This window comes from Pseudomonas sp. GW822-FHT07A10, from assembly GCF_058798795.1.
The window spans coordinates 54,699-112,369 of the sequence record NZ_JBXAKV010000013.1 but is presented as its reverse complement, the minus strand read 5'-3'; the positions used below and the strand labels follow the sequence as shown (position 1 = coordinate 112,369).

The 57,671-nt window shown below is 55.6% G+C and carries 47 protein-coding genes (2 of these 47 cut by a window edge); 35 read left to right on the top strand and 12 right to left on the bottom strand.

All coding sequences use genetic code 11. The annotated features are described in order from the left end of the window. Both pap and AC1RL4_RS21365 read left to right on the top strand, forming a co-directional pair. Positions 1 to 744: the 3' end of a polyphosphate:AMP phosphotransferase gene (gene pap / locus AC1RL4_RS21370; RefSeq protein ID WP_028938966.1), read on the top strand. 780 nt of this gene lie to the left of the window's left edge; 744 of the gene's 1,524 nt are visible here — the last part of the coding sequence; its start codon lies beyond the left edge, outside the window; the stop codon is at positions 742 to 744. A gap of 105 nt (positions 745 to 849) precedes the next feature. After that, positions 850 to 2,034, top strand: coding sequence for a thiolase family protein (locus tag AC1RL4_RS21365; protein ID WP_019582597.1), 1,185 nt, complete (start codon positions 850 to 852; stop codon positions 2,032 to 2,034). Positions 2,035 to 2,102: 68 nt separating this feature from the next. Here the strand turns inward: AC1RL4_RS21365 and AC1RL4_RS21360 are convergent, their stop codons facing one another. Then, entirely contained in the window at positions 2,103 to 2,306 is a 204-nt protein-coding gene (locus AC1RL4_RS21360) for a DUF6316 family protein (protein ID WP_018929870.1), read from the bottom strand. A 201-nt stretch (positions 2,307 to 2,507) separates the two neighbouring features. Here AC1RL4_RS21360 and AC1RL4_RS21355 point away from each other — a divergent pair, with 201 nt between their 5' ends. Beyond that, a complete protein-coding gene (locus AC1RL4_RS21355) occupies positions 2,508 to 3,467 on the top strand; it encodes a DMT family transporter (protein ID WP_019582596.1) in 960 nt (319 codons plus the stop codon). Between the two features lie 131 nt (positions 3,468 to 3,598). Here the strand turns inward: AC1RL4_RS21355 and AC1RL4_RS21350 are convergent, their stop codons facing one another. Next, on the bottom strand, positions 3,599 to 4,993 hold the full coding sequence (locus tag AC1RL4_RS21350) for a class II fumarate hydratase (protein WP_028938968.1): 1,395 nt from the start codon (positions 4,991 to 4,993) through the stop codon (positions 3,599 to 3,601). Positions 4,994 to 5,185: 192 nt separating this feature from the next. On the opposite strand from AC1RL4_RS21350, the gene AC1RL4_RS21345 reads away from it, so the two are divergent. The 7 genes from AC1RL4_RS21345 (at position 5,186) to AC1RL4_RS21315 (ending at position 13,026) form a co-directional block, all read left to right on the top strand. Beyond that, entirely contained in the window at positions 5,186 to 5,716 is a 531-nt protein-coding gene (locus AC1RL4_RS21345; protein WP_433785641.1) for a DUF2059 domain-containing protein, read from the top strand. A gap of 12 nt (positions 5,717 to 5,728) precedes the next feature. Beyond that, positions 5,729 to 6,028 carry a BolA family protein gene (locus AC1RL4_RS21340; protein ID WP_007939900.1) on the top strand — a complete coding sequence of 100 codons (300 nt, stop codon included), beginning with the start codon at positions 5,729 to 5,731 and terminating at the stop codon, positions 6,026 to 6,028. A 103-nt stretch (positions 6,029 to 6,131) separates the two neighbouring features. Then, the gene (trhO, locus tag AC1RL4_RS21335; RefSeq protein WP_018929865.1) at positions 6,132 to 7,073 is read left to right on the top strand and encodes an oxygen-dependent tRNA uridine(34) hydroxylase TrhO; all 942 of its coding nucleotides are present in this window, start codon (positions 6,132 to 6,134) and stop codon (positions 7,071 to 7,073) included. A gap of 36 nt (positions 7,074 to 7,109) precedes the next feature. After that, positions 7,110 to 7,712 (top strand): DsbA family protein, encoded by a 603-nt coding sequence (locus AC1RL4_RS21330; RefSeq protein WP_196808877.1) that lies wholly within the window; start codon positions 7,110 to 7,112, stop codon positions 7,710 to 7,712. Beyond that, positions 7,705 to 9,531, top strand: coding sequence for an ABC transporter ATP-binding protein (locus AC1RL4_RS21325; RefSeq protein ID WP_018929863.1), 1,827 nt, complete (start codon positions 7,705 to 7,707; stop codon positions 9,529 to 9,531). Before AC1RL4_RS21330 ends, AC1RL4_RS21325 begins: the two co-directional genes overlap by 8 nt. 196 nt (positions 9,532 to 9,727) lie before the next feature. Then, positions 9,728 to 12,187 carry an EAL domain-containing protein gene (locus AC1RL4_RS21320; RefSeq protein WP_028938970.1) on the top strand — a complete coding sequence of 820 codons (2,460 nt, stop codon included), beginning with the start codon at positions 9,728 to 9,730 and terminating at the stop codon, positions 12,185 to 12,187. A gap of 77 nt (positions 12,188 to 12,264) precedes the next feature. Further along, entirely contained in the window at positions 12,265 to 13,026 is a 762-nt protein-coding gene (locus AC1RL4_RS21315) for an iron-containing redox enzyme family protein (protein WP_218584820.1), read from the top strand. A gap of 84 nt (positions 13,027 to 13,110) precedes the next feature. Here the strand turns inward: AC1RL4_RS21315 and AC1RL4_RS21310 are convergent, their stop codons facing one another. The 5 genes from AC1RL4_RS21310 to AC1RL4_RS21290 all read right to left on the bottom strand — a co-directional run bounded on the left by AC1RL4_RS21310 (position 13,111) and on the right by AC1RL4_RS21290 (position 18,140). Then, on the bottom strand, positions 13,111 to 14,037 hold the full coding sequence (locus tag AC1RL4_RS21310) for a GGDEF domain-containing protein (RefSeq protein ID WP_019582591.1): 927 nt from the start codon (positions 14,035 to 14,037) through the stop codon (positions 13,111 to 13,113). 374 nt (positions 14,038 to 14,411) lie between these two features. Next, positions 14,412 to 15,152: a YciK family oxidoreductase gene (locus AC1RL4_RS21305; RefSeq protein WP_007939907.1), complete on the bottom strand. Its 741-nt coding sequence runs from the start codon at positions 15,150 to 15,152 to the stop codon at positions 14,412 to 14,414. 207 nt (positions 15,153 to 15,359) lie between these two features. After that, positions 15,360 to 16,031: an N-acetylmuramic acid 6-phosphate phosphatase MupP gene (gene mupP, locus AC1RL4_RS21300; protein WP_018929859.1), complete on the bottom strand. Its 672-nt coding sequence runs from the start codon at positions 16,029 to 16,031 to the stop codon at positions 15,360 to 15,362. A gap of 4 nt (positions 16,032 to 16,035) precedes the next feature. Next, positions 16,036 to 16,734: a bifunctional 2-polyprenyl-6-hydroxyphenol methylase/3-demethylubiquinol 3-O-methyltransferase UbiG gene (gene ubiG, locus AC1RL4_RS21295; RefSeq protein ID WP_018929858.1), complete on the bottom strand. Its 699-nt coding sequence runs from the start codon at positions 16,732 to 16,734 to the stop codon at positions 16,036 to 16,038. Positions 16,735 to 16,805: 71 nt separating this feature from the next. Continuing rightward, complete coding sequence (locus tag AC1RL4_RS21290; RefSeq protein ID WP_019582590.1) at positions 16,806 to 18,140, bottom strand: TRZ/ATZ family hydrolase; 1,335 nt, start codon at positions 18,138 to 18,140, stop codon at positions 16,806 to 16,808. Positions 18,141 to 18,248: 108 nt separating this feature from the next. Here AC1RL4_RS21290 and mtnA point away from each other — a divergent pair, with 108 nt between their 5' ends. The 24 genes from mtnA to AC1RL4_RS21170 all read left to right on the top strand — a co-directional run bounded on the left by mtnA (position 18,249) and on the right by AC1RL4_RS21170 (position 48,989). Further along, positions 18,249 to 19,325 carry an S-methyl-5-thioribose-1-phosphate isomerase gene (gene mtnA, locus AC1RL4_RS21285; RefSeq protein WP_204124571.1) on the top strand — a complete coding sequence of 359 codons (1,077 nt, stop codon included), beginning with the start codon at positions 18,249 to 18,251 and terminating at the stop codon, positions 19,323 to 19,325. Positions 19,326 to 19,753: 428 nt separating this feature from the next. Further along, positions 19,754 to 22,423: a DNA gyrase subunit A gene (gyrA, locus tag AC1RL4_RS21280; RefSeq protein WP_204124572.1), complete on the top strand. Its 2,670-nt coding sequence runs from the start codon at positions 19,754 to 19,756 to the stop codon at positions 22,421 to 22,423. 219 nt (positions 22,424 to 22,642) lie between these two features. Beyond that, positions 22,643 to 23,728 (top strand): 3-phosphoserine/phosphohydroxythreonine transaminase, encoded by a 1,086-nt coding sequence (serC, locus tag AC1RL4_RS21275; protein ID WP_028938973.1) that lies wholly within the window; start codon positions 22,643 to 22,645, stop codon positions 23,726 to 23,728. Beyond that, positions 23,728 to 24,822, top strand: a complete 1,095-nt coding sequence (pheA, locus tag AC1RL4_RS21270) for a prephenate dehydratase (RefSeq protein WP_007939916.1) — start codon at positions 23,728 to 23,730, stop codon at positions 24,820 to 24,822. The genes serC and pheA overlap by 1 nt, the downstream gene beginning before the upstream one ends. Positions 24,823 to 24,834: 12 nt before the next feature. Then, positions 24,835 to 25,947, top strand: a complete 1,113-nt coding sequence (hisC, locus tag AC1RL4_RS21265; RefSeq protein ID WP_007939918.1) for a histidinol-phosphate transaminase — start codon at positions 24,835 to 24,837, stop codon at positions 25,945 to 25,947. A 28-nt stretch (positions 25,948 to 25,975) separates the two neighbouring features. Then, positions 25,976 to 28,183 carry a bifunctional prephenate dehydrogenase/3-phosphoshikimate 1-carboxyvinyltransferase gene (locus AC1RL4_RS21260; protein ID WP_433786743.1) on the top strand — a complete coding sequence of 736 codons (2,208 nt, stop codon included), beginning with the start codon at positions 25,976 to 25,978 and terminating at the stop codon, positions 28,181 to 28,183. Continuing rightward, positions 28,180 to 28,869, top strand: a complete 690-nt coding sequence (gene cmk / locus AC1RL4_RS21255; protein ID WP_007939921.1) for a (d)CMP kinase — start codon at positions 28,180 to 28,182, stop codon at positions 28,867 to 28,869. Before AC1RL4_RS21260 ends, cmk begins: the two co-directional genes overlap by 4 nt. 119 nt (positions 28,870 to 28,988) lie before the next feature. Next, positions 28,989 to 30,680 carry a 30S ribosomal protein S1 gene (gene rpsA, locus AC1RL4_RS21250; RefSeq protein WP_018929851.1) on the top strand — a complete coding sequence of 564 codons (1,692 nt, stop codon included), beginning with the start codon at positions 28,989 to 28,991 and terminating at the stop codon, positions 30,678 to 30,680. A 217-nt stretch (positions 30,681 to 30,897) separates the two neighbouring features. Continuing rightward, positions 30,898 to 31,176, top strand: a complete 279-nt coding sequence (locus AC1RL4_RS21245) for a hypothetical protein (RefSeq protein ID WP_096480876.1) — start codon at positions 30,898 to 30,900, stop codon at positions 31,174 to 31,176. Between the two features lie 149 nt (positions 31,177 to 31,325). Further along, complete coding sequence (ihfB, locus tag AC1RL4_RS21240; protein WP_003369729.1) at positions 31,326 to 31,622, top strand: integration host factor subunit beta; 297 nt, start codon at positions 31,326 to 31,328, stop codon at positions 31,620 to 31,622. A 27-nt stretch (positions 31,623 to 31,649) separates the two neighbouring features. Continuing rightward, complete coding sequence (locus tag AC1RL4_RS21235; RefSeq protein WP_028938977.1) at positions 31,650 to 31,889, top strand: LapA family protein; 240 nt, start codon at positions 31,650 to 31,652, stop codon at positions 31,887 to 31,889. Between the two features lie 226 nt (positions 31,890 to 32,115). Further along, positions 32,116 to 33,192, top strand: a complete 1,077-nt coding sequence (gene rfbB / locus AC1RL4_RS21230; RefSeq protein ID WP_493120088.1) for a dTDP-glucose 4,6-dehydratase — start codon at positions 32,116 to 32,118, stop codon at positions 33,190 to 33,192. Then, positions 33,189 to 34,082 carry a dTDP-4-dehydrorhamnose reductase gene (rfbD, locus tag AC1RL4_RS21225; RefSeq protein WP_493120086.1) on the top strand — a complete coding sequence of 298 codons (894 nt, stop codon included), beginning with the start codon at positions 33,189 to 33,191 and terminating at the stop codon, positions 34,080 to 34,082. Before rfbB ends, rfbD begins: the two co-directional genes overlap by 4 nt. Further along, positions 34,079 to 34,987: a glucose-1-phosphate thymidylyltransferase RfbA gene (rfbA, locus tag AC1RL4_RS21220; protein ID WP_230174508.1), complete on the top strand. Its 909-nt coding sequence runs from the start codon at positions 34,079 to 34,081 to the stop codon at positions 34,985 to 34,987. Before rfbD ends, rfbA begins: the two co-directional genes overlap by 4 nt. A 441-nt stretch (positions 34,988 to 35,428) precedes the next feature. Then, positions 35,429 to 36,871 (top strand): mannose-1-phosphate guanylyltransferase/mannose-6-phosphate isomerase, encoded by a 1,443-nt coding sequence (locus AC1RL4_RS21215; RefSeq protein WP_230174506.1) that lies wholly within the window; start codon positions 35,429 to 35,431, stop codon positions 36,869 to 36,871. A gap of 126 nt (positions 36,872 to 36,997) precedes the next feature. Next, on the top strand, positions 36,998 to 38,365 hold the full coding sequence (locus AC1RL4_RS21210; protein WP_493120083.1) for a phosphohexomutase domain-containing protein: 1,368 nt from the start codon (positions 36,998 to 37,000) through the stop codon (positions 38,363 to 38,365). Next, positions 38,362 to 39,159, top strand: a complete 798-nt coding sequence (locus tag AC1RL4_RS21205) for an ABC transporter permease (RefSeq protein WP_230174504.1) — start codon at positions 38,362 to 38,364, stop codon at positions 39,157 to 39,159. The genes AC1RL4_RS21210 and AC1RL4_RS21205 overlap by 4 nt, the downstream gene beginning before the upstream one ends. After that, positions 39,159 to 40,382, top strand: a complete 1,224-nt coding sequence (locus AC1RL4_RS21200) for an ABC transporter ATP-binding protein (protein ID WP_230174502.1) — start codon at positions 39,159 to 39,161, stop codon at positions 40,380 to 40,382. Before AC1RL4_RS21205 ends, AC1RL4_RS21200 begins: the two co-directional genes overlap by 1 nt. Continuing rightward, entirely contained in the window at positions 40,382 to 41,581 is a 1,200-nt protein-coding gene (locus AC1RL4_RS21195) for an FkbM family methyltransferase (protein WP_230174500.1), read from the top strand. Before AC1RL4_RS21200 ends, AC1RL4_RS21195 begins: the two co-directional genes overlap by 1 nt. Next, positions 41,581 to 44,571, top strand: coding sequence for a glycosyltransferase (locus tag AC1RL4_RS21190; protein ID WP_230174498.1), 2,991 nt, complete (start codon positions 41,581 to 41,583; stop codon positions 44,569 to 44,571). The genes AC1RL4_RS21195 and AC1RL4_RS21190 overlap by 1 nt, the downstream gene beginning before the upstream one ends. A gap of 238 nt (positions 44,572 to 44,809) precedes the next feature. Beyond that, the gene (gene gmd, locus AC1RL4_RS21185) at positions 44,810 to 45,841 is read left to right on the top strand and encodes a GDP-mannose 4,6-dehydratase (RefSeq protein ID WP_230174496.1); all 1,032 of its coding nucleotides are present in this window, start codon (positions 44,810 to 44,812) and stop codon (positions 45,839 to 45,841) included. Next, on the top strand, positions 45,841 to 46,737 hold the full coding sequence (locus AC1RL4_RS21180; protein WP_230174482.1) for a GDP-mannose 4,6-dehydratase: 897 nt from the start codon (positions 45,841 to 45,843) through the stop codon (positions 46,735 to 46,737). Before gmd ends, AC1RL4_RS21180 begins: the two co-directional genes overlap by 1 nt. After that, positions 46,738 to 47,880: a glycosyltransferase family 4 protein gene (locus tag AC1RL4_RS21175; protein ID WP_230174480.1), complete on the top strand. Its 1,143-nt coding sequence runs from the start codon at positions 46,738 to 46,740 to the stop codon at positions 47,878 to 47,880. Then, entirely contained in the window at positions 47,880 to 48,989 is a 1,110-nt protein-coding gene (locus AC1RL4_RS21170; protein WP_290371291.1) for a glycosyltransferase family 4 protein, read from the top strand. The genes AC1RL4_RS21175 and AC1RL4_RS21170 overlap by 1 nt, the downstream gene beginning before the upstream one ends. A 229-nt stretch (positions 48,990 to 49,218) precedes the next feature. On the opposite strand, the gene AC1RL4_RS21165 is transcribed toward AC1RL4_RS21170, so the two are convergent. After that, the gene (locus AC1RL4_RS21165) at positions 49,219 to 51,300 is read right to left on the bottom strand and encodes a hypothetical protein (RefSeq protein ID WP_430954359.1); all 2,082 of its coding nucleotides are present in this window, start codon (positions 51,298 to 51,300) and stop codon (positions 49,219 to 49,221) included. 1,224 nt (positions 51,301 to 52,524) lie between these two features. Between AC1RL4_RS21165 and AC1RL4_RS21160 the strand changes: the two genes are divergently transcribed. After that, positions 52,525 to 53,637, top strand: coding sequence for an acyltransferase family protein (locus AC1RL4_RS21160; protein ID WP_230174476.1), 1,113 nt, complete (start codon positions 52,525 to 52,527; stop codon positions 53,635 to 53,637). 152 nt (positions 53,638 to 53,789) lie between these two features. Here AC1RL4_RS21160 and AC1RL4_RS21155 read toward each other — a convergent pair whose 3' ends face one another. The 4 genes in view from AC1RL4_RS21155 to AC1RL4_RS21140 are tightly spaced (each overlapping or abutting the next) and all read right to left on the bottom strand, a layout consistent with a single transcriptional unit that may run on beyond the window. Then, positions 53,790 to 55,490, bottom strand: a complete 1,701-nt coding sequence (locus AC1RL4_RS21155) for a hypothetical protein (RefSeq protein WP_230174474.1) — start codon at positions 55,488 to 55,490, stop codon at positions 53,790 to 53,792. Then, positions 55,477 to 56,493 carry a class II aldolase/adducin family protein gene (locus tag AC1RL4_RS21150; protein ID WP_230174472.1) on the bottom strand — a complete coding sequence of 339 codons (1,017 nt, stop codon included), beginning with the start codon at positions 56,491 to 56,493 and terminating at the stop codon, positions 55,477 to 55,479. Before AC1RL4_RS21150 ends, AC1RL4_RS21155 begins: the two co-directional genes overlap by 14 nt. After that, the gene (locus AC1RL4_RS21145; protein ID WP_230174463.1) at positions 56,480 to 57,238 is read right to left on the bottom strand and encodes an HAD family hydrolase; all 759 of its coding nucleotides are present in this window, start codon (positions 57,236 to 57,238) and stop codon (positions 56,480 to 56,482) included. The genes AC1RL4_RS21150 and AC1RL4_RS21145 overlap by 14 nt, the downstream gene beginning before the upstream one ends. Further along, on the bottom strand, positions 57,238 to 57,671 hold the 3' portion of the coding sequence (locus AC1RL4_RS21140; RefSeq protein ID WP_230174461.1) for a hypothetical protein. It continues 1,618 nt past the right edge of the window; 434 of the gene's 2,052 nt are visible here — the last part of the coding sequence; its start codon lies beyond the right edge, outside the window — the gene reads right to left on this strand; it ends in the stop codon at positions 57,238 to 57,240. Before AC1RL4_RS21140 ends, AC1RL4_RS21145 begins: the two co-directional genes overlap by 1 nt.

The window sequence follows — 57,671 nt, the reverse complement described above, 5'->3', positions numbered from 1 at the left end:
GACAGCCTGGACCTGACCCTGAACCTGGACAAGGACGATTACGAAGAGCAACTGATTACTGAGCAGGCACGGTTTTCCGGGCTGATGCGCGACAAACGCATGCGTCGTCACGCGTTGATCGCGGTGTTCGAGGGCAACGACGCGGCAGGCAAGGGCGGGGCGATCCGTCGGGTGGCCGCGGCACTCGACCCACGTCAGTACAACATCGTGCCGATCGCCGCGCCTACCGAAGAAGAACGGGCGCAGCCGTATCTCTGGCGGTTCTGGCGGCATATTCCGGCGCGGGGAAAATTCACTGTGTTCGATCGTTCCTGGTATGGCCGGGTGCTGGTGGAGCGCATCGAGGGTTTTTGCAGCGAGGCGGACTGGTTGCGTGCCTACAGCGAGATCAACGACTTCGAAGAGCAGCTCGACGATGCCGGGGTGATCGTGGTCAAGTTCTGGCTGACCATCGACAAACAGACTCAGATGGAGCGCTTCCAGGAGCGCGAAGAGATCCCCTTCAAGCGTTTCAAGATCACTGAAGACGACTGGCGTAACCGCGACAAGTGGGACGATTACCGCGCCGCAGTCGGCGATATGGTCGACCGCACCAGCACCGAGGTATCGCCCTGGACCCTGGTGGAAGCCAACGACAAGCGCTGGGCGCGGGTCAAGGTATTGCGCACCCTCAATGAGGCGCTGGAAGCAGCATTCGAAAAGTCCGACAAACGGGAGAAGAAACTGCAAAAGCGCAAGCGCTGAGCCGATGGTTACGCATACGCGGGGTGAATGATTGTCGCGGTCAGTCATGAGTCGGACTTATGCTCGGTCCAACTCCCGACTGACAACAACAATGAGGTGTATGCCATGCGTGAAGTGGTGATCGTCGACAGCGTGCGGACCGGCCTGGCCAAATCCTTTCGCGGCAAGTTCAACATGACCCGTCCCGACGACATGGCGGCCCACTGTGTCAACGCGCTGCTCACGCGCAATGACGTCGACCCGGCCAGCGTCGAGGATTGCATCGTCGGCGCCGGTTCCAACGAAGGTGCCCAGGGTTACAACATCGGTCGCAACGTCGCGGTGCTGTCGCACCTGGGCATCGGCACGGGTGGCATGACCCTTAACCGCTTCTGTTCGTCGGGCTTGCAGGCCATCGCGATTGCCGCCAATCAGATCGCTTCCGGTTGCAGCGACATCATCGTCGCCGGCGGTGTCGAGTCGATCAGCCTGACCATGAAAAGCGTCAACACCGACCACCTGATCAACCCGCTGCTGAAAGAGCAGGTGCCAGGTATCTATTTCCCCATGGGCCAGACGGCCGAGATCGTCGCGCGTCGTTACAGCGTCAGCCGTGAAGAGCAGGATCTGTACGCCCTGCAAAGCCAGCAACGTACCGCTCTGGCGCAGGCCGCCGGGTTGTTCAACGATGAGATCGTGCCGATGGCGGTGAAGTATCGCGTTGAAGACAAGACCACCGGCCAAGTGCAGATCCTCGACGGCATTGTCGATCACGACGACTGCAACCGCCCCGACACCACCCTGCAAAGCCTGGCGGGGTTGAAACCGGTATTTGCCGAAGACGGCTCGGTGACCGCCGGCAACTCGTCGCAGCTGTCTGACGGTGCTTCGATGACACTGGTGATGAGCCTGGAAAAAGCCCTGGCGCTGGGGCTCAAGCCCAAAGCCTTCTTTCGCGGTTTCACCGTGGCCGGGTGCCAGCCGGACGAGATGGGCATCGGCCCGGTGTTCTCGGTGCCGAAGTTGCTCAAGGCCAAGGGGTTGCAGATTGCCGACATTGATTTGTGGGAGCTCAACGAAGCGTTCGCCTCGCAATGCCTGTACAGCCGCGACCGACTGGAGATCGACAACGACAAATACAACGTCAATGGCGGCTCGATTTCCATCGGCCACCCGTTCGGCATGACCGGTTCGCGTCAGGTCGGGCACATCGTGCGCGAGTTGCAGCGGCGTAACCTGCGTTACGGCATCGTCACCATGTGCGTGGGGGGCGGGATGGGGGCTACGGGGTTGTTTGAGGCGGTGCGTTAATTCCGTGAGGTCGCCTTCGCGGGCAAGCCCATGCTATCCCGTGGGAGCGAGGCTTGCCCGCGAAGCAGTCACCTCGATGACATGTTCATGCTCAAAACCTGCATCCGCTCGATATAAGCCTGGATCTCCTTCTCGGCCGTCGCCGCATTATCGAACGGCCCCTCCAGGGTCTGTTCCCGGGTGGTGAAATACAACTCCCCATTGACACGACACAACCGGTCACAGCGAAAGTGCGTGGTGGGGGCGGTGTCCTGGGCGCGCATGCCGTACATGGGCGATCTCCTGCAGAGGGCGGTTTCAATGAGCTTATGCATGAACCCTTTGCAACGCCCGGCGAGCTGATCGACGGCATCCCGTCAATGTCATGGTGCGACCTGCACAGTTTCATTCGCGGCCCGAGGGCAACTGTCCCTGTGTCGCGCTCCGGTCTGAGCCTAGAATGAGCATTCTTGCCAATGGGCTTCGGGGTCAGCATGCATATTTCATCGGGTCGCTGGGTGTACGGTTTATTCCTGGCCTTGCTGACCGCGTTGTTGTGGGGAATTCTGCCGATCAAACTCAAGCAAGTGCTGCTGGTGATGGACCCGATAACGGTGACCTGGTTTCGCCTGATGGTGTCCGGCGGGTGCCTGTTCATATATCTGGCGGCGACCAGACGCTTGCCGAGTCGCAAAGTCCTCGGCCCGCGCGGTGGCTGGTTGGTGTTGATGGCGGTACTCGGACTGGTCGGCAACTACGTGCTGTACCTGATGGGCCTGAACCTGCTCAGCCCCGGCACCGCGCAGCTGGTGGTGCAAATGGGTCCGATCATGTTGCTGATCGCCAGTCTGTTCGTGTTCAAGGAGCGTTTCAGCGTGGGGCAGGGGATTGGCCTGCTGGTGCTGCTGATCGGCTTTGCACTGTTCTTCAATCAGCGCTTGGGCGAGTTGCTCACCTCCCTGACCGATTACACCGCGGGTGTGCTGATGGTGCTGTTGGCGTCGACGGTCTGGACCTTCTATGCCTTGGGTCAGAAGCAGTTGCTCACGGTGTGGAATTCGTTGCAGGTGATGATGGTGATTTACCTGTTCTGCGCGCTGTTGCTGACGCCGTGGGTGCATCCGCTGGAAGCACTGCAACTGAGCCCGCTGCAAGGCTGGCTGCTGCTGGCGTGCTGCTTGAATACCCTGATCGCGTATGGTGCCTTCGCCGAAGCCCTGGCCCATTGGGAAGCTTCGCGGGTCAGCGCGACGCTGGCGATCACGCCGCTGGTGACTTTTGCCGCGGTGGCCGTGGCGGCCTGGTTGTGGCCTGACTTTGTGCATGCCGAAACGATCAACGGTCTGGGTTATGGCGGGGCGGTGCTGGTGGTGCTCGGGTCGGCGCTGGTGGCGTTGGGGCCATCGTTGATCGCCGGGCTCAGGGCACGGCGGGTGCGGATGGCAGCCAGTTAGACCGCGTTATCGTTCATCGCGGGCAAGCCACGCTCCCACAGGTTTTGGGTCGCTCACGGGTGTTGTGATTGACACAAATCCTGTGGGAGCGTGGCTTGCCCGCGATGACTGACTGTCGGGCGCTAGAGAACTCAGCCCTTGGCACCTGCCTCCAGCATATTCTCCGGCCTCACCCACGTATCGAACTCTTCATTGGTCAGATACCCCAACTTCAACGCCGCCTCACGCAGTGTCAGCCCCTCGCTGTAGGCCTTCTTGGCAATCTCGGCTGATTTGTCGTAGCCGATGTGCGGGTTCAGCGCCGTCACCAGCATCAAGCCTCGTTCCAGATGCTCGGCCATTTTCTCGGCATCCGGTTCCAGGCCGGCGATGCAATGCTGCTGGAAGTTGCTGCAGCCGTCGCCCAGCAAGCGGATCGATTGCAGCAGGTTGTGGATGATCACCGGTTTGAACACGTTCAATTGCAGGTGCCCCTGACTGGCGGCAAAACCGATGGCGACGTCGTTGCCCAACACCTGACAGGCCAGCATCGACAACGCTTCGCACTGGGTCGGGTTGACCTTGCCAGGCATGATCGAGCTGCCCGGCTCGTTGGCCGGCAGTTTCACCTCGGCAAACCCGGCTCGTGGTCCGGAGCCCAGCACGCGCAGGTCGTTGGCGATTTTCATCAGGGTCACGGCGAGGGTTTTCAGGGCGCCGGACAGCGTGGTCAGTGGCTCATGACCGGCCAGTGCGGCGAATTTGTTCGGCGCGGTGACGAACGGCAGGCCGGAGAGGGCGGCCAGTTCGGCGGCGATCGCTTCGCCAAAACCGTGGGGTGAGTTCAATCCGGTGCCGACCGCGGTGCCGCCCTGGGCCAGTTCACAGACCGCCGGCAACGCGCTGCGGATCGCCCGCTCGGCGTAATCCAGTTGTGCGATGAACGCCGAGAGTTCCTGACCGAATGTAATCGGCGTGGCGTCCATCATGTGGGTACGACCGGTCTTGACCAGTTTCATGTGCCGCGCGGACAGCTCCGCCAAACCGCCGGACAACTCAGCGATCGCCGGCAGCAAATGCTGTTGCACCGCCTGAACCGTCGCGATGTGCATGGCCGTGGGGAAGCAGTCGTTGGAACTCTGGGAACGGTTGACGTGATCGTTGGGGTGCACCGGGCTCTTGCCACCGCGCGGGTTGCCGGCCAGTTCGTTGGCGCGACCGGCGATCACTTCGTTGACGTTCATGTTGCTCTGGGTGCCGCTACCGGTCTGCCAGACCACCAGCGGGAACTGGTCGTCATGTTGGCCGTCGAGCACTTCGTCGGCCGCTTGTTCGATCAGGCGGGCGATGTCGGCGGGCAGGTCGCCATTACGATCGTTGACGCGTGCCGCGGCTTTCTTGATCAGGGCCAGGGCATGCAACACAGCCAGCGGCATGCGTTCGTTGCCAATGGCGAAATTAATCAGCGAGCGTTGCGTCTGAGCGCCCCAGTAAGCGTCATCCGGGACTTCCACCTGGCCCAGGCTGTCGGTTTCGATACGGCTCATCATGCACACTCCTGTAGGTCTGATAGCGCAGTTTAGGCTGTGATCGCCGGTCGTGGTTCCATCAGTCTGGAATTTGACCGTTCAACCCCTCTAAATCAGTCGCGACAAGGCTTGGGGTTGAGCGACACACTTTTTTAGGCGCAGAATGGTCGCCCTTGGGGTTATACCTCGCCTGCTAGAAAAGGAAACTCGATGACTCGTCTTCGTGCCATCTGTACCGCGGTTGCACTGGTTTGCGCCAGCGGCCAGGTTTTTGCCGATACCGCCAGCCACAACGCCAGTGCCGAAGCTTTCCTGACCCTGGCGCACGCTGACAAACTGGGCACTCCGGTGTACATGCAAGTGCAGCAAATGTTCGCTCAGCGCTTTGAACAGACCAAAGCCCCTGAGTCGAAGAAAGCCGTTCTGGAAACTTATCAGGCCAAGGCCAACGCAGCGCTGGACGCAGCCATTGGCTGGAACAAGCTGAAGCCGGACATGGTCAAGCTCTACACCACCAACTTCAGCGAATCCGAGCTCAAGGATCTGGTGGCGTTCTACCAGTCGCCACTGGGCAAGAAAGTCCTGGAAAAAATGCCGCAGCTGACTCAGCAATCGGCCCAGATGACTCAAGCCAAGCTGGAAAGCGCGGTGCCTGTGGTCAACAAACTGCTGGCAGACATGACTAACGAGCTGGATCCTAAAGCCGGCGCCGTTGCTCCTGCAGCCAAGAAAAAGCCTTAAGCGGAGCCGGGTATGACCATGCAACAACGCATCGAATCGACGCTGGGGCTGCTGCAGCCCGAGCACCTGCAAGTACTGGATGAAAGCCACATGCACAGCCGTGGGTTGCAGACCCACTTCAAGGCGGTGGTGGTCAGCCGGCAGTTCGAAGGGCTCAATCGCGTCAAGCGTCACCAGAAGGTGTACGGCACTTTGGGCGAACTGATGGGCGAGTTCCATGCGTTGGCGCTGCATACCTACACGCCGGAGGAATGGGCGCAGATCGACGCGGCTCCGGCCTCGCCGACCTGTGCTGGCGGCAGCAAGCATTAACCCTTGGTTTTTTGCTAGAATCCGCAACGCGCCGCTCACCCGGCGCGTTTTTTTTTCGCATCCGGTTCACCCCTTACGAGGGTAGCCACCTGGAGAATTACCCATGACACAACAGATTGTCGTGGCGGCACTGTATAAGTTCGTCACCCTGGAAAATTACGTTGATCTGCGCGAGCCACTGCTGCAAGCGATGATCGACAACGGCATCAAAGGCACGCTGCTGATCGCCGAAGAAGGCATCAACGGCACCGTGTCCGGCAGCCGCGAAGGCATTGACGGGCTGATGGCCTGGCTCAAGAACGACCCGCGCATGGACGACATCGACCACAAAGAGTCGTACTGCGACGAACAGCCGTTCTACCGCACCAAAGTCAAACTCAAGAAAGAAATCGTCACCTTGGGCGTTGAAGGCGTGGACCCGAACAAAAAGGTCGGCACCTATGTGGATCCGCAGAACTGGAACGCGCTGATCAGCGATCCGGAAGTGCTGTTGATCGACACCCGCAATGACTACGAAGTCTCGATCGGCACCTTCGAAGGCGCCATCGATCCGAAGACCACCAGTTTTCGCGAATTCCCCGACTACATCAAAGCCAACTTCGACCCGGCCGTGCACAAGAAAGTCGCGATGTTCTGCACCGGCGGCATTCGCTGTGAGAAGGCGTCGAGCTACATGCTCAGCCAGGGTTTCGACGAGGTCTATCACCTCAAGGGCGGCATCCTGAAGTACCTCGAAGAGGTGCCGCAGGAAGAAACCAAATGGCAGGGCGACTGTTTCGTGTTCGATAACCGCGTGACCGTTCGTCACGATCTCAGCGAAGGCGACTACGATCAATGTCATGCCTGCCGTACGCCCGTCAGCGTTGAAGACCGCGCATCCGAGCACTATGTGGCCGGCATCAGTTGCCCGCATTGCTGGGATAAGCTGAGCGAGAAAACCCGTCGCAGTGCCATCGACCGGCAGAAGCAGATCGAACTGGCCAAGGCGCGCAACATGCCGCACCCGATCGGTTACAACTACAAGCAATCCGCTTCCGAGGCTTGAACCATGTCTGCACGCCTGCTCTATGTGATGGATCCGATGTGTTCCTGGTGCTGGGGCTTCGCTCCGGTGGCCAAAGCGCTGGTTGAGCAGGCGCAGGCGGCGGGTGTGGAGTTGCATCTGGTGGTGGGTGGTTTGCGCACCGGCAGTGGCGCGGCGCTGGAACCGACCACCCGGCGCTACATTCTTGAGCACTGGCAGGCGGTTCACGAGGCCACCGGCCAGCCGTTCAAATTTGAAGGCGCGTTGCCCGACGGGTTTGTCTACGACACCGAGCCTGCCTGTCGGGCGCTGGTGACCGCGCGCAGCCTGGCGCCGGATTGCGCCTGGACACTGCTCGGGCTGATCCAGCACGCGTTCTACACCGAAGGTCGCGATGTCACTCGTGCCAGCGTGTTGGTGGAGCTGGCGGAGAAGGCCGGTTTGCCGCGCATCGAATTTGCCGCAGCCTTCGACCGTGCCGATCAGCACGCTGCGACCGCCGCCGATTTCACTTGGGTCCAGGACTTGGGCATTGCCGGTTTCCCGACCTTGCTGGCAGAGCGCAATGGTCAATTGGCGCTGCTGACCAATGGCTATCAGCCCCTGAGCGAGTTGTCACCGTTGCTCGGCCGCTGGCTGGAGCGCGCTGCCTGTGCATGATCTGCCCGATGATGCAGCAGCTCCCAAACGTGTCGATCGGCTGAGCTGGGCGGAAATCCGCCGCCTGGCCCTTCATCATAAAAAATCCCTGTGGATCGCCAACGGCGTTGCGGTATTGGCAACGCTGTGCAGCGTGCCGATCCCGTTGCTGTTGCCGTTGCTGGTGGACGAAGTGCTGCTGGGCCACGGTGACGTTGCGCTGAAAGTCATGAACCACGCGCTGCCCGACGTCTGGCAGAAAGCCGCGGGTTATATCGGCCTGATGCTGCTGGTGACCCTGGCGCTGCGTTGCGCCGCGTTGTTGTTCAACGTGGTGCAGGCGAAATTGTTTGCGGCGCTGGCCAAGGACATCGTGTATCGGATTCGGGTGCGGTTGATCGACCGGCTCAAGCGCATCTCGCTGGGCGAATACGAAAGCCTGGGCAGCGGCACGGTGACCACGCACCTGGTCACCGACCTGGATACCCTGGACAAATTCGTCGGCGAAACCCTCAGTCGTTTCCTCGTGGCGATGCTGACGCTGGTGGGCACCGCATCGATCCTGATGTGGATGCACTGGAAACTCGCGCTGCTGATTCTGCTGTTCAACCCGCTGGTGATCTACGCCACGGTGCAGTTGGGCAAGCGGGTCAAACATCTGAAGAAGCTCGAGAACGACAGCACCTCACGCTTCACCCAAGCCTTGACCGAAACCCTGGACGCCATCCAGGAAGTGCGAGCGGGTAATCGTCAGGGCTTTTTCCTCGGACGGTTGGGGCAGCGAGCGCGGGAAGTGCGCGATTACGCGGTGAGCTCGCAGTGGAAAACCGATGCATCGAACCGGGCCAGCGGTTTGCTGTTCCAGTTCGGCATCGATATTTTCCGCGCCGCAGCCATGCTCACCGTGCTGTTTTCCGACCTGTCCATCGGCCAGATGCTGGCGGTGTTCAGCTACCTGTGGTTCATGATCGGTCCGGTGGAGCAGCTGCTCAATCTGCAGTACGCCTTTTACGCCGCCGGCGGTGCGCTGTCGCGGATCAACGAGTTGCTGGCCCGTGCCGACGAGCCGCAATACACCGGCAGTGTCGATCCGTTCCAAGGGCGCGACACGGTGGGCATCGAAGTGCAGGGGCTGAGTTTCGGCTACGGCGACGAGTTGGTGCTGAACCAAATGAACCTGTCGATTGCCCCCGGTGAAAAAGTCGCGATTGTCGGCGCCAGCGGGGGGGGCAAAAGTACTCTGGTGCAGTTACTGTTGGGCCTGTACACGCCGCTGGCCGGGACCATCCGTTTCGGTGGTTCGACTCAGCAAGAAATCGGCCTGGAAACTGTGCGCGAAAATGTCGCCGTGGTCTTGCAACATCCCGCCCTGTTCAACGACACCGTGCGCGCCAACCTGACCATGGGCCGCGAACGCAGTGACGAAGCCTGCTGGCAGGCACTGGAAATTGCTCAGCTGCACCACACGGTGCGTGCATTGCCCAACGGTCTGGACAGTATCGTCGGGCGATCCGGTGTGCGTTTATCCGGCGGGCAGCGTCAACGCTTGGCGATTGCCCGAATGGTGTTGGCCGAGCCCAAAGTGGTGATCCTCGACGAAGCCACGTCCGCATTGGACGCGGCCACCGAATACAACCTGCACCAGGCGCTGGCGCGGTTCTTGAGCCACCGCACCACGTTGATCATTGCGCACCGATTGTCGGCCGTGAAGCAGGCCGATCGAGTGTTGGTGTTCGATGGCGGGCAGGTTGCCGAGGATGGCGACCATCAGCAGTTGATTGCCGATGGTGGTTTGTACGCCAAGCTTTATGGGCATTTGCAGCAAATTCAACGACCTTGAACTTTGTACGGTTTTCTGCGCTTAGTGTTTGAGCGGTCCCGAGGAATTTTGGCGTTTTTTGCGCTCTGTCTGGCCAGACAATCGGATTGCAGTGGTGTGCTCGATGATTCGAAGTGTCGGAAATTAGCCTAGTCTGTGCTGTCAGGTGCGGGATTTATTTGGGTGTTCATCCGGCAATGCTTATGCAAGGGACCTCATGAAGCAAAAACGGACTCTCGGAACGCCACGGCTGTTGGGCATCGTCTGGCCATTTATCGCCGTTGTGTTGTTTCAGGCATTGTTGGGCGGCGTCAGTCTTTACGTTCTTTCAGCGGTTCGTGGCTACGTCGGCGGTGAGAGCCTGTGGTCCAAGGGCCAGAAAGACGCCATCTATTACCTCAATCTCTACGCCGACAGTCGCGACGAGACGATTTTTCTCAAATACCAGAACGCGATTGCCGTGCCTCAGGGCGGCCATGAGTTGCGTATGGCGCTGGATCATCAGCCACCGAATATCGAGGCCGCGCGGCTCGCGATTCTCAAGGGCGGCAATCACCCGGACGACGTCCCCAGCCTGATTTGGCTGTACCTCAATTTCCGGCATTTCAGTTACCTGGAAAAAGCCATCGAACTCTGGACGATCGGTGACGAGTACCTGGTGCGGCTCGATGACGTCGCACGGGAAATGCATCAGGGTATTGTCGATAACCAGGCCACCGATGCCGATATCAAGCACTGGAAGGCGCAGATTTTGGCCATCAACGATGGCGTGACGCCCCCTGCCAAAGCGTTCAGCGATGCCTTGGGCGAGGGCTCGCGCATGATTCTCCGGCTGCTGCTGGCGACGAACCTCGCCACCGCGCTGGGCCTGATCGTGCTGGCCTTGCTGCGTACCCACAAACTGCTCGAACAACGCCATGCCTTCGCCGATGCCTTGCAGTTGGAGAAAGACCGGGCGCAGATCACCCTGCAATCGATTGGCGACGGGGTGATCACCACCGACGTCGAGGGCGCGATTGCCTACATGAACCCGGCCGCCGAGGCCTTGACTCACTGGAAGGCCGAACAGGCGACGGGGTTGCCATTGGCGGCGCTGTTCAATCTGCTGGACGAGAACGCTCAGGCCGACGGTTTTACCTTGATCGAACACATTTTGAGCGGCCAGCTCAGTGGCGGTAGCGAACATTCCAAACTGATCCAGCGACTGGATGGCAGCACGGTTTCGGTCACCTTGGTCGGTGCGCCGATCCGCAATGCGGGCAAGGTCAGTGGCACCGTGCTGGTGCTGCATGACATGACCCAAGAGCGGCAGTACATCGCCAATTTGTCCTGGCAGGCGACCCATGACGCCTTGACCGGGCTGGCCAACCGCCGCGAATTCGAATATCGCCTGGAACAGGCCCTGCATGGCCTGATGCGACAAGCGGGGCGTCACGCCTTGATGTTCCTCGATCTGGATCAATTCAAACTGGTCAACGACACCTGCGGTCATGCTGCCGGCGATGAGTTGTTGCGGCATATTTGTGCGTTGCTGCAGTCAGGATTGCGCGAAGGCGACACCCTGGCCCGATTGGGGGGTGACGAGTTCGGCATTCTGTTGGAAAACTGTGCGCCGGAAGCGGCTGAGAAAATTGCCGAAGTCCTGCGCCAGACTGTGCAGAACCTGCATTTTGTCTGGAAAGGCCGGCCGTTCGTGACCACGGTGAGCATTGGTCTGGTGCACGTCACTCAGAGTCCGGCCACCCTCGAAGCCTCGCTGCGAGCCGCTGATATGGCCTGTTACATGGCCAAGGAAAAGGGCCGCAACCGGGTTCAGGTCTATCACGCCGACGATTCGGAACTGTCCCTGCGCTATGGTGAGATGGCCTGGGTGCAACGCCTGCACATGGCGTTGGAGGAGGACCGCTTTTGCCTCTACTCCCAGGAAATCGCGCCTCTGGGTCTTGGCGAGCGGGACGGCGGACATATCGAAATCCTGCTGCGCCTGCATGACGAAGCCGGGCGCATGATTCTACCGGACAGTTTCATTCCGGCCGCCGAGCGTTATGGTTTGATGACGTCGCTTGACCGCTGGGTGGTGGAGAACGTTTTCAAGGTCATTGCCCAGGCCATCGCCCAAGAGGGCGAAGAGCCGCTGGCCATGTGTGCGATAAATCTGTCAGGTATTACTATCGGAGATGAGGCGTTTCTGGACTTCCTTCGTGAACAGTTTGTTGCATATTCAATTCCACCTGAAATGATTTGTTTTGAAATTACAGAAACCAGTGCGATTTCCAATTTGCCTAGCGCAATTAGATTTATTAATGAACTCAAAGGCTTAGGTTGCCACTTCTCATTAGATGACTTCTGCGCCGGTATGTCCTCATTCGCTTACTTGAAACATTTACCTGTAGACTTCCTGAAGATCGACGGGAGTTTCGTAAAGGATATGCTGGACGACCCGATTAACCGCGCCATGGTCGAAGTGATCAATCACATCGGGCATGTCATGGGTAAGCGTACGATTGCCGAGTTCGTTGAAACACCTCAGATCGAGCAGGCATTGCTGGAGATCGGGGTGGATTACGCTCAAGGGTATCTGATTGAACGCCCGCATCTGTTTACCTGCGACAGTTTACAAAGTCGTCCTGCCAGGCCACGGCCTTTGTTATTCAAGGCGCCCGGCACGTTCCGTTGAAATCTCTTGTTGATCTGAAAATCACAATCAAAAGGAGCGCGACAGTGATCGACACATTCAACAGAACCGGACCCCTCATGGAAGCTGCAAGTTACCCCGCCTGGGCTCAGCAATTGATTCAGGATTGCAGCGAGAGCAAGCGCCGCGTCGTCGAACATGAACTGTACCAGCGGATGCGCGATAACAAGCTCAGCGCAAAAACCATGCGTCAGTACCTCATTGGTGGCTGGCCGGTGGTCGAACAGTTCGCCTTATACATGGCACAGAACCTGGCCAAGACCCGTTTTGCACGCCACCCTGGCGAAGACATGGCGCGTCGCTGGCTGATGCGCAATATTCGCGTCGAACTGAACCATGCCGATTACTGGGTGCACTGGAGCCGTGCTCACGGCATCAGCCTGGAAGATTTGCAGGCGCAACAGGTTGCCCCTGAACTTCACGCCTTGAGTCACTGGTGCTGGCACACCAGTTCGTCGGACTCGCTGATCGTGGCTATCGCCGCCACCAACTATGCCATCGAGGGTGCTACCGGGGAGTGGTCGGCGCTGGTCTGTTCCAGTGGCGTCTATGCGGCATCGTTCCCCGAGGAAGATCGCAAGCGGGCCATGAAGTGGTTGAAGATGCACGCCCAGTACGACGATGCCCATCCTTGGGAAGCGCTGGAAATCATCTGCACCCTGGCGGGGCTGAACCCGAGCAAATCCCTGCAAATGGAATTGCGCCAGGCGGTCTGCAAAAGTTACGACTACATGTACCTGTTCCTGGAGCGATGCATGCAGTTGGAACTGGCAGCAAAAGCCCCGGTAGTCCGTGAGCGGATGGCGTTGGCCGAGAGCTGATCCGAAGGCTACACAAAACAACTGTAGGAGCTAGCCTGTGTGGCGAAGGGACAAGCCCCCTCGCCACGCATTTGATGGGCTGACTCAGCCCGCCATCGCCAACCGGTTACGCCCCTCGCGCTTGGCCACATACAGCGCACTGTCGGCTCGTCGCAACAGGCTCTCGGCAGACTCGCCGGGCAGCAGGGTCGAGCAACCCAGGCTGACCGTCAGTTCGATGGCCTTGCCTTCGGCCACATAGTCCTGAGCCTGCGCAGCGAACCGCAGTCGTTCGCCGACCATGGCCGCGGCTTCCCGGCTGGTGTTGGACAGCAAGATCATGAATTCTTCGCCTCCAAACCGGAACACCATGTCCACGTTACGCAACTGGCTTTTGATCGAGGCTGCGACGGCCTTGAGCACTTCATCGCCGGCGCTGTGCCCGTAGGTGTCATTGATTTGTTTGAAGTGATCGATGTCCAGCATCAGCAGCGACAGGGGCTGTGAGTGTCGGCGCGACATCTCGATTTCCCGTTGCAGCGTCTGATCCATCGCGATGCGATTGCCGGTGTCGGTCAGCGGGTCGCGCAAGGCGCTTTGGGTGGCGGCACGGTAGAGCAGGGCATTGCGCATCGGGTAGAGAAGCGCTGATAACAGCGATTCCAGATGGCCTTGCTCCTCATCGCTGAAACGCTGATTGCGACGGAACACCAGTTCACCCAATTGCTCGCCTTCATGACTGAGGCTGTAGCTGATCGAATGATGACCTCGCTGGCCGAACTGCAGGCGCAAGTCGCTGGGCTGATGCTCATAATTCAAGGCATCCAGCGGTACAAGGCGCTGAATTTCACGGAAGAAAAGTCCGAGAATGCGTTGCGGCTCAAGACTGGTTTGCAGTTGCAGGCCCAGCTCCTGACGCAATTGCGCAAGACTGACGGGCCGCTCCAGAAGGGGAGGCTGCTGACCAAAGCCCAGGCGTTGCAATTTGGCGCTGTCGAAGTCAATTGCGTTGGTCTGGGAAGGCGATTTCATATGGCGTGAGCCCCTAAACAGTAAGACTGTCTTACAGGCTGGGTGAGAGCGGCTTTGGGCTGCGCGTCATACTGGTCCATCAGTCCCGTAGGACATTTGGCACGAGTTTAGTCCGCTTTGCCGAAGATTAGTAACCTCTCGGCTCAAGCTCTGCCCCGTCTGCTTTCACACGGCGTGTCTGAGCAAAATTAGAGCGAAAGTCGTGCCATTCAGTTCAGTCGGCTAAAAAGCGTTCTAAATCAACAAGGTTGGGGAGGTTACGAAGGATGGTGTCGAGGATGTTGACATTTATTTGACTTGAATCAGCTGCAGTTATCACCGGCTTTGTATGCCGCGACGGGAAGTCGTCGCGGCACAAAAGCGACGCACGGGCATTACTGAGCGTCGAACGCCTGACCGTTGATGCCGGTACTGTCCGGCCCCATCAAGTAAAGGTAGACCGGCATGATCTCCTCGGGTGTCGGGTTGTTCAGCGGATTTTCCCCAGGGTAGGCCTGAGCACGCATGCTGGTGCGGGTGGCGCCGGGGTTGATGCTGTTGGAGCGCACGGGGGCGACGGTGTCTACTTCGTCGGCCAGGGTTTGCATCAGGCCTTCGGTGGCGAACTTGGACACGCCGTAAGCGCCCCAATACGCACGACCCTTGCGACCGACGCTGCTGGAGGTGAACACCACCGAGGCGTCCTGCGACAGTTTGAGCAGCGGCAGCAGGGTGCTGGTGAGCATGAACATGGCGTTGACGTTGACTTGCATGACGCGCATGAAGTTCTCGCCGGACAACTGCTCGATCGGCGTGCGTGGGCCGATGATCGACGCGTTGTGCAGCAAGCCGTCGAGGTGGCCGAATTCGGTTTCGATCATGGCCGCCAGTTCATCGTATTGGTGGGGCAGGGCGGTTTCCAGGTTGAACGGGATCACTACCGGTTGTGGATGCCCGGCCGCTTCGATTTCGTCGTAGACCTGAGTCAGATTGGCTTCGGTCTTGCCCAGCAGCAACACGGTGGCGCCATGAGCGGCGTAGGTTTTCGCGGCGGCAGCACCGATGCCTCGGCCAGCGCCGGTGACCAGGATGACCCGGTCCTTGAGCAATTCAGGACGGGCGGAATAATCAAACATAAAAAACCTCACAACAATTCAACGTAGGCATGCATCGCATCTGTGGCAAGAGCGCTTATTGTGGCGAGGGGGCTTGCCCCCGTTGGGTCGCGAAGCGGCCCTCCATTCGCTACCTTCAGCCAGACCGTGTTCTCTGGATTTACGACTGCTTCGCAGCCGAACGGGGGCAAGCCCCCTCGCCACAAATGCTTCCTGTTGTCAGTCAGATCAGCAACTGCACAAAGCGCTATCCAGCACCAGGCGCAACTCCATTGGATGATCGACCACCACATCCGCGCCCCAATGCCGCGGGTTATCCTCCGGATGAATGTAGCCGTAGGTCACGGCGGCTGTTCTGGTGCCGGCATCGCGGCCGGATTCGATATCGCGCAGGTCGTCGCCGACGAACAGCACGCTGGCCGGATCGAGGTCGAGCATCTTGCACGCCAGGATCAACGGCTCCGGGTCCGGTTTGCTGTTCTTCACGTGATCCGGGCAGATCAGCAGCGCCGAACGCTCGGCCAGCCCCAATTGCTGCATGATCGGCTCGGCGAAGCGCAGCGGTTTGTTGGTGACCACGCCCCAGATCAGGTTGGCCTTCTCGATGTCGGCCAGCAATTCGCCCATGCCGTCGAAGAGCTTGCTGTGCACCGCGCAACCTTTGACATAGCGCTCCAGAAATTCCAGGCGCAGCTCCTCGAAGCCAGGCGATTCCGGGTCCATCGAGAAAGTCACCGCGACCATCGCCCTGGCGCCGCCGGAGATCTCGTCACGGATGTGCTTGTCGTTCATCGGCGGCAAACCACGCTCAGCACGCATCGCCTGGCAGATGGCGATGAAATCCGGCGCGGTGTCGAGCAGGGTGCCGTCCATGTCGAAAAGAACTGCTCTGATACGCATCGGCTTACTCCTCGCGCAGGGTCTGGATCATGTAGTTGACGTCGACATCGGATGCCAGTTTGTAGTGCTTGGTCAGCGGATTGTAGGTCAGGCCGATGATGTCTTTGACGGTCAGGCCGGCCATGCGACTCCAGGCACCGAGCTCGGAAGGGCGGATGAATTTCTTGAAGTCGTGAGTGCCACGCGGCAGCAGCTTCATGATGTATTCGGCGCCGACGATGGCGAACAGATAAGCCTTCGGGTTGCGGTTGATGGTGGAGAAGAACACCTGGCCGCCAGGCTTGACCATGCGGAAGCAGGCGCGGATCACCGAGGATGGATCCGGAACGTGTTCAAGCATTTCCAGGCAGGTGACCACGTCGAATTGCTCAGGCATTTCTTCGGCCAGGGCTTCGGCGGTGATTTGCCGGTATTCGACATTCACACCGGATTCCAATTGATGCAATTGCGCGACCGCCAGCGGCGCTTCGCCCATGTCGATGCCCATTACGGTGGCGCCGCGCTGGGCCATGGCTTCGCTGAGGATGCCGCCGCCGCAACCGACGTCGAGGACTTTCTTGCCGGCCAGATTGACGCGCTCGTCAATCCAGTTGACCCGCAGCGGGTTGATGTCGTGCAGCGGTTTGAACTCGCTTTCGCGATCCCACCAGCGATGGGCCAGGGCTTCGAATTTGGCGATTTCGGCGTGGTCGACGTTGCTCATGGTGTCAGTCCTCTAAAACTTGAAAAATTCTGTTGCCCCGGTTTTGGTCCAGGGTGCTTACAATTCGGTGCTTACGATTCGGTATGGCCGCTGATGCGCTGGCCCCAGGCCTTGGCGGTGGCGCACAGTTGCGCTTCATCCAGGCGGGTCAGGCGGCGGTCGTCGAGCAGTTGTTTGCCGGCGACCCAAAGGTGTTTCACGCAGTCGCGGCCAGTGGCATATATAAGTTGCGAAACCGGGTCGTAGACCGGTTGCTGCGCCAGGCCCGACAGGTCGAACGCGACGATGTCTGCCGCTTTGCCGACTTCCAGCGAACCGGTTTGCGCTTCGATTCCCAGCGCACGGGCGCCATTGAGCGTGGCCATGCGCAGGGCGCGATGGGCGTCCAGCGCGGTGGCCGAGCCGGCGACAGCCTTGGCCAGCAATGCGGCGGTGCGGGTTTCACCCAGCAGGTCCAGGTCATTATTGCTGGCCGCGCCATCGGTGCCGACCGCCACATTCACCCCGGCCTGCCACAAACGCTCGACCGGGCAGAAGCCACTGGCCAGCTTCAGGTTCGACTCCGGGCAATGAATCACATTGGTGTTACTTTCTACCAGCAGCGCCAGGTCTTCATCGCTGATCTGGGTCATGTGAACGGCCTGGAAGCGCGGCCCGAGCAGGCCCAGGCGGCCGAGGCGGGCCAGCGGGCGTTCGCCGCGTTGCTCCACCGACTGCTGCACTTCGAAGGCGGTTTCGTGGACATGCATGTGAATCGAGGCATCCAGTTCTTCGGCGATCACCCGGATTTTTTCCAGGTTTTCGTCGCCCACGGTGTACGGGGCATGGGGGCCGAAGGTGACTTTGATCCGTTCGTGATGCTTGAGATCGCCGAATAATTCGACGCCCTGACGAATGGCTTCATCTGCCGTGCTGGCGCCTGGAATCGGGAAATCGAGGATCGGAATGGCGATCTGGGCGCGAATGCCGCTGTTATGTACGCGTTCGCTGGCGACCTTCGGGAAGAAATACATGTCAGAGAAACAGGTGATGCCACCTTTGATCTGTTCGGCGATGGCCAGGTCCGTGCCGTCGCGTACGAAAGCCTCGTCGACCCATTTGGCTTCGGCCGGCCAGATGTGGTTTTCCAGCCAGGTCATCAGCGGCAGATCGTCGGCCAGGCCGCGGAACAGCGTCATTGCTGCATGCCCGTGGGCATTGATCAGGCCCGGGCTGAGCAGCATGCCCGGCAATTCGCGCACTTCGGTTGCGTTAAGCTTCAAGGCTGCTGCGCGAGGGCCGATAAACACAATACGACCATCGCGGATACCCAAGGCATGCTCTTTAAGGACCACGCCAGCCGGTTCGACGGGTACCAGCCAGGTCGGCAGCAATAATAGGTCGAGCGCAGCGGTGGGGGTCGGCATCGAGAGTCGGTTCCAGTGCTTTTGTAAAGGATGGCGAAGTATACCCGAGCGTCTTCGCGGGGGGATCGCTATAATCGGTGGCTTTTGTTCATGAGTGCGGGGTGTGGGATGCGCGATCGACTGTTGGCTGCGGAGAAGGTGAAGGCCATCGATTGGCGTGATGGCGCACTGTACCTGCTGGATCAGCGTATTTTGCCGTTCGAGGAAACCTGGATTGCCTACACCAGCGCTGCCGGTGTGGCCGAAGCCATTCGCTCGATGGTGGTGCGCGGTGCGCCGGCCATTGGCATCAGCGCTGCCTATGGCGTGGTGCTGGCGGCTCGCGCCCGATTTGCCGAGGGTGGCGACTGGCAAGCGGCGCTGGAAGAGGATTTCGCGCTGCTGGCCGACTCCCGTCCAACCGCAGTCAATCTGTTCTGGGCCTTGGGTCGCATGCGTGAGCGGCTTGAGCGCCTGAGGGAGCACGCCGATCCGCTGTCGGTGCTGGAAGCCGAAGCCATCGCCATCCACGAAAGTGATCGCGAAGCCAACCTGACCATGGCTCAGTTGGGCGTCGACCTGATCCGCAAACATCAAGGCAACGCCCAGGCGATCCTCACGCACTGCAACACCGGCGCGCTGGCCACCGGTGGTTTCGGCACGGCGCTGGGGGTGATTCGCGGGGCGTTCATCGAAGGCATGGTCGAGCGCGTCTACGCCGACGAAACCCGGCCATGGCTGCAAGGTTCGCGATTGACTGCGTGGGAATTGGCCAATGAGGGTATTCCGGTGACCCTCAATGTCGACTCCGCTGCTGCGCACATCATGAAAACCAAGGGTGTGACCTGGGTGATCGTCGGCGCCGACCGGATCACTGCCAATGGCGATGTGGCGAACAAAATCGGTACCTACCAGTTGGCGGTCAACGCCATGCACCACGGCGTGCGCTTCATGGTGGTGGCGCCGAGTTCGACCATCGACATGAACCTGGCCAGTGGCGAAGAGATTCCTATTGAAGAGCGTGATGGCCGCGAGTTGCTGGAAGTTGGCGGCAAGCGGGTGGGGGCGGATGTGGAAGCGTTCAACCCGGTGTTCGACGTGACCCCGGCCGACCTGATCGATGCGATCGTCACCGAAAAAGGCATCGTCGAGCGCCCGGACACTGCGAAAATGGCCCAATTGATGTGCCGCAAGCGTCTGCATTGATGATCTGTATTGCCTGAAAGGACGCCATCGCGGGCAAGCCTGCCCCCACAGGTATAAGTGAGCACCGCTGAACCCTGTGGGAGCGTGCTTGCCCGCGAAGAGGCCCGGAAACACAATGAATCAGGCCCGAATCAGGCCTGAATTCTTCATTCGATGCTGCTCTAAGCCCCTCTCGTCTCCTTCAAGCCTGTCACCGGTCAACTAACTATGCTCCATGCGCATCTGGGGGATAGGTGCGTGGCGGCTCTTGTGATAACATCCGGCGGTTTCCAGGGTAGCCTGATGTGGCTGCCTTTACTGCGCAGATCCATGGCATAACTCGTTGATTTGTCGTAAGTCGGTGCATGGCACTCAGTCTGCATCGGCGAGCTTCGTTCGTCCCATATGGATGTGACGAAGTTTCACCAGAAAAAGGAATCAGGCTTCTCATGGGCGAACTGGCCAAAGAAATCCTCCCGGTCAATATCGAAGACGAGCTGAAGCAGTCCTACCTCGACTACGCGATGAGCGTAATTGTCGGGCGGGCACTGCCGGATGCGCGCGATGGCTTGAAGCCCGTGCACCGGCGTGTGCTGTTCGCGATGAGCGAGCTGGGCAACGACTTCAACAAGCCGTACAAGAAATCTGCCCGTGTTGTCGGTGACGTGATCGGTAAGTATCACCCGCACGGTGATACCGCGGTGTACGACACCATCGTTCGGATGGCGCAGCCATTCTCGCTGCGTTACCTGCTGGTGGACGGTCAGGGCAACTTCGGTTCGGTAGACGGCGACAACGCCGCGGCCATGCGATACACCGAAGTGCGCATGACCAAACTGGCGCACGAGCTGCTGGCCGACCTGCATAAAGAAACCGTGGACTGGGTGCCGAACTACGACGGCACCGAAATGATCCCCGCGGTCATGCCGACCAAGATCCCCAACCTGCTGGTCAACGGCTCCAGCGGTATCGCCGTGGGCATGGCGACCAACATTCCGCCGCACAACCTCGGTGAAGTCATCGACGGTTGCCTGGCGCTCATCGACAATCCGGAGCTGACTGTCGATGAGCTGATGCAGTACATCCCCGGTCCGGACTTCCCGACCGCCGCGATCATCAACGGTCGCGCCGGCATCATCGAAGCCTACCGCACCGGTCGCGGGCGCATTTACATGCGTGCCCGCTCGATCATCGAAGACATCGACAAGGTCGGTGGTCGTCAGCAGATCGTCATCACCGAACTCCCTTACCAGCTGAACAAGGCCCGTCTGATCGAGAAGATCGCCGAGCTGGTCAAAGAGAAGAAGCTCGAAGGCATCACCGAGCTGCGCGACGAGTCCGACAAGGACGGTATGCGCGTCGTGATCGAGCTGCGTCGCGGCGAAGTGCCTGAGGTGATCCTCAACAACCTCTACGCCCAGACTCAGCTGCAAAGCGTGTTCGGCATCAACATCGTTGCGCTGATCGACGGCCGTCCGCGGATCCTCAACCTCAAGGATCTGCTGGAAGCCTTCGTTCGTCACCGTCGCGAAGTCGTGACCCGCCGTACCGTGTTCGAACTGCGTAAGGCGCGCGAACGTGGCCACATCCTGGAAGGTCAAGCGGTTGCCCTGTCGAACATCGATCCGGTCATCGCCCTGATCAAGGCTTCGCCGACCCCGTCGGAAGCCAAGGAAGCGCTGATCAGCACGCCGTGGGAATCCTCCGCGGTGGTTGCAATGGTTGAACGTGCCGGCGCCGATTCGTGCCGTCCGGAAAACCTCGATCCACAATACGGCCTGCGCGACGGCAAGTACTTCCTGTCGCCAGAGCAGGCGCAAGCCATTCTGGAACTGCGTCTGCACCGCCTGACCGGTCTGGAGCACGAGAAGCTGCTGGCCGAGTATCAAGAGATCCTCAACCAGATCGGCGAGCTGATCCGCATCCTCAACAGCGCCACGCGCCTGATGGAAGTGATCCGCGAAGAGTTGGAAGTGATCCGTGCCGAGTACGGCGATGTGCGTCGCACCGAGATTCTCGATGCCCGTCTCGACCTGACCCTGGGCGACATGATCCCGGAAGAAGAGCGCGTCGTGACCATTTCCCACGGTGGCTACGCCAAGACCCAGCCGCTGGCGGCGTACCAGGCTCAGCGTCGTGGCGGTAAAGGTAAATCGGCTACCGGCGTGAAGGATGAGGACTACATCGCCCACCTGCTGGTCGCCAACAGCCACACCACGCTGCTGCTGTTCTCCAGCAAAGGCAAAGTGTACTGGCTGAAAACCTACGAAATCCCGGAAGCCTCCCGCGCTGCCCGTGGTCGTCCGCTGGTCAACCTGCTGCCGCTGGACAGTGATGAATACATCACCACCATGCTGCCGGTCGAGGAATACACCGAAGGTCACTTCATCTTCATGGCCACTGCCAAAGGCACCGTGAAGAAGACCCCGCTGGAATCCTTCAGCCGTCAACGCAGCGTCGGTCTGATCGCGCTGGAGCTGGATGAAGGCGACGTGCTGATCTCTGCGGCCATTACCGATGGCGATCGCGAAGTCATGCTGTTCTCCGACGGCGGCAAGGTGACTCGCTTCAAGGAAACCGACGTTCGCGCCATGGGCCGTACCGCTCGCGGTGTCCGCGGCATGCGTCTGCCGGAAGGCCAGAAGCTGATTTCCATGCTGATCCCGGAAGAAGGCAGCCAGATCCTCACCGCTTCGGCGCGTGGTTTCGGTAAGCGCACCGCGATCACCGAGTTCCCTGAGTACAAGCGTGGCGGTCAGGGCGTTATTGCCATGGTCAGCAACGAGCGTAACGGCCGCTTGGTCGGCGCCGTTCAGGTGCTCGACGGCGAGGAAATCATGCTGATTTCCGACCAGGGTACGTTGGTTCGTACCCGCGTCGACGAAGTGTCCAGCCTGGGCCGTAACACCCAGGGCGTGACCCTGATCAAGCTGGCCAACGATGAAACGCTGGTGGGCCTGGAGCGGGTTCAGGAGCCGTCGGAAGTCGAAGGCGAAGAGCTGGAAGGCGAAGGGCTTGCAGGTGAAGAGGATGCAGTGTTCGAGGGTGAGGTCGTGATCGACGATGTTGCCGACGACCAGCAACTCGACGCCGCCGCCGACGAAGAGCCGCAGGAGTAAGCGGGCAAGCAGGGGGCGGATGAAGATTCGCCCCCTTGTTGTTTGTCCTCAGGGAACTGTGGAATTGTTTTTAATGTAGGAGCTGTCGAGCGAAGCGAGGCTGCGATCTCTTGATCTGGCTCTTGCTTTCGCTCAGCACTAAAAGATCGCAGCCTCGCTCTGCTCGACAGCTCCTACAGATTTATTGCGTGATACCACCAAATCAGAGCGAGATTGGATGTGAGCAAGAGAGCCTATAACTTCTGTGCCGGTCCTGCGGCGCTTCCCGAAGCTGTCCTGAAGCGCGCCCAGGCTGAACTCCTTGATTGGCACGGCAAGGGCCTGTCGGTCATGGAAATGAGCCATCGCAGCGATGAGTTCGTGTCCATTGCCACCAAGGCCGAGCAGGATCTGCGTGATCTGCTGAATATCCCCTCGAACTATAAAGTGCTGTTTCTGCAGGGTGGCGCGAGCCAGCAATTTGCTCAGATTCCTCTGAACCTGTTGCCGGAAGGCCGCTCCGCCGACTATATCGATACCGGTATCTGGTCGCAGAAGGCTATCGAAGAAGCTTCGCGCTACGGCCACGTCAACGTCGCCGCAACCGCCAAGCCTTACGACTATTTCGCTGTGCCTGGCCAGAACGAATGGAACCTGTCGAAAGATGCGGCCTACGTTCACTACGCGCCGAACGAAACCATCGGCGGCCTGGAATTCCAGTGGATCCCGGAAACCGGTGATGTACCGCTGGTCGCCGACATGTCCTCGGACATTCTTTCGCGCCCGGTGGATGTCTCGCGTTTCGGCATGATCTACGCCGGCGCCCAGAAAAACATCGGCCCGAGCGGCATCGTCGTCAACATCGTTCGCGAAGACCTGTTGGGTAACGCCCGTTCCATCTGCCCGACCATGCTCAACTACAAGGTCGCGGCCGACAACGGCTCGATGTACAACACGCCGCCAACCCTGGCCTGGTACTTGTCCGGTCTGGTGTTCGAGTGGCTGAAAGAGCAGGGCGGTGTCGAAGCCATCGGCAAGCTCAATGAAGTGAAGCAGCGCACGCTGTACGACTTCATCGACGCCAGCGGCTTGTACAGCAACCCGATCAACAAGTCGGACCGCTCATGGATGAACGTGCCGTTCCGTCTGGCCGACGATCGTCTCGACAAGCCGTTCCTGGCCGGTGCCGACGAACGTGGCCTGTTGAACCTCAAAGGTCACCGTTCCGTGGGCGGCATGCGTGCCTCCATCTATAACGCCGTCGATATCGTTGCGGTCAACGCACTGGTTTCGTACATGGCAGAGTTCGAGAAGGAACACGGCTAATGTCTGAGCAAGAACTCAAGGCACTGCGCCTGCGCATTGATGCTCTGGACGAAAAGGTCCTGGAGCTGATCAGTGAGCGCGCACGCTGCGCCCAGGAAGTTGCGCGAGTAAAGATGGCCTCGCTGGCCGAAGGCGAAGTGCCGGTGTTCTATCGTCCTGAGCGCGAAGCTCAGGTGCTCAAACGCGTGATGGAGCGTAACCAGGGGCCGCTGGGCAACGAAGAGATGGCGCGGCTGTTCCGCGAAATCATGTCCTCGTGCCTGGCCCTCGAGCAGCCGCTGAAAGTGGCTTACCTCGGCCCTGAAGGTACCTTCACTCAGGCAGCGGCCATGAAGCACTTCGGTCACGCGGTGATCAGCAAGCCAATGGCGGCAATCGACGAAGTATTCCGTGAAGTGGCGGCCGGTGCGGTGAACTTTGGCGTGGTCCCGGTGGAAAACTCCACCGAAGGCGCGGTCAACCACACCCTCGACAGCTTCCTCGAACACGACATGGTGATCTGTGGCGAAGTCGAGCTGCGTATTCACCATCACCTGTTGGTTGGCGAAAACACCAAGACCGACAGCATCAGTCGCATCTATTCCCACGCCCAGTCCCTGGCCCAGTGCCGCAAGTGGCTGGATGCCCATTACCCGAATGTCGAGCGCGTGGCGGTGTCCAGCAACGCCGAAGCGGCCAAGCGGGTCAAGGGTGAGTGGAACTCGGCGGCGATTGCCGGCGACATGGCTGCCGGCCTCTACGGGTTGACCCGTCTGGCCGAGAAAATCGAGGATCGCCCGGACAACTCCACGCGATTCCTGATGATCGGTAACCAGGAAGTGCCGCCGACCGGTGACGACAAGACCTCGATCATCGTTTCCATGAGCAACAAGCCCGGCGCTCTCCATGAGTTGCTGGTGCCGTTCCACGACAATGGCATTGACCTGACACGGATCGAGACCCGTCCGTCGCGCAGCGGTAAATGGACCTACGTGTTCTTCATCGACTTCGTCGGCCATCACCGCGACCCGCTGGTCAAGGGTGTGCTGGAAAAGATCAGTCAGGAAGCGGTGGCACTCAAAGTGCTGGGTTCCTACCCGAAAGCAGTTCTCTAAGGGCGGTAGCAAATGAGTGGCAACTTCCTCGCTCTGGCACAGCCGGGCGTGCAACAACTTTCGCCTTACGTTCCGGGCAAGCCTGTGGACGAACTGGCCCGTGAGCTGAACCTTGATCCGGCCAGTATCGTCAAGCTGGCGAGCAACGAAAACCCGTTGGGTGCCAGCCCCAAGGCGCTGGCGGCGATTCGTGAAGCGCTGGCCGAGCTGACCCGCTATCCGGACGGCAACGGTTTTGCGCTCAAGACCCTGCTGGCCGATCAGTGTCGCGTCGAGCTGAACCAGGTGACGCTGGGCAACGGCTCCAACGATATTCTGGAGCTGGTGGCGCGTGCCTATCTGGCACCGGGCCTGAACGCGGTGTTCAGCGAACATGCGTTTGCGGTCTATCCGATCGCGACCCAGGCCGTTGGCGCCCAGGCAAAAGTGATCCCGGCCAAAGACTGGGGTCATGATCTGCCGGCGATGCTGGCCGCGATCGATGCCGATACCCGCGTGGTATTCATCGCCAACCCGAACAACCCGACCGGGACCTGGTTCGACGCCGAGGCGCTGGATGAATTCCTGCAGGACGTTCCGGCCCATGTGCTGGTGGTGCTGGACGAGGCCTACATCGAGTACGCCGAAGGCAGCGACTTGCCGGATGGCCTGGACTATCTGGCGGCCTATCCGAACCTGCTGGTCTCGCGCACCTTCTCCAAGGCCTATGGTCTGGCGTCGCTGCGGGTCGGCTACGGTTTGTCCTCGGCCATCGTCGCCGATGTGCTCAATCGCGTGCGTCAGCCGTTCAACGTCAACAGCCTCGCGCTGGCCGCCGCTTGTGCCGCGCTGCAAGACGTCGAGTACCTGGCTGAAAGCCGTCGCCTGAACCAATCCGGCATGCAGCAGCTTGAGGCGGGTTTCCGTGAGTTGGGGCTGAGCTGGATTCCATCCAAAGGCAACTTTATCTGTGTCGATCTGGGTCGCGTTGCTGCCCCGGTGTTCCAGGGGTTGCTGCGCGAAGGCGTGATCGTGCGTCCGGTGGCCAACTACGGCATGCCGAATCACCTGCGTATCACCATCGGTTTGCCAGCGGAAAACAGCCGCTTCCTCGAGGCGCTGACCAAGGTTATGGCTCGTGGTTGATGTCACTGCACTGCAATCTGCTGAACCTATGATCGGTCGCCTGGTGGTGGTCGGTCTGGGGTTGATCGGCGGTTCGTTTGCCAAAGGCTTGCGTGAAAGCGGTCTGTGCCGCGAAGTGGTCGGGGTCGATCTCGACCCGCAGTCGCGCAAGCTGGCGGTCGAGTTGGGTGTGGTGGATCGCTGCGAAGAAGACCTGGTGGCGGCTTGCCAGGGCGCGGACGTGATTCAGTTGGCGGTGCCGATCCTGGCCATGGAGAAACTGCTCGCGCTGTTGGCGGGCATGGATCTGGGGCAGGCGATTCTGACTGACGTCGGCAGTGCCAAGGGCAATGTGGTGCGCGCGGCGACCGAAGCATTTGGCGGCATGCCGGCGCGTTTCGTGCCGGGGCATCCGATTGCCGGTTCCGAGCAGAGTGGGGTGGAAGCCTCCAATGCCGACCTGTTTCGTCGCCATAAAGTGATTCTGACGCCGCTGGATCAGACCGATCCGGCCGCGCTGGCAGTGGTCGACCGGTTGTGGCGCGAATTGGGCGCCGACGTCGAGCACATGCAAGTCGAGCGTCATGACGAAGTGTTGGCGGCAACCAGCCATTTGCCGCACTTGCTGGCGTTCGGTTTGGTCGATTCATTGGCCAAACGCAATGAAAATCTTGAGATCTTCCGTTACGCTGCGGGCGGTTTCCGCGATTTCACAAGAATCGCCGGTAGCGACCCGGTCATGTGGCACGACATCTTCCTCGCCAACCGCGAAGCTGTCCTGCGCACACTCGATACATTTCGCAGCGACCTCGACGCCTTGCGCGACGCGGTCGATGCAGGGGATGGGCACCAATTGTTGGGCGTGTTCACTCGCGCCCGGGTTGCCCGCGAGCATTTCAGTAAAATCCTGGCCCGCCGGGCCTATGTGGACGCTATGAATTCCAACGATCTGATTTTCCTGGCACAACCTGGTGGCCGCCTGACTGGGCGGATTCGTGTACCGGGCGACAAATCGATTTCCCACCGCTCGATCATGCTCGGTTCCTTAGCCTGCGGCGTCACCGAAGTGGAAGGTTTCCTCGAGGGCGAAGACGCCCTGGCGACCCTGCAAGCTTTCCGCGACATGGGCGTCGTCATCGAAGGTCCGCACCATGGTCGCGTGACCATTCACGGCGTCGGCCTGCATGGCCTGAAGCCTGCGCCGGGCCCGATCTATCTGGGTAACTCCGGCACTTCGATGCGTCTGCTGTCTGGCCTGCTGGCTGCGCAGAACTTCGACAGTACCCTGACCGGCGACGCTTCGTTGTCCAAGCGTCCGATGAATCGCGTGGCCAATCCGCTACGTGAAATGGGCGCTGTGATCGAGACCGCCGCTGACGGTCGTCCACCGATGACCATTCGTGGCGGCAACAAGCTCAAGGGCCTGACTTACACCATGCCGATGGCCAGTGCCCAGGTTAAATCCTGCCTGCTGCTGGCGGGTCTGTATGCCGAAGGCAAGACCACGGTCACCGAGCCGGCACCGACTCGCGACCACACCGAGCGCATGTTGCGCGGCTTCGGCTACCCGGTGACCGTTAACGGGGCGACCGCCTCGGTCGAGTCCGGCCACAAGCTGACCGCGACCCACATTGAAGTGCCGGGCGATATCTCGTCGTCGGCGTTCTTCCTGGTGGCGGCGTCGATTGCCGAAGGTTCGGAGCTGGTGCTCGAACACGTCGGCATCAACCCGACCCGCACCGGCGTAATCGACATCCTGCGCCTGATGGGCGCTGACATCACTCTGGAAAACCAGCGTGAAGTTGGTGGCGAGCCGGTAGCCGACCTGCGCGTACGGGCAGCTAAACTCAAAGGTATCGAGATTCCCGAAGCGCTGGTTCCACTGGCTATCGACGAGTTTCCGGTGCTGTTCGTGGCGGCTGCATGTGCCGAAGGTCGCACTGTGCTGCGTGGTGCCGAAGAGCTGCGCGTGAAGGAATCGGACCGGATCCAGGTCATGGCGGACGGTCTGCTGGCGCTGGGCGTCAAGTGCGAGCCCACTCCGGACGGCCTCATCATCGACGGCGGCCAGATCGGCGGCGGCGAAGTGCACGGTCACGGCGATCACCGGATTGCCATGGCCTTCAGCGTGGCTTCACTGCGCGCCACTGCGCCGATCCGCATCCATGATTGCGCCAACGTCGCGACCTCGTTCCCGAACTTCCTCGCGCTGTGCGCGCAGGTCGGTATCCGTGTTGCACAAGAGGCTCAGTCGTGATCAGCATTGCACCGGTCATCACTATTGATGGGCCAAGCGGCTCTGGCAAAGGTACTGTCGCCGGGATTCTGGCCAAGCGCCTGGGCTGGAACCTGCTGGATTCCGGTGCACTTTATCGACTGCTGGCTTTTGCCGCGCATAACCATGGCGTCGACCTGACCAATGAGGAATTGCTCAAGAAGCTCGCCGCTCATCTGGATGTGCAGTTCATCGCGGCGACCGATGGTCAGTTGCAGCGCATTATTCTGGAAGGCGATGAAGTCAGCGATGTGATCCGTACCGAGAGTGTCGGCTCGGGTGCCTCGCAGGTCGCCGCGTTGCCTGCGGTTCGCGAGGCGTTGCTGCAGCGTCAGCGGGCTTTTCAGGAGGCGCCGGGTCTGGTGGCCGATGGTCGCGACATGGGTACGGTGGTATTTCCCGACGCACCCTTGAAGATTTTCCTCACTGCCAGTGCCGAAGAGCGTGCGCGCCGACGTTACTTGCAGTTGAAGGGCAAAGTCGATGGTGTTAGTCTGTCGAGTCTGCTAGATGAGATACGTGCGCGCGATGAGCGTGACACCCAGCGAGCGGTAGCCCCGCTCAAACCGGCGGCTGACGCCATACAGCTGGATTCCACGGAATTATCCATCGACCAGGTGCTGGAACGCATCATGAGCGAGATCGCCATTCGCGATATCGCCGGGTGACCAAGAGGGCCGCAGGGGACCAGTCATAGTCCTGCGGAGCTTCTTTTAAATGAAACTAACCCACATCGTCTGGGATGTGGAGATGGGCGTATTCTTCGCCCTTATCAACAGGAATTAAAATGAGCGAAAGCTTTGCGGAACTCTTTGAAGAAAGCCTAAAAACCCTGAACCTTCAGGCAGGCTCCATCATCACCGGTGTTATCGTTGATATCGATTACCAAGCTCGCTGGGTAACCGTTCACGCTGGCCTGAAGTCTGAAGCACTCATCCCGCTTGAGCAGTTCTACAACGACGCTGGCGAACTGAACATCAACGTCGGTGACGAAGTTCACGTTGCTCTGGACTCGGTTGAAGACGGCTTTGGTGAAACCAAGCTGTCCCGTGAAAAAGCCAAGCGCGCTGAATGCTGGATTGTTCTGGAAGCAGCCTTCGCAGCCGAAGAAGTGGTCAAGGGCGTTATCAACGGTAAGGTTAAAGGCGGCTTCACTGTCGACGTTAACGGCATCCGTGCGTTCCTGCCAGGTTCTCTGGTTGACGTCCGTCCAGTGCGCGACACCACGCACCTGGAAGGCAAAGAGCTGGAATTCAAGGTCATCAAACTCGACCAGAAACGCAACAACGTTGTCGTTTCCCGTCGCAGCGTCCTCGAAGCCGAGAACTCCGCCGAGCGTGAAGCTCTGCTGGAATCCCTGCAGGAAGGCCAACAAGTCAAAGGTATCGTCAAGAACCTCACCGATTACGGCGCATTCGTCGATCTGGGTGGCGTCGATGGCCTGCTGCACATTACCGACATGGCTTGGAAGCGTATCAAGCATCCTTCCGAAATCGTCAACGTTGGCGACGAGATCGATGTCAAGGTTCTGAAGTACGATCGCGAGCGCAATCGTGTTTCCCTGGGCCTCAAGCAACTGGGCGAAGATCCATGGGTTGCTATCAAAGCCCGTTACCCAGAAAGCACTCGCGTTACCGCTCGTGTAACCAACCTGACCGACTACGGCTGCTTCGCTGAGCTGGAAGAAGGCGTTGAAGGTCTGGTACACGTTTCCGAAATGGACTGGACCAACAAGAACATCCACCCTTCGAAAGTCGTACAAGTCGGCGACGAAGTGGAAGTTATGGTTCTGGACATCGACGAAGAGCGTCGTCGTATCTCCCTCGGCATCAAGCAGTGCAAATCTAACCCATGGGAAGATTTCTCTGGCCAGTTCAACAAGGGCGATAAAATCTCCGGCACCATCAAGTCGATCACCGATTTCGGTATCTTCATTGGTCTGGACGGCGGCATCGACGGTCTGGTTCACCTGTCCGACATCTCCTGGAACGAAGTGGGCGAAGAAGCCGTACGCCGCTTCAAGAAAGGCGACGAGCTGGACACCGTTATCCTGTCGGTTGACCCAGAGCGCGAGCGCATCTCCCTGGGTATCAAGCAACTGGAAAGCGATCCGTTCTCCGAGTACGTTCAAGAGAACGACAAAGGCGCCATCGTTAAAGGCATCGTGAAAGAAGTTGACGCTAAAGGCGCCATCATCACTCTGGCCGACGATATCGAAGCGACTCTGAAAGCCTCCGAAATCAGCCGTGACCGCGTTGAAGACGCGCGCAACGTTCTGAAAGAAGGCCAGGAAGTAGAAGCCAAGATCATCAGCGTTGATCGCAAGAGCCGCGTAATCCAGCTCTCCATCAAGTCGAAAGATGATGCTGAAGAGAAAGAAGCAATCCAGAGCTTGAAAGACAAGCCTGCTGCTGACATCGCTGCTGGTCCTACCACTCTGGGCGACCTGTTGCGTGCACAAATGGAAAAACAGAACTGAGTTCTGTCAGACCATAGAAAAAGGGCGACTTCGGTCGCCCTTTTTTGTGTCTGCGATTTGGTGAATCCCTAATGTGCTGACGCTGCAATATTTCTTTCGTGAAACCAATGATCTACATAAGTTGTCTGTAACTTCATACAGGTCAATCGTCTATTCAAGGCTAGGCTTAGTCTGAAGTGAACGACCGCCGGGTTGTGTATCCGGCATAAGGAAGTGAATGAACAAGCTCATTGTCGTGATAGCAGTAATGACATTGGCAGGTTGTACCACTAATGCCAAAACTCATGCGATACGCGGCGTCAGTGGCATAGAGGTCGATTGTTCGGGGTTGGGCTCGGGATGGGAGAGGTGTTACAAGCGAGCGGCCAAGGAGTGTAAGGGGGCAGGCTATAAAGTCATCGTAAGGTCCGATGAGGCCAAAGAGGAAGATGTATTCCCTTTCGGCTTCAATCCTGCAGGTTATCTGACGCGCACCATGCTCGTCATATGCAGGTGAGCGGATGAGTTCGTCAGCGTTCCGGTGCTCTGAAATCAGGCATCTCGCGGCCGGGGAGAATATGTCAAAGCTCAGGCTGTTCAAATTCATCAGAGCATGCTAAAACCTTTGAAGCGCTGATCTAGCTGCTTGAAAAAGAAGGGAAAAATATGACGAAGTCGGAGTTGATCGAACGAATTGTCACCCATCAAGGGCTACTCTCATCCAAGGATGTGGAGCTGGCCATCAAGACCATGCTTGAGCAAATGTCCCAATGTCTGGCCACTGGTGATCGAATCGAGATCCGTGGTTTTGGCAGCTTCTCACTGCACTATCGCGCACCGCGCGTAGGGCGCAATCCAAAAACAGGTCAATCCGTCAGCCTTGACGGCAAGTTTGTTCCGCATTTCAAGCCAGGCAAAGAACTGCGCGATCGTGTGAACGAAGATGAGGAGGAAGGGCTTTGACGGCTTCCGCACTTCAAGGAGTCGCTGATGCGTAACCTCAAGCGCGTACTCCTCGCTGTATTTGTCCTGTTGCTCGTTCTGGTGATCCTGGCGTTCGTTCTTGAGAACCAGCAAGGCGTGTCCCTGCTGTTCCTCGGTTGGGCGGGTCCGCAGTTGCCAGTATCGCTGATCATGGTAATTGCGCTGCTGATCGGCATGGTGATCGGGCCCATTCTGGGCTGGTTTCTGGGGCGTCCGTCCAGAGCCTCACGCAAGCGCCTTGTCTGAGTGCGACAAGCCCGCTGTAGGCGTGGAATTTGCTTCGCAGCTTGTCCATATCCGTTAGTAAAACCTTCATTAAGCTGTAAGATGCCGCGCTTGATCGATAGGGCATTTCCTGATTTGTTCAAACTGACTCAGTCAGAAGCCTCAGCTGACTTGATGGCTTTTGCATTCATGGATTAGGCAACGCTCGGTTGGCGGCCCCGTCAGTAACTCAAGGATATGGTTTCGCGTGAAAATTCTAGTAACCGGCGGCGCCGGGTTCATCGGCTCGGCAGTCATTCGTCATATCATCTCCAACACTGCCGACTCTGTCGTTAACGTCGATAAGCTGACTTATGCCGGTAACCTTGAGTCGCTGGCCGACGTCAGCCAGAACTCGCGTTATGTGTTCGAGCGCGTCGACATCTGCGACCGCGATCAAGTGGACCGTGTCCTGCGTGAACACCAACCGGATGCCATCATGCATCTGGCCGCAGAATCCCACGTAGACCGCTCGATCTCCGGTCCATCTGAATTCATCCAGACCAACATCATCGGCACTTACACCTTGCTGGAAGCTGCGCGCCACTATTGGACCGCACTGGATGATGCGTGCAAAGCCAGCTTCCGCTTCCACCATATTTCCACCGACGAAGTCTACGGAGACCTTGACGGTCCGGAAGACCTCTTCACCGAAACCACGCCGTATCAGCCAAGCTCGCCATACTCGGCCAGCAAGGCCAGTTCTGATCATCTGGTTCGCGCCTGGAGCCGTACCTACGGCCTGCCGACCCTGGTTACCAACTGTTCGAACAACTATGGTCCGTTCCACTTCCCTGAGAAATTGATCCCGCTGATCATTCTCAACGCACTGGAAGGCAAGCCGCTGCCGGTCTACGGCAAAGGCAATCAGGTTCGTGACTGGCTCTACGTCGAAGACCACGCCCGCGCACTGTACAAAGTCGTGACCGAAGGCGTGATTGGCGAGACCTACAACATCGGCGGCCATAATGAGAAGCAAAACATCGAAGTGGTGCATACCTTGTGCGCACTGCTCGACGAACTGCGTCCGGACTCCGCTCATCGTCCGCACGCCAGCCTGATCACCTACGTTCAGGATCGCCCGGGCCATGACCAGCGTTACGCGATCGACGCCAGCAAAATCCAGCGCGAGCTGGGCTGGACGCCGGAAGAGACCTTTGAAACCGGTATCCGCAAGACTGTCGAGTGGTACCTGAGCAACACTGAGTGGGTAGCTCACGTGAAGAGCGGCAGCTACCAGCAATGGATCGACCAGAACTACACGGACCGTTCGGACAAAGCATGAAAATTCTCCTGTTGGGAAAAAACGGCCAGGTCGGCTGGGAGCTGCAACGCTCTCTTGCGCCTCTTGGCGAACTGATCGCCCTGGACCGTCACCCAGTCGATGGTTTGAGTGGCGACCTGTCTGACCTCAATGCACTGCGCGCGACGATTCGTCAGGTCAGGCCGGACGTCATCGTCAACGCAGCGGCCTACACTGCGGTCGATAAAGCTGAGTCCGAGACTGAACTGGCCAGCCGCGTGAATGGTCAGGCGAGTCAGGTCATGGCTGAAGAAGCCGCATCTCTAGGGGCTTGGCTGATTCACTACTCGACCGATTACGTGTTCAACGGTGAAGGCCTGGCGCCATGGCAAGAGACCGATGCCGTCGCCCCAGTGAATCACTACGGCGCCAGCAAACTGGCCGGCGAGCAAGCGATTGCTGCCTCGGGCTGCAAGCATCTGATCTTCCGTACCAGCTGGGTCTATGGCGCTCGCGGCAACAACTTTGCCAAGACCATGCTGCGTCTGGCCAAGGATCGCGACACCCTAAGTGTCATTGCCGACCAGATCGGCGCGCCGACGGGTGCCGACCTGATCGCCGACGTGACAGCGTTGGCCATTCGGCAAGTCTTGCAACGTCCTGAGCTGGCGGGTCTGTATCACTTGGCGGCGGCCGGTGAAGTGTCCTGGCATGGTTATGCCAGTCATGTGATCGATTTTGCCAAGGCAAATGGTGAAGAGCTCGCTGTTACAGCGATCAACCCGATAGACACAACTGCCTACCCAACACCGGCGCGCCGCCCTCTGAATTCCCGGTTGAACACTCAAAAGCTGCGCGACAATTTTTCTCTGCACTTGCCGGATTGGCAAAGTGGTGTCACCCGAATGCTGATGGAAGTCCTGAATAAATGACAACGACAAATCGTAAAGGCATCATCCTCGCTGGTGGTTCGGGCACTCGTCTGCACCCGTTGACCCTTGGTGTGTCCAAGCAGATGCTGCCGATTTACGACAAGCCGATGATCTTCTATCCGCTGTCAGTGTTGATGCTTGCCGGTATACGCGAAATCCTGATTATTTCCACTCCGGAAGACCTGCCGTGCTTTCGCAAATTGCTAGGCGATGGCAGCCTGTACGGCATTAAGTTGAGCTACGCCGAGCAGGCTAGCCCGGACGGTTTGGCACAAGCCTTCATCATTGGCGAAGAGTTCATCGGCAAGGATCCATGCTGCCTGATCCTGGGCGACAACATCTTTTACGGGCAGCACTTCTCGGACAACCTGCGTGCCGCCAGTGCTCAAGAGCACGGCGCGACCATATTCGGCTATCACGTGTCGGATCCGGAGCGTTTCGGTGTGGTCGAGTTCGACGCTGCCGGCCAAGCCTTGAGCATCGAAGAAAAGCCGCAGAAGCCAAAATCCAGCTACGTGGTGACTGGTCTGTACTTCTACGACAATCAGGTTGTCGAGATCGCCAAGGGCATCAAGCCATCCGCGCGTGGCGAGCTGGAAATCACTGACGTCAACCGTGCGTACCTCGAGCAGAAAACCCTCAAGGTCGAAATGCTTGGTCGCGGCTTCGCCTGGCTGGATACTGGTACCCATGATTCATTGCTGGAGGCGAGCCATTTTGTGCATACCATCGAGAAACGTCAGGGTTTGAAAGTTGCTTGTCTGGAGGAAATTGCTTACAGCAGTGGTTGGATCTCTGCCGCTGAGCTGTCTGCTCAGGCGCAGCGTCTCAAAAAAACCGGTTATGGTTCCTATCTGGAGAAGCTTCTGGGTGCGCAGGGTTGCCGAGACTTGAGTGAGATTTGATCGTCGCTGATGGTTGATGTTATTTTGATGTCACTTTTTTGAAAAAACTCGTTTGTTTTCAAGTGATTTTTGTATCCTGCCCCTCGCCTGAGTTATTTATTCCCGGTGCTGGCTGTAGAATGGCGAGCAGAATTACCTGACCCCATTCAGCGCTGCATGCCTCACGTTTATTGAATCTGCACTCCCCGTCAGGAAGGGCTCCGACTTGTCGAGATCGCCTCAAAAAATTGAGGCGGCAGGAATACGGATAAGTGGTAGAGCTGGCGAGTGGAAGGGGGGCGTACCCGGTGTAAAATTGACCGCTTTAGATTAATGCTTGACGGTCACCCTTGGTCGACTCGAGCAAAAAATTTGCATTGCTGACGATGCAAGAATGACCAGAAACATAACTGAGCCCACTTTCTGGATGAATTTGCCGGAAGGGGATTAAGGATTTAGAGAATGGAACTGATTCCCGTAATTTTGTCTGGCGGAGTGGGCAGCCGGTTGTGGCCTGTTTCTCGAGAGGCCCATCCAAAGCCGTTCATGGATCTGCCAGATGGCCAGAATCTAATCCAGAAAACGTTCCTTCGTGCTTCGCGCCTGGAAGGTGTTGTAGAGGTTCTGACGGTGACCAACCGTGAGCTCCTGTTCAAGACCGAAGACGAGTACGGCGCAGTCAACACGCTCAAACATTCGCAAGGCTTCATCCTTGAGCCTTTCGGGCGTAATACAGCTGCCGCGGTTGCTGCCGCAGCGCTTCAACTGGAAGCCACACATGGCCCCGACGCCCAAATGTTGGTGTTGGCTGCAGACCACCTGATAAAAGACGAAAAAGCATTTGCTGCGGCGGTCGCCAATGCGGTAACGCTTGCCTCCGAAGGCTGGCTGGTCACTTTTGGTATTCAGCCGACCTACCCTGAAACAGGGTTCGGGTACATCGAAGCTCAGAAAGATGCGCCCCTGAAGGGCGGCCTGAAGGTTGCGCGCTTCGTTGAAAAGCCCAATCTTGAAACGGCTGAAGGCTACGTCAACGCAGGCAACTACTATTGGAACTCCGGGATGTTTTGTTTCCGGGTCGGCACGGTGCTGGAAGAACTTCGCCAGCATGCCCCTGACGTGGTGGAAGCTGTCAGTAAAACCATTGAAAATTCGCGCCTCACTACCTCTGCTAAATATCGTTGCCTGGCACTTGATGCTGATGCATTCGCAGAGGTTCCGGACATCTCCATCGATTACGCATTGATGGAGCGCTCCTCCAAAGTAGCGACCATCCCTTGTGATATCGGTTGGAGTGACATCGGTTCCTGGAACGCCGTCAGTGAGCTGACCGAGCCTGATGAAAACGGCAACCGTTTCGAAGGCGAGGTGTTGTCCCACAACTCCCGTAACAACTACGTTAACAGTGAGGATCGACTGACTGCGCTGGTAGGGGTTGAGGATTTGCTGGTCATCGATACGCCGGACGCGGTTATGATCGCCCACAAAGATCATGCGCAAGACGTAAAACATATTGTTAATCAGCTCAAAGCGGCCAGCCACACGGTTCATTTGCTCCACCGTACCGTTCATCGCCCTTGGGGGACCTACACAACCCTGGAAAACGGCGAGCGCTTCAAGATCAAGCGCATTGTGGTGAAGCCAAAGGCTTCGTTGTCCTTGCAGATGCACCATCACAGAAGCGAGCACTGGATCGTTGTCAGCGGGATGGCTGTGGTTGTCAACGACCAGCAGGAATTGATGTTGAACACCAACGAGTCCACGTTTATTCGTGCCGGCCACCAGCACCGTCTGATGAACCCGGGTGTTATCGATCTGGTGCTGATCGAAGTGCAGAGCGGCGACTATCTGGGCGAAGACGATATCGTACGTTTTGAAGATAACTACGGTCGCGTCGACAAGTAACGACACTGAACCCGATGCGAGCCTCGTGTCTTGCGAGGTTAGCGCGCCAATGGCATCAGGCTCTGGCGCTCCATTCTTGCCGTTGCCGCCTCCGGGCGGCATCGGACATTTCAGTTAGTGAGTAGTATGTATCCTCCTATCGTGACGCAATGCTTCAAAGCCTATGACATTCGTGGTCAGGTTCCCGCTCAACTCAACGAAGACATCGCCTACCGCATAGGCCGTGCGCTCGTGGTCGAGCTGCAAGGGAAAACCTTCGTAGTCGGCCAGGACATGAGGCTCGAAAGCCCACCCCTGGCGGCAGCTCTGATGCGCGGCATTACCGAGGCGGGTGCCGATGTGATCGACATCGGGCTGTGCGGTACCGAGGAAGTCTATTTCGCTACCAGTCATTACAAGGTCGACGGCGGCGTGATGATCACGGCCAGCCACAATCCAAAAGGTTACAACGGGATGAAGCTCGTCAAGGCCGAGTCCCGTCCTATCAGCGGTGACACTGGCCTCGACGCTATTCGCCTGCGTGTCGATCAGGGTGACCTGGGCACCGTTGCGACAAAAAAAGGCGCGGTTCGTCAGGCCTTTGACAAGACCGCCTACATCGACCATCTGCTCACTTACGTCGATGTCAGCACTTTGAAGCCCCTCAAGATTCTCGTCGATCCGGGCAATGGCGCCGCAGGCCCTGTGCTACAGGCGCTGGCTGAACGACTACCGCTGCAGTGGGTATTCATCAACGAAGTGCCTGATGGCCACTTTCCGAACGGCGTACCCAATCCGCTGCTGCCCGAGAATCGCGAACTGACTCGTCAGGCGCTGCTGGCCAACCAGTGCGACATGGGCCTGGCCTGGGACGGTGACTTCGATCGCTGCTTCTTCTTCGATGCCGATGGTCGGTTCATCGAGGGCTATTACCTCGTCGGCTTGCTGGCTGAAATGCTGCTCAAGCAACACCCTGGCAGCAAGATCATCCACGACCCGCGCCTGACCTGGAACACGATCGAGCAGGTGGAGCAGGCGGGTGGTATCGCCATTCAGAGCAAAACCGGACATGCGTTCATCAAGGAGCGTATGCGTGAGGAAGACGCGGTGTATGGCGGTGAGATGAGTGCTCACCACTACTTCCGCGATTTTGCGTATTGCGATAGTGGGATGATTCCGTGGTTGTTGGTGGCTGCTCTGGTTTCTAGCACAGGAAAGCCACTGTCTGAGCAAGTCGATGAGCGTATTGCAGCGTTCCCCTGCACCGGTGAGATCAACTACAAAGTGGCCGATGTGGCCAAAACGATTGAACATGTCTTGGCTCATTATCAGCCTCAGTCACCTGTTCTGGACATGACCGACGGTATTAGCGTTGCATTCGAAGAGTGGCGATTCAATCTACGTGGTTCCAATACGGAGCCTTTATTGCGGCTGAACGTTGAAGCTAAAGGTGATAGCGAATTAATGTTTACTCGTCTTAAGGAGATTGAGACGCTGATAGGTGCTGCTCAATGATCAGTCCGGCATTGAAGGCGCTATGGAATTATCGGGGCTTTATCCTGGGGAGCGTGAAGCGGGAGTTTCAATCTAAATACACCAACTCGATGTTGGGTGTTGGTTGGACAGTCATCCAGCCGTTGACAATGATTTTTGTGTACACGGTGATTTTTTCGCAGCTTATGCGTGCAAAGTTGCCAGGGGTAGACGGCACCTTTGGCTACAGTATCTATCTATGTGTGGGTGTCATTACCTGGGGTTACTTTGGCGAGATTGTTGGTAGAGCCCAAAGTATTTTTATAGATAATGCGAACCTGATTAAAAAATTGAGCTTTCCACGCCTGTGTCTGCCGGTGACGTTGGTGTTGAATGCTTCGGTCAATTTCGGGATTATTTTCTCGCTATTCATCGTCTTTCTATTGGTAACCGGGAATTTTCCGGGGTGGGTTTTCTTTACGATTATTCCCATTCTGTTGATTCAGGTGTTATTTGCCATTGGCCTGGGGGTCACGCTCGGTGTGTTGAACGTGTTCTTTCGAGACGTAGGGCAGCTCTTTGGTGTCGTACTGCAATTCTGGTTCTGGTTTACGCCTATTGTGTACCCGCTCAATATTCTGCCAGCCTGGTTGCAGTCACTGATGAAGCTTAACCCGATGGCGACGTTGATTGGTTCATACCAGGGCGTCATGGTGCACGGACAGATGCCTGATTGGGTTGCACTCCTTCCTATTGTGTTACTCAGCCTGTTCATATGCTTCCTGGGGCTTCATTTATTTAAAAAGCATTCAGGCGAATTGGTGGATGAACTCTGATGGGGACGATTAACGTAACGGGCCTGGGCAAGGCTTACAAACAGTACCCGAGTCGTGCGTCTCGCTTGGCCGAGTGGATAATTCCGTGGAGCAGACCACGCCACAAGTTGAAGTGGGTCCTCGAAGACTTGAACTTCCAGGTGCGGCCAGGTGAAGCGGTAGGGATTATCGGCGTCAACGGTGCAGGCAAAAGTACCTTGTTGAAGATGATCACCGGTACCACCCAGCCCACCGCCGGCAGTGTAGAAATAAGTGGCCGGGTAGCCGCACTGCTTGAGTTGGGCATGGGTTTTCATCCCGATTTCACCGGTCGCCAGAATGCGATCATGGCTGGGCAGTTACTGGGCTTGAGCGTCAGTGAAGTCACCGAGTTGATGCCGAAAATCGAGGCGTTTGCCGAAATCGGCGACTACATCGACCAGCCGGTTAGGCTTTATTCCAGCGGGATGCAGATGCGTTTGGCGTTTAGTGTCGCGACGGCTCGTAGACCTGATGTCTTGATCGTTGACGAGGCGTTGTCGGTGGGCGATGCCTATTTCCAGCACAAGAGCTTTGAAAGGATTCGCGAATTCCGTAAGGGCGGTACCACATTGCTGATTGTCTCTCACGACAAGGCGGCGATTCAGTCTATTTGTGATCGTGCAATTTTGTTGAGAAGCGGAAAACTGGCAATGGAAGGTAAGCCAGAAGAAGTAATGGATTATTACAATGCGATGCTGGCAGAGAAAGAAAGCGCTAATACAGTTCGCCAGGAAATTTCCTCCGACGGTCGAATAAAGACAGTTTCCGGTACAGGACAAGCAACTGTTGCGGAAATAAATATTCTGAATGCTAATGGCGATCCTGTTGAGATCATCGATGTGGGTGCACCTGTAACGCTAAGTGTCAAGGTTCGTGTGTCTGCAGCTATTCCTCGTCTGGTTCTTGGTTACATGATAAAGGACAGGCTGGGCCAAACAGTATTTGGCACTAATACTCATCATTTGCAGCGTGCTGAATTGAATCTGGTTGAAGGTGAGGAGTTAGTTTATAACTTTGCCTGTGAGATGAATGTCGGGCCTGGAAGTTATTCTATCGCTACGGCACTTGTCAGCGACGATTCTCACCTCAGCAATAATTATGAGTGGCGAGACTTGGCTTTGGTTTTTAATGTTGTGAACCAAAGTAAAAGCTTATTTGCTGGGGCATGTTGGATGCCGCTTGATTTGGAAATCATACGCTAATGTCATTTGTATCGTACGCCCAGAATTTCGAAGATGTGATGCTGTGGAGAGCGCTGAGTCACGTCTCCAAAGGTTTCTACATTGATATCGGTGCCCAGGACCCGGTCCATGACTCCGTCAGCCTCGCATTCTATGAGCATCAATGGCGCGGGGTGCATGTCGAGCCAACCGAACAATACTCATCAAAGTTGAGGCTTGCTCGGCCCGATGAAGTGATCGAACAGGTCGCTATTGGTTCGGGCACTGAAACCCTTGAGTTTTACGAGTTCTCGGACACTGGTCTTTCGACCTCCGACAACTCTATTGCCAAGTTGCACCTTGATTCCGGCTATCAAGCCATACGTCGAGTTGTGCCGGTGATGTCGCTGGATACTTTGCTGGAAAAGTATCGCGACCGAGCCGTCAACTGGATGAAGATTGATGTTGAAGGGCTCGAAAAAAATGTAATAGAGAGCTGGGTCGAGTCGCCGATCCGTCCTTGGATTCTGGTCATCGAAAGCACTTTGCCACTCAGTGAGGAGCAAAGCCACGACGACTGGGAGGATTTGATTCTGGCGAAAGGATATCGCTTTGCCTACTTTGATGGGTTGAACCGATTTTATGTGCACGAGACTCACATAGAGTTACTTAAGTCATTCAACCGTCCTCCCAATGTCTTTGACCGATTCGTTTTGAGCGGCAAGGCCTCGCATTCGTTCTACCAGCTTATTCAAAGCCGAGTGCTGCAAGCCGAAGCGGATACTCGTCATCGAGAGGAGCTGAGAGCTTTGGAAGAGACGCTGAGGGTTTTGGAAGAGGCAAAGCGCAAGTCTGTCGAGGCCGAACTCGCCGCTGTGTATGCGAGTACGTCTTGGCGGCTGACGCAGCCGTTGCGCTGGTTGGTGTTTCAAGTTCGCTTGGCCCGGCAGCTTGGTTTCACGGTTCGTTTGAAAACTTTCGTGAAAAAAGTCTTGGGTTTTTCACTCCGCAAAGTCTCTCTGTTTTTTTCGACACGACCAATTTTGCGTTCAAGGTGTGTAGAGCTTCTTAAAACCCTCGGTATCTATGGTGGCGCACGCAAAGTGTTCAACCATCTTTCTAAAAGTGTTGTCTCTGTACGAGCTAAAGCACCACTCAGTGAGCAGCACCTCACTGGCAGGGGGCGCGACTTGTATCGCCGACTGAAGACGTCTGCCCAGCAGCGTGGTGGGGATCAGTAATGCGTATTGTGATCGATCTTCAAGGTGCTCAATCGACAGGCTCACGTAACCGTGGGATCGGTCGATACGCACTGTCGTTGGCGCAGGGGGTTGCGCGAAACCGCGGTAACCACGAAGTTATGCTGGCTTTGAGCGGCGCTTTTCCTGAGGCTGTTGACAGTATTCGAGAGATTTTCCAGGATCTGATCCCTCAGGAAAATATTGTCGTTTGGCATATACCTGAAGCGGTGAGCCACATCGACGTGGGTAATACCTGGCGCCGTCACGCGGCAGAGCGGATTCGTGAGTCTTTTCTTGCGTCCCTGAACCCCGACGTAGTTCTGGTAAGCAGCCTTTTCGAAGGTTTCGAAGATGACTCCGTTACCAGCGTTGGCTGCTTTGCCGATAATCTGCCAACCGCTGTCGTGTTGTATGACCTGATCCCATACATCAATCGCGACACCTATCTCAAGAACCCGCTGATCGAGAAGTGGTACGACAGTAAAATAAACTACCTCCAGTCGGCAGGCCTTCTGCTGTCAATTTCTGAGTCCTCCCGCCAAGAGGCTATTCAATATCTGGGCGTAAATGCTCGGAACGCGGTGAATATCTCGACGGCAGTTGACGCGCACTTCAAGGTCAGGTCCTACAGTGACTCGCAAAAGGCCGACGTGCTTGCTCGTTTCGGGTTGAATCGGGCCTTTGTGATGTACACCGGCGGTATTGACCATCGGAAAAACATCGAAGGACTGATTCGTTCGTATGCACGGTTGCCGGCCGTTACCCTGGAGCAGCATCAACTGGCAGTCGTTTGTTCGGTACGACCTGAAGATCGTGCGCGATTGGAGGCCCTGGCCAAAGAGCATGGCCTTGACCGTGACCAATTCGTCATGACCGGGTTTGTTTCGGAAGGCGACCTCGTTGCCCTGTACAACCTGTGCCAGGCATTTATCTTCCCGTCCTGGCATGAGGGCTTCGGGCTTCCCGCGTTGGAGGCGATGTCCTGTGGTCGCGCGGTGGTGGCAGCAAATACCTCGAGCCTGCCTGAAGTAGTCAATAACGCTCAGGCGATGTTTGATCCGCTGGACGATGCATCGATTACGGAAAAGCTGCGCGAAGTCTTGATGGATGATTCGTTTCGCGCTCAGTTGGAGCGGCATGGCCTGGAACAGGCCAAAGAGTTCTCTTGGGATAAAACGGCACAGCGAGCGATTGCTGCCCTGGAGACCTTCCATGAGCAATGTTCCAAAGAAACTCCAGTCGTTGAGCCTCGAAAGGGGCTGCCACGTTTAGCATATGTCTCACCGTTACCGCCTGAGCGAAGCGGGATCAGCGATTACAGCGCTGAACTGTTGCCTGAATTGTTGCAGCATTTTGATATCGATGTGGTCGTTACGCAAAGCGATATCGAGCCCGCCTGGATAAAGGAAAAGTGCCCGGTTCGTACGGTGGAGTGGTTTGTAGAAAACGCTGCTTCTTATGATCACGTGCTCTATCATTTCGGCAACTCGACTTTCCACGAGCATATGTTTGAGTTGGTTGCGTCGATCCCCGGTGTCGTGGTTCTGCACGACTTTTTCCTTTCCGGGATTCTTGCGCACATGGAATTGAATACCCATGCGCAAGGGATCTGGACCGATGCACTGTATGAGAGTCACGGTTACGCTGCGGTGATTGATCGTTTCCACTCGAAAGAGTTGGTTGATGCTATCTGGAAGTACCCAGCTAACCTGCCGGTTCTGAAGTCCGCACAGGGCGTGATTATCCACTCTGAAAACTCACGCAAACTTGCCAATCAATGGTATGGGCCACGGGTGGGGAGTGAGTGGGTCAACATTCCACTTCTGAGAGTGCCTGCGCAACCGTCTCCCGAGGCGCGTGGAGAGACTCGCAACAAGTTGGGGCTCAAGGCGGAAGATTTTGTAGTGTGCAGTTTTGGTTTGTTGGGTCCCAGCAAGTTGAACCACAGGCTACTGGAAGCTTGGCTGAGTTCTCCTATGGCTAATGATGCTACCTGCATCTTGGTCTTTGTCGGGCAAAACGATCCAGGTACTTACGGCGATGAGCTTCAGCAGCGTATTGACCGGGCAGGCGTAGCCTCGCGAATCCTGATTACAGGTTGGGCTTCATCCGAAACATTCCGGGACTATCTTGCGGTTGCGGATGTCGGGGTACAGCTGCGGGCACATTCCAGAGGTGAAACCTCTGCAGCCGTGCTCGATTGCATGAACTATGGCCTGGCAACCATCGTCAATGCCAATGGAAGCATGGCGGATCTGGAAGATGACGGTGTCGTCAAACTGCCTGATGAATTTGCCGATGGTGAACTTATCGCTGCCTTGAGCAAGCTTTGGACCGATGCTCAAGGCCGTCACGCATTAGGTGCACGAGCTCAGAGCATCGTTCACTCAAGCCACGCCCCTGCGCCTTGCGCTACTCAATATAAAACTGCAATCGAGCATTTCCGCGCCAACAGTAAGTCCGGTGTTGCTGACCTGATTCAATCTATCGCGTTGCTGGAAGCGCCCCCCGAATCGCCGGTGACAGATGAAGACTTCATGGCTGTCGCCGAAGCGGTCGATCGCTCGCTACCGGCGCCGTTGGAAAGGCCGCAATTGTTGCTCGATATCACGCCATTCATTGATGGTCAGATGGCACGTGACAGTGCGAAATCGTTGATAACTACTTGGCTGGCGCGTGTTCCTGCGGGTGTACGGTTTGAACCGGTCTACGCAAGTTGCGAGGATCAGGTGTACCGCTATGCGAGGGAGTTCACCTTATCGCTTCTTGGATGCCCGACTCATGCATTGCACGATGAGAAGGTGACCTATCGAATGGGGGATCAGCTTGTCATGCTGGAAGCAGGGTCGGCACATCGCCAGTCAATGCAAGAAGGTTTTCAGGCGCTGGTACGTCAAGGCGTCAAATCCTTCACTGTCGCTGGTAATGAAGACAATGGCGGTCTGGATCGGATTTTTGCCGAACTGCCCGCAGTGACAAATTCAAATTAGTTCTAACGCTTTACCAGACTATGCCGAAACCATGATGTCGGCAAAGTCTGGTAAGTCGGACATCTGCTTGAAGGCTTGTCAGAGGTGCCAGCGGCTTGTGAGCTGCGCTCTGCGCAGTCGTCATCAACGACTGCAGTCTGTATGATCTGCACTACGCTAAATGCTTCGGCATGCATCTGGGGCTCAGGTATGCGTCCCTCGTTTTTGAAAACATTTGTATGGGGTTCAAAGGATTCGAATGAAAGCTATCGTTACCGGCATTACTGGTCAGGACGGTGCCTACCTGGCAGAGCTGTTGCTCGAAAAAGGCTACACCGTGTATGGCACCTATCGCCGTACCAGCTCTGTCAATTTCTGGCGTATTGAGGAGCTGGGCATCCACCAGCACCCTAATCTCCATCTGGTCGAGTATGACTTGACTGACCTGTCTGCCAGTATTCGCCTGCTTCAGACGACTGAAGCCACCGAGGTTTACAACCTTGCGGCGCAGAGCTTCGTCGGTGTCTCCTTTGAACAGCCATTGACCACTGCAGAAATTACCGGTTTGGGCGCAGTCAACCTGTTGGAAGCCATTCGTATCGTTAACACGAAAGTTCGCTTCTATCAGGCCTCTACCTCCGAAATGTTCGGTAAGGTCCAGGCGATCCCTCAGGTTGAAAGCACACCTTTCTACCCGCGCAGCCCCTACGGCGTCGCCAAGCTGTACGCCCACTGGATGACCATCAACTACCGCGAGTCTTACGGTATTTTTGCGACCAGCGGTATTCTGTTCAACCACGAATCTCCACTGCGCGGTCGTGAGTTCGTGACGCGCAAGATCACCGACTCCGTGGCCAAGATCAAACTGGGCCTGCTGGACAAGATGGAATTGGGCAACATGGACGCCAAGCGCGACTGGGGTTTTGCCAAAGAGTACGTCGAAGGGATGTGGCGCATGCTGCAAGCCAAAGAACCAGACACCTTCGTTCTGGCTACCAATCGTACTGAAACAGTTCGTGACTTCGTGTCGATGGCATTCAAGGCGGTCGATATCACCATCAAATGGAGTGGTGAAGCAGAAGCAGAGCAGGGCATTGATGCTGAAACCGGTAAAGTGCTGGTAACCATCAATCCCAAGTTCTACCGCCCGACTGAAGTCGAATTGCTGATCGGTAATCCGGCTAAAGCCAAGGAAGTACTGGGTTGGGAGCCAAAGACCAATCTGGAAGAATTGTGCCGCATGATGGTCGAAGCAGATCTTCGTCGTAATGAAAAAGGATTTTCGTTCTGATGACCATTGCTGGCAAACGTGCGCTGATAACAGGTATTCATGGGTTCACAGGTCGTTACATGGCCGCGGAACTCGAAGCCCACGGTTACGAGGTCATCGGGTTAGGGAGTCAGCCTTCCGGTGAGCCTGGTTACCACCAGATCGATCTGGCCGATGGTCCGGGTCTGCATGCTTTGCTGGCAACCCTTCAGCCGGATTTCGTGGTGCATCTCGCTGCACTGGCGTTTGTTGGGCATGGTGCACCAGAGGCGTTTTATCAAGTCAACCTGATAGGCTCCCGTAACCTGCTCGAAGCTATCGCCAACTGCGGCAAGGCACCGAGCTGCGTATTGCTCGCCAGTAGCGCAAATGTGTATGGCAACACCTCGTCCGGATTGCTGGACGAGTCGACTGCACCAGCACCGGCCAATGATTATGCAGTCAGCAAGTTGGCCATGGAGTTCATGGCCAACCTGTGGCGCGAGCGTTTGCCTTTGGTAATTGCTCGCCCCTTCAACTACACAGGTGTTGGACAGGCAGACAATTTTCTTTTACCCAAGATCGTTTCTCACTTTCGCCGCAAGGCTGAGAAAATCGAGCTGGGTAATCTTGATGTGTGGAGAGACTTCAGTGACGTCCGTGCACTGGTCAAGGCATATCGAGGATTGCTGGAAGCCAGGCCGATTGGCCAGACTGTCAATGTAAGCTCTGGAAAGGCCCATTCGTTGCGCGAAGTAATTGCCATGTGTGAGGCGTTGACGGGCCATAAAATCGAAGTCGAGGTCAATCCGGCGTTTGTGCGAGCAAATGAGGTCAAAACGCTGTGCGGCGACAATAGCCGCCTCAAGTCGTTGGTCTCCGGATGGCAAACGCCTCCACTTAAAGAAACTTTAAGCTGGATGCTGGCGGCCGAATAAATGAAGCTAGTGTTATCCGTAGAGCCGGTCCGTTTTCCACTGACCGGCATAGGTCGTTATACCTACGAATTAGCCTTGAGACTGCAGAAAAGCCAGGAGATTACCGATCTCCAGTTTTTCGCTGGTCGGCGCTTTTTACCAAGTCTGCCTACCGCATCCGATGCATCAGGCAGTGGATATGGGCTGAAGCGCGCTGTTCAAAAGAACTTTTTAGCGGTCGAGGCGTATCGGTTGCTGATGCCGATTCTTCGAGCAAGGGCGTTGAAAAATCACTCGGATTTTCTGTATCACAGCCCTAACTATTATCTCCCCCCCTTCGCAGGGAAGAGTGTTGCTACATTTCATGATCTCTCGCCCTTTACCTGGGCGCATTGCCACGCCCCGCAGTTGGTTCGCTACCTGCAGAAAGAGTTGAGGAAGACACTTGATCGTGCGGATGCACTGATCACTGACTCTGAATTCACCCGCCAGGAATTAGCCGAATACTTTTCATGGCCGATAGAGCGTATCCACACGGTACCCTTGGCCAGTTCCGAAGAGTTTTATCCGCGCGATTACGAATCCCTTAAGGAGCCTCTGGCCAAGCATGGACTTGTGCCCGGAGAATACAGTCTCTTTGTCGGTACGATTGAACCTCGCAAAAATATCGAAACCTTGCTGGATGCCTATTCTCGCCTTCCACTCACATTGAGAACCCGTTGGCCGTTGATCCTGACGGGCTACTACGGTTGGCGGAACGACGAGATTCACCAGCGTCTGGATACCGCGCGACGCGAGGGCTGGGCACGCTATCTAGGATTTGTTCCAAGCGAAGACTTGCCTTTGTTGTTTTCGGGTGCTCGCCTGTTTGCTTTCCCTTCTCTCTATGAGGGGTTTGGCTTGCCGGTATTGGAGGCGATGAGTTCGGGGGTGCCAGTAGTGTGCTCCAACAGTTCATCGTTGCCTGAGGTCGCCGGCAATGCCGCGCTGATGTGCGAAGCGCTGGATGTCGTGAGACTGACAGAGCTCCTGCAGAAAGGCCTTGAGGATAAAACCTGGCGTCTTCAGGCGATTACCGAAGGCCTGGTGCACTGCTCAGCATTTTCCTGGCAGCGCTGCGCCGACGAAACACTGCAGGTTTACCGGAAGGTTATGGAAAGCTGATGATCAAGGTTCTGCATTTTTTCAAGACGTATTATCCGGAAACAATGGGCGGTATCGAACAGGTGATATTCCAGTTGGCCGAAGGCTCGGCCAAGCATGGTATCCAAGCCGAAGTGCTATACCTGAGCCCTCGCGGGTCCGCTCGAAATGAAACCGTGGGGCATCATGTAAGCCACCGCTCGAAGCTGGACTTGCAGTTGGCCTCTACCGGGTTCTCGCTCTCGGTGATCAAGGATTTCGTGGAGCTGGCCAAAGAGGCTGACATTATCCATTTCCACTTCCCTTGGCCGTATATGGACCTGGTCCATTTCGCTACGCGCCTGGGTAAGCCTACGGTGGTCAGTTACCACTCGGATATCGTCAAGCAGAAAACCCTGCTCAAGCTCTACAAGCCATTGATGTACCGCTTCCTGTCCAGTGTCGATCGCATTGTCGCATCCTCTCCGAACTATGCGCAGAGCAGTACAGTGCTGACAGACTTCAAGGATAAGGTCAGCATCATCCCCTATGGCCTGGATCGAGAAACTTACCCTGAGCCCTCTGCTGAAAAGCTGAAAGAATGGAACGCGCGTGTTGGCGAGAAGTTCTTTCTGTTCGTAGGTGCACTGCGATATTACAAAGGCATCCATTTTCTGCTTGAGGCAGCAGAGAAGACCGGGCTCCCTGTTGTAATCGTGGGGGGAGGGATGCTTGAAGAGGAGCTGAAAGCGAAGGCCCAAGCCTCGGGGCTCGATAACGTGCATTTCGTTGGTAAGTTACCTGATATTGATAAGGCGGCATTGCTGACGCTTTGCTATGCGTTGGTGTTTCCTTCCCATTTGCGCTCGGAATCGTTTGGGATCTCCTTGCTGGAAGGGGCGATGTACGGGAAGCCGATGATTTCGTGTGAGATCGGGTCTGGTACTACCTATATCAATATCGCTGATGAGACAGGTTTGGTGGTGCCTCCGGCTGATGTTGATGCATTGGCGGCGGCGATGAAAGCGCTGTGGGATCAGCCTGAGATGGCGGCGGAGATGGGGGGGCGTGCTGCTGAGAGGTATGCGAAGGTTTTTACTGCAGATACAATGGTTTCTGCCTACGCCGGCATTTATAAGTCATTAGTTTAATTGTGTTTGATGGTGGTTTTTTTTAGTATGTTTGGCTGTTTGGGTTGAGAGTCTGATTGATTGTATTTTGAGTTACTTGAACAAGGGTTGAATTGTTCAATGAAGTTGTGATGCGTTATCGAGCTCAATATTTTTTTCGACTCTGTCGATATATAGATTGCTGTAGGGTTTCAATTATAAAGCTGCCTCTAGGGGGGGGCAGCTTTATAATGATGTTTCTATTGGCTATTTATAGTCTTTCAAAGTTTATGCTTCGAAGCTCGAGAGAGCCGGAGCCATTGTAAGTTATATGAACCTCTAGTTGTTCTATGCCATTTTTAGGGGTGGTAAAGCGTATTGATTTATCTCTGTCGCTTGACTGGATCTCGCCGCTATACAGAATGGTAGGCTGCTTCGAGGCAAAGTCGCCTACTTCAAATTTCCCAACTATAAGGGAGGCGCTATCAGATGAAGTGGTATTAAGTGTTAACTTGTAGTTTCCGTGAGGTAAGCTCAGATAAGGGCCATAAGATAAAATGCCTGCTTTCTCTGGATGTGTGACGATTTTGGAGTTGCTTGATACTGTTCCGATTAGCCCAGGTAGATCTGATCCGTTGTATAGTGCGGATCCTCGACCATAATTTTTGAATAGTGCGTTTTGCTGTCGAGTACGTAGAGTTTTGTCTAAGGTGTCACCCTCGAATATTAAGAGTGAAGTTCCAGAGTCGTTGCAGGCAAGTTTTTTGTAATTTTTTGGTATTTTGTTCGTCAGATTTTTTATGTCGAAGCCGCTGATTAGCCCAATTTCATTGTCCTGAGCAACGATGAAGTTGTAATTGGTTATTCCGTACTTTAAGGGGGTGGCAACTGGACCTTGTGTTGTGATCCAGAATGATGGGTCTAAGTTGTTGTCCGAGGAAAGGATGTAGTGGGAGCGGTTCAAGTAGTACATCGTTGCTCTTGAATCGATATAGTTTGCAATTCCAGAAGTCAAGCGTATTCCGGAGAGCTCAGCATTTTGGATGCAGGATGCTATGTCCCTAGAGTCGTCATAGAACGCTCCATATCTAATAGTGTCGTTTATTTCTGTGTCTTTGTTTTTTAGAATAACGAATATGGCTGATGGAATTGTCAGGGCTAAAGCTAATATGGTAAGAGTGATTGGAGTGTGTTTGTATTTCGAAAGCCGTTCTTTTTTATCGATGAACAGTAGGGATACTGGTATCGATAGAGCTATGAACGTCATAAAATATCGAAAGCCGGATACGTCTGCAAAACCTCCAGATATAATTGAGCCTAGAATGGATGTGGCAGTTGTAGTTAGAAAAAAGACGCAAGTAAGAAATTGGCTTGTTTCAGTAAGGTTAGGCAGATTAGAAGTGTGGTTTACAGTTGTAAGTGTTTTACAGGCTAGAGTGATGCTTTTAAAAAGTGCGTAAGTGACAGTGGTCGCAAAAAAAATGAATGAGATAACAACCCAAGGGGTAGTTGGGTTGAGCAGGTTTTGAAGTCCGGATATTAAATAGTCTAGAGAAGTTTCTGCTCTTTGAAGCGTGGGGTAAATACGTCCCTGAAGGGGCGAGTTAAAGGTTATAGCGTTGGTGATGTAGTAACCTGCTATTTGAGAGGTGCCAAGTAGTATTGTTAGTTTGGTCAGGGTTTTGGTAAGTGTTCTATTTTTATTTATGGTTGCGTGAGCAATTAAAGCTATCAGGGTTAGAAAAAAAGGTAGTGTGAAGCAGATTAGGAATACTGCGGATGATGCTTGGGCTATGGCTGCTATTATCAAAAATAAAAAAGCCGTGATGATTTTTTGTTTTGTCAGGAATGTAATTGCTAGTCCTAGCAGGATTAATCCTGAAATTAAGGTTGGTACTTGGATGTTGTTGGATATGAAGTATATGGCAATGTTGGTTTTGCCAGTAAGGTCGGAGCCGGTAAAGTGATCGGATGTGACGACGGTTAGAAGTAAGGCTAGTAGAGGGATATATTGTACAGCTCTTGATGAATTGGGTAATAGGCGTTTGGTTAGCCACACGCAGAGTGTTCCTATAGCGCCAATCTGAACGAACGTAACAAAAATGATCTCGAAGACTATGTTTTTGCTTAATAAGTATGATGCAAGATAAATGATCATATCCGGAAAATAACTCGGGGCGGGTGACATTTTCCAGTCGCTCCAAGATCCTCCATTCAAAAAAATATCGTCTAGCAAGAATCTCATGAACAGAATGTCGCTGTGTATTTTTGTGGTGAATACCAGCAGTAATATGCTCGTGAGGAGGCACGCTATCAGCGTTAGTAGTAGGTGTCGTTGTTGTGGGATGAGCATGTTGGATTTTCCGGTGTTTCTTGATGAGGTTTCAACACATTATGGCGTTAAATAAAAGTGCTTTCAAAGCTTTATTTGATCATGACTGCCTTCCTGCTGCTTCTGACTGGCACGACTTTTTCTATGTTTTGTAGAAGCCAGATTAGCGAGAGATAAGGTTAGTTGTGGCTTGTCGCATGGCTGAAACCTAAATGATCGAACTTGGTTAATTTTGATAGCTGATTGTACGTAGATTAATGATTTGCGTGAAGCCCGACATGGTGTGGGCGTAGATGTTTTGTATCCGTTTCATGAGCCCTAGGCCAAGACCGTAGCAGTGGCTACTTAGCCAACAATTGAAATAAACTTGCGCGGTACACGAAGTTCGCCGTCATCACTTTTTTCCAAGCCCAAAAAAGATTGCACGTGGCGGGCTTTTCCTTTTCGATTGGTGTTTTACATCTCTGGAGGCTAAGTCAGTATAGGTTCACTAAAATTTCACCCAAAGTGTTTTTCCACATTGACCATGCTCTGCACCTGCAGTTATGGCTTTTCAAATACAAGCATTTTCATCGCATGTCCCGATCCCCTAGTCTCGGATCGAAGACATCAAGGAGCCACCCAAGCATGAACTGACTGTGCTTGCGGCTGACGCGAGCAAGCCATCCGTAAGGTTGATGTATGCCATAGCTGCGAAACTGCCTTGGTTATCGCTGATAAATCCGCGCAGTTGAGTAAAGTACTCAGTCGCCACGGCAATCGACATCCCGCGTCAAAGGCGGGAGCGTTGGGTGAGTCTGTGTGGTAACACCTGACGAAAAATCGGTTGCTGGAAAGTCGCGCAATTCACTGCGACGAAAAGCGTGTGTCTGTGATGAAAAAACTAAAACGCGGCCGGGCGGGCTATCATCCTTTGGTCATTGGTCATTGGTCATTGGTCATTGGTCATTGGTCGTAAGGACTGGCTGTTCAGTGAGACGCTCAAAAGTCCGACGGCCAGCGTTCTATGTTATAGCCAGGTCGAGGCTGGGTAGAAACAAAACGTCCAAGGCTCGGCGTGCTAATGGTAGTATTTCGTGATCAGTGGGTCGTAATACTGACGTAAACAGGGTACGGATTAACATGGTTATAGAAGCATCGGAGATTTTTGTTCGCGCTGGGTAATAAACTGCTTTATAGGGTGGGATTCTCTTAAAGAGACTCTTGTTTTTTTTTATGTGTTGTACATGCTAACAAGGTTAAAAAATGCGTGTTGAACGTCATAACGTAGACATAGATGCATTGCGCGGAATTGCAATTATTTTAGTGGTCTCATACCACATGGCGGCTGTTGGATATATTCCATCCGCGGTTTCCACAATGCTAGCTAATTTTAACGGTTCTTTTGGAGTCGATCTTTTTTTTCTGGTAAGTGGTTTTCTTGTAAGCGCTTCGTTGATGAAGATTTTGGAATCAAATTCTGGTAGTTTTAGGAAGGCAATAAGCATCTATTTTGCTCGTCGATGGTTTCGTACGATTATTCCGGCGGCGATATGGGTCGTTATATGGACAGTGCTATCTTTTCTGACAGATGGTTTTGGTGAGCCGGTAAAGAATTTAAATCATGCAGTTGCGGCTGTTTTACAGTGGGCTCACCTGTTTCTTTACTTTGAATGTGTTAAGGGGAATGGCTGCGGTCTGTTTGGTTATTACTGGTCGCTTTCGCTGGAGGAGTGGTTTTATGTGGTGCTTCCGGTTTTGTTTTTGTGCCTTAGAATGAAGGCAATGCTTACTGTTATTGCCGGTATTCTGCTTGTTTTGTTTGCTCTAGCATTTGTGGGGTGGTCTATGTGGGGGATTTTGCGCATAGAGCCAATGCTGGTGGGTGTTGTTATCTACTTAACGCGTACGAAGTTACTGGTGCTGGCGGAGAGGTTAGGGAGGCGTAAATGGGTGAGATGGGTGCTGCCTATATTGCTATTGTCTTCTATGTACTTGACCGCTCATTGTTTTGGCAAGGCTTACGTAGCAATCGTTACGAGCTGTGCGCTGCTATTTGTTTTATCGCTTCCAGATAAAGGGTATCTCATGGGGCGCCAAACAAGTATCATGCTTTCAGTTGTGGGTAAGGTTTCGTTTTCTATTTATCTTGTGCATGTTCCTTTAATTTGGTTGGTGTCTCATTTGTATGAAGGGTATAGCGGCTTCGGAGCTATGCTGTTAGCTAATGGTTTCCTTTTTTCAATCATTGCTTTGGCTTCATTTGTTTCTTACAGATATCTCGAATTACCAAGCAGAAAACTCGGCTACAGGATAGGTGAGTATATTGAGTACAGGTCGGTTGGGGTGATATTGGACGAGAAGGAACGGCTGTACTGAATGCTGATTATTTTTGTCTTGGTAATTCATGGTTTATGTCAGGTGTTATAGTTTTCGAATTGGATAAAAGAAGGGTGTCTGTGTTAGGCACCCTTGAGTTTAGGATGTGTATTAATGTGCTTCCGTCGTGTATGTTTCGGAAGTGAAAACTATTAGTTATCCAGTCGTTCTATCGTCAACGACTGGATTGAAAGGCTTCCCGATTGGTACCAAGTACGAACCTCAAGATTTCTGATGAAACTCTCCTGTATGTCGAGGTTGGTCTCTATCTTGACTTCTTTGCCAGGTGTGAGCAATTTCTTGGCGAGCGTTACTACTTTGTTGTTTGGGTTGGTACCCTGAATGTCTGTATAGCCGAGGTCGTTGCCATCCCCTGAGATCGATAACTCGACTCGATACTTTCCTTGAGGCAATTCGATGTAGGGCCCATAAGATATGAATCCCGAGGTGGTTTTACCCTGTTTGGCTACACGCTTTCCATCTTGGGGTACACCTACCAATCCCGCCAACTCATCACCTTTCCATACGAACTTTTCAAAACAGGCGGTGGAGGTGTCGATCTTGAGATGTTTGCAGTTGGTATCGAACTTGTATTTGATTGGCGGTTGAGCGACCCTCAGGAGCCAACCCTGCCAGCAAAAAAATGCAGTAATGACCAACGATAATATAAAAGCAGACTTTCGAAGGGGCAGTTTGGTGATTGCTGTAATGAATGGAATGCAGAATAGGAATAGCCCGCCAGCTTTCATGTAGCCAGTGAAGTTCCATATTACGGTATCACCAAAGCAGAGATACAGTAAGCAAAGCGTAAGCGTAAATGCACCAGCAGTATTCCTTACGATATTACCCTCAAGGATGGACTTTACAGGTTTTGTTTTAGCAATGACTAATAGCGTCCAGCCCAACAGTATGGCGAACAGCGCAACGCCGATCCCGGCTATATAGGAATAAAATCCAATTGGCGTATTTGGGTAATGTCCCTGAAGTCCTGAAACTAAATGAAGAAGGAGACTTTTTAGCGGTAGCCCGAGGACAGAGGCGCTTTGTTCGGCAGGCGTCTGGGTGAAATGCAGCCTGATGAAAGAGTGCCAGGCAACGAAGATAATGATTGGGCAGAGTAGGAAAAATAGATCTGTATAGGGTTTGATCGACTTTTGTTTGATGAGGCGATCTAGAATTTGCGCACCGAAGAATATCGCAGGAAACGCAATATATGCCTCTCTCGACAAGCAAGCAAAGGTAGCGGCAATGGCGTAAACCAGGTATTTTTTTTGGTAAGCCGACACCATGGCGATGATGAGCAATGCATCAGCTGCACCATCTGGAAGCCCGTTCAACAGTGTGATCTGGGTTCCCATGCCTACCGACCAAGGTAAGATCCAATAGGCCGGTACGCCTTCTTTTATGAAAAAACGCGCGGCTGCTGCGGTACCAAGCAGGATTAGCAAAAAGTGAGTCAGATAATAAATAAAGGGACTAACCCAATCCTGAAAAAGCACCAAGGAAAACAGTTTCGCCAATATTGGGATGCCAACTCGTTGATAACGATAGGCATCGGCATCGATGTGGCTCGCAGTATCCTTTTGCGCAAATAAATCATTCGCGATGTAGTAGTAGAACTGACCGTCCCAGCCCGAGTTCCACTTATCCAAATAGAGGGGAGTAACGCCGCGCTCTTTGATAGCTTCGGGCATGCCCCAGCGATCTGCCTGCATCAGGTAATGATCGAAGTTACCGTTGAGGGGGCCTTTCACGTAGGTCGCCATGGTGTAGATACTCACCATGGCTGTCAGTAGCACGCATGCAATGATGGACAGATACTGTTGACCGGTCAGGCGCTTACTTGGTGTCATTTAAACCTCTTCTATACTTCTCGGCGTCCCAGTCGATCAGTTCGGAGATTTGCGCGTCGGTCAACGTCGACAGTTGTGCATCGTCATTCAATTTTGTCATTACGTCGTAATAGCAAATCAACTGCGCCATTTTTGCTTTGTTCATTGTCTCTCTGGCGAAGGTCCCCAGATCGCGGACAAAAATGACGTCCGGCAATTCCGATTCCTGCTCTAAAGCGGATTTCGCTTCTTCAAGCGATCCGAACAGCCGTGGATGTGGCCCAAGGAAAACAATGTGATCGGGATAAAGCGCCCAGTTGTCATGCAGACGGTCTACCAGCGATGGCGTGACGGCAACTTCATGGAGTTTGGTCACACCAATGGGGGAGAACTCGACTCTATTGGCCAGGCGTAGCGACGTATCAGGTGTGGTGACTGGGGTGGATACCGTAGGTGTTGCAAAAAAATGAGTCAGGTATTCCAGGGTTTTACTGATCTCATCAATGTTGTCACCACCGATAATGACGCCGTGATTCTTCAGAAAGACCACGCGCGTGTTCGAGGTGCCATCCAGTTGGTTCGCAACGGCTTCCGCGAGTTCTGCGCCAGGTTTGCAGTATTTAACGGTACGCGCGTTAAGTGCCTTGTCCAGAGCGGGGTAGTTGATGTGATCGAAGTCTTTGCGAACCAGATGGGCGAGTACTTCGATTGCATGCACGTGGACCACAATGCGATGGGGCATCAGCGCATGCAACAGTGTCTCAATCGAGGGCTTCAGTGGAGTGCTCTCGACCGTTTGTGGTATGACGGCATAGTCTCCACTTTTGAGGGCTGCAGTCAGGTGGTCGAGCTTTACGGGTACGAAGATATCTTTGTCACCTGCGTGGGCCAACCAGGTTCCCGATGCCTTGATCCAGAGAACATTGTTCTCTTTCCAGGATACGTTCCCGCCAGCACCTTGCACGATCAGTGGGTCTTTACCGATTTCAGAGCAGAACTGACGAATCGATTCATGCAACCTCATTTTTCTCTCCCAGTCTGGAAATCAGGTGGCGCAACTCGCGGAACTCTGTAAACGCGGCGTCTGGTGCGTTTTCGTCCGTACCCAACGGTGTGCCGGTATGGATCTTTTGCAACGTCACGGCATTTATCTGTTCGCGGCCACCCCGGATGTCATTGATTGGGTTGTCGCCAATCATCCAGATGCAATCGCCTTTAGGGCGCATTTTTTCCAGGGCGATTTCGAAGGGGGCTGCGTGGGGCTTGTCGAAGCCGGCTTCTTCACTGGTCACGATGTAATCGAAGTAGTGGTCGAGCCCGAAGTAGACCACCTTGCGAAACTGGATCTGGGCTGTCAGGTCGGTAACGATGGCAGTAGGGATGCCTAACAGTCTCAGATCGTCCAGCAGGTCTTTGACTTCATCGAACAGCACGGCATTGCTGAGGAAGGTTCGCCAGTAGGTCTGTTCGAAATCCAGGGCCAGTAGCACCTGAGAGCCCAGCCCCATGATCTCGAGCATGCGTTGCAGGTACAGGAGGCGACTATGGGAAGACGCGGTGTGTTTCAGGCGAGTCTTTACCTGCTGACGTGCTTCCTTGAAGGCGGCGTCAAACACTTCCGGTTTGATCGAAAATGTATTGACTACCTTATCCCTGACGGCTTGCTGCGCAGCGGCGTGCGCCGGATCGTAGGGGTACAGAGTATTATCGGTGTCGAACAGTATGGCGTCGGGGAGGCGATTGAACCGCTCTGGTGCAAAAATCTTCACTATATGAACCGTTTTGTCAGTGCTTGGTTGATATGGGAGAGGGTAATAAGTTGCATTAACCCCATCACGCCGTCTTGCCATTCTGGCTTGAGGTCGAGGAATTCGAAGACTCGTGGGCAGATCATCCGCGCCGCCATTTCGATGTCCTGGGCCGAGGTTTCGCCCTCTATGGTCAGCTCGACTTCTGTCGCGTCATTGCGTGTTGACATATCGACATGCAGACCGCAAACACCGACCAGAACTCGGGTGAGCGAAAGTTCGTTCAGACCATTGCGCGAGCGTGCCACGATCTTGAAGTGCAGAGGGTGATTTTTGCCGGCCCCTTCCAGAGTACGCGGATGGATAGGCTGCAAGGACAGCACCAGGTCTGCATAAGCTGCTTGTGGACGAATAAAGCGTGCCGAGTCCGGCTCTCTGCGTTCGAAAGAGGCCA

Coding starts and splice junctions, on each gene's coding strand:
- AC1RL4_RS21155 (WP_230174474.1), bottom strand. CDS start 55,490: ATGACACCAAGTAAGCGCCTGACCGGTCAACAGTATCTGTCCATCATT.
- AC1RL4_RS21340 (WP_007939900.1), top strand. CDS start 5,729: ATGACCATGCAACAACGCATCGAATCGACGCTGGGGCTGCTGCAGCCC.
- hisC (WP_007939918.1), top strand. CDS start 24,835: ATGAGTGGCAACTTCCTCGCTCTGGCACAGCCGGGCGTGCAACAACTT.
- trhO (WP_018929865.1), top strand. CDS start 6,132: ATGACACAACAGATTGTCGTGGCGGCACTGTATAAGTTCGTCACCCTG.
- AC1RL4_RS21235 (WP_028938977.1), top strand. CDS start 31,650: ATGCGTAACCTCAAGCGCGTACTCCTCGCTGTATTTGTCCTGTTGCTC.
- AC1RL4_RS21150 (WP_230174472.1), bottom strand. CDS start 56,493: ATGAGGTTGCATGAATCGATTCGTCAGTTCTGCTCTGAAATCGGTAAA.
- AC1RL4_RS21345 (WP_433785641.1), top strand. CDS start 5,186: ATGACTCGTCTTCGTGCCATCTGTACCGCGGTTGCACTGGTTTGCGCC.
- AC1RL4_RS21360 (WP_018929870.1), bottom strand. CDS start 2,306: ATGTACGGCATGCGCGCCCAGGACACCGCCCCCACCACGCACTTTCGC.
- AC1RL4_RS21365 (WP_019582597.1), top strand. CDS start 850: ATGCGTGAAGTGGTGATCGTCGACAGCGTGCGGACCGGCCTGGCCAAA.
- AC1RL4_RS21175 (WP_230174480.1), top strand. CDS start 46,738: ATGAAGCTAGTGTTATCCGTAGAGCCGGTCCGTTTTCCACTGACCGGC.
- AC1RL4_RS21210 (WP_493120083.1), top strand. CDS start 36,998: ATGTATCCTCCTATCGTGACGCAATGCTTCAAAGCCTATGACATTCGT.
- AC1RL4_RS21215 (WP_230174506.1), top strand. CDS start 35,429: ATGGAACTGATTCCCGTAATTTTGTCTGGCGGAGTGGGCAGCCGGTTG.
- AC1RL4_RS21170 (WP_290371291.1), top strand. CDS start 47,880: ATGATCAAGGTTCTGCATTTTTTCAAGACGTATTATCCGGAAACAATG.
- AC1RL4_RS21160 (WP_230174476.1), top strand. CDS start 52,525: ATGCGTGTTGAACGTCATAACGTAGACATAGATGCATTGCGCGGAATT.
- AC1RL4_RS21165 (WP_430954359.1), bottom strand. CDS start 51,300: ATGCTCATCCCACAACAACGACACCTACTACTAACGCTGATAGCGTGC.
- AC1RL4_RS21245 (WP_096480876.1), top strand. CDS start 30,898: ATGAACAAGCTCATTGTCGTGATAGCAGTAATGACATTGGCAGGTTGT.
- ubiG (WP_018929858.1), bottom strand. CDS start 16,734: ATGAGCAACGTCGACCACGCCGAAATCGCCAAATTCGAAGCCCTGGCC.
- rpsA (WP_018929851.1), top strand. CDS start 28,989: ATGAGCGAAAGCTTTGCGGAACTCTTTGAAGAAAGCCTAAAAACCCTG.
- mupP (WP_018929859.1), bottom strand. CDS start 16,031: ATGCGTATCAGAGCAGTTCTTTTCGACATGGACGGCACCCTGCTCGAC.
- AC1RL4_RS21350 (WP_028938968.1), bottom strand. CDS start 4,993: ATGAGCCGTATCGAAACCGACAGCCTGGGCCAGGTGGAAGTCCCGGAT.
- AC1RL4_RS21205 (WP_230174504.1), top strand. CDS start 38,362: ATGATCAGTCCGGCATTGAAGGCGCTATGGAATTATCGGGGCTTTATC.
- pheA (WP_007939916.1), top strand. CDS start 23,728: ATGTCTGAGCAAGAACTCAAGGCACTGCGCCTGCGCATTGATGCTCTG.
- AC1RL4_RS21195 (WP_230174500.1), top strand. CDS start 40,382: ATGTCATTTGTATCGTACGCCCAGAATTTCGAAGATGTGATGCTGTGG.
- AC1RL4_RS21310 (WP_019582591.1), bottom strand. CDS start 14,037: ATGAAATCGCCTTCCCAGACCAACGCAATTGACTTCGACAGCGCCAAA.
- AC1RL4_RS21330 (WP_196808877.1), top strand. CDS start 7,110: ATGTGTTCCTGGTGCTGGGGCTTCGCTCCGGTGGCCAAAGCGCTGGTT.
- AC1RL4_RS21355 (WP_019582596.1), top strand. CDS start 2,508: ATGCATATTTCATCGGGTCGCTGGGTGTACGGTTTATTCCTGGCCTTG.
- AC1RL4_RS21200 (WP_230174502.1), top strand. CDS start 39,159: ATGGGGACGATTAACGTAACGGGCCTGGGCAAGGCTTACAAACAGTAC.
- AC1RL4_RS21180 (WP_230174482.1), top strand. CDS start 45,841: ATGACCATTGCTGGCAAACGTGCGCTGATAACAGGTATTCATGGGTTC.
- rfbD (WP_493120086.1), top strand. CDS start 33,189: ATGAAAATTCTCCTGTTGGGAAAAAACGGCCAGGTCGGCTGGGAGCTG.
- AC1RL4_RS21315 (WP_218584820.1), top strand. CDS start 12,265: ATGGAAGCTGCAAGTTACCCCGCCTGGGCTCAGCAATTGATTCAGGAT.
- rfbA (WP_230174508.1), top strand. CDS start 34,079: ATGACAACGACAAATCGTAAAGGCATCATCCTCGCTGGTGGTTCGGGC.
- gmd (WP_230174496.1), top strand. CDS start 44,810: ATGAAAGCTATCGTTACCGGCATTACTGGTCAGGACGGTGCCTACCTG.
- AC1RL4_RS21305 (WP_007939907.1), bottom strand. CDS start 15,152: ATGTTTGATTATTCCGCCCGTCCTGAATTGCTCAAGGACCGGGTCATC.
- AC1RL4_RS21190 (WP_230174498.1), top strand. CDS start 41,581: ATGCGTATTGTGATCGATCTTCAAGGTGCTCAATCGACAGGCTCACGT.
- gyrA (WP_204124572.1), top strand. CDS start 19,754: ATGGGCGAACTGGCCAAAGAAATCCTCCCGGTCAATATCGAAGACGAG.
- AC1RL4_RS21260 (WP_433786743.1), top strand. CDS start 25,976: ATGATCGGTCGCCTGGTGGTGGTCGGTCTGGGGTTGATCGGCGGTTCG.
- AC1RL4_RS21290 (WP_019582590.1), bottom strand. CDS start 18,140: ATGCCGACCCCCACCGCTGCGCTCGACCTATTATTGCTGCCGACCTGG.
- AC1RL4_RS21320 (WP_028938970.1), top strand. CDS start 9,728: ATGAAGCAAAAACGGACTCTCGGAACGCCACGGCTGTTGGGCATCGTC.
- mtnA (WP_204124571.1), top strand. CDS start 18,249: ATGCGCGATCGACTGTTGGCTGCGGAGAAGGTGAAGGCCATCGATTGG.
- ihfB (WP_003369729.1), top strand. CDS start 31,326: ATGACGAAGTCGGAGTTGATCGAACGAATTGTCACCCATCAAGGGCTA.